Annotated in this window: 47 protein-coding genes, 3 tRNA genes and 1 pseudogene (1 of these 51 cut by a window edge); 28 read left to right on the top strand and 23 right to left on the bottom strand. The window is 69.8% G+C overall.

Annotation, left to right across the window (positions count from 1 at the left end; translation table 11 throughout):
* Positions 1-85: the end of an RHS repeat domain-containing protein gene (locus ACZ4UU_RS43450; RefSeq protein WP_471908973.1), read on the top strand. It extends 122 nt beyond the left edge of the window; the window shows 85 of its 207 coding nt (coding positions 123-207); its start codon lies off the left edge, out of view; it ends in the stop codon at positions 83-85.
* 50 nt (positions 86-135) lie between these two features.
* The gene (locus tag ACZ4UU_RS43445) at positions 136-651 is read left to right on the top strand and encodes an SMI1/KNR4 family protein (RefSeq protein ID WP_471908972.1); all 516 of its coding nucleotides are present in this window, start codon (positions 136-138) and stop codon (positions 649-651) included.
* 295 nt (positions 652-946) lie between these two features.
* On the opposite strand, the gene nirD is transcribed toward ACZ4UU_RS43445, so the two are convergent.
* From nirD to ACZ4UU_RS43430, 3 genes are read right to left on the bottom strand one after another with little or no spacing between them, the layout of a single operon-like run.
* On the bottom strand, positions 947-1,297 hold the full coding sequence (gene nirD / locus ACZ4UU_RS43440; RefSeq protein ID WP_471908971.1) for a nitrite reductase small subunit NirD: 351 nt from the start codon (positions 1,295-1,297) through the stop codon (positions 947-949).
* On the bottom strand, positions 1,294-3,891 hold the full coding sequence (gene nirB, locus ACZ4UU_RS43435; protein ID WP_471908970.1) for a nitrite reductase large subunit NirB: 2,598 nt from the start codon (positions 3,889-3,891) through the stop codon (positions 1,294-1,296). Before nirB ends, nirD begins: the two co-directional genes overlap by 4 nt.
* Entirely contained in the window at positions 3,891-5,102 is a 1,212-nt protein-coding gene (locus ACZ4UU_RS43430; RefSeq protein ID WP_471908969.1) for an NAD(P)/FAD-dependent oxidoreductase, read from the bottom strand. Before ACZ4UU_RS43430 ends, nirB begins: the two co-directional genes overlap by 1 nt.
* A 203-nt stretch (positions 5,103-5,305) precedes the next feature.
* On the opposite strand from ACZ4UU_RS43430, the gene ACZ4UU_RS43425 reads away from it, so the two are divergent.
* A complete protein-coding gene (locus tag ACZ4UU_RS43425) occupies positions 5,306-6,088 on the top strand; it encodes a sulfite exporter TauE/SafE family protein (protein WP_471908968.1) in 783 nt (260 codons plus the stop codon).
* Between the two features lie 49 nt (positions 6,089-6,137).
* On the opposite strand, the gene ACZ4UU_RS43420 is transcribed toward ACZ4UU_RS43425, so the two are convergent.
* From ACZ4UU_RS43420 to ACZ4UU_RS43410, 3 genes are all read right to left on the bottom strand, one after another.
* A complete protein-coding gene (locus ACZ4UU_RS43420; protein WP_471908967.1) occupies positions 6,138-6,761 on the bottom strand; it encodes a class F sortase in 624 nt (207 codons plus the stop codon).
* Positions 6,762-6,895: 134 nt separating this feature from the next.
* Complete coding sequence (locus ACZ4UU_RS43415) at positions 6,896-7,414, bottom strand: hypothetical protein (protein ID WP_471908966.1); 519 nt, start codon at positions 7,412-7,414, stop codon at positions 6,896-6,898.
* A 368-nt stretch (positions 7,415-7,782) separates the two neighbouring features.
* The gene (locus tag ACZ4UU_RS43410; RefSeq protein WP_471908965.1) at positions 7,783-9,429 is read right to left on the bottom strand and encodes a M4 family metallopeptidase; all 1,647 of its coding nucleotides are present in this window, start codon (positions 9,427-9,429) and stop codon (positions 7,783-7,785) included.
* 112 nt (positions 9,430-9,541) lie between these two features.
* Between ACZ4UU_RS43410 and ACZ4UU_RS43405 the strand changes: the two genes are divergently transcribed.
* Positions 9,542-10,000: a gamma-glutamylcyclotransferase family protein gene (locus tag ACZ4UU_RS43405; RefSeq protein ID WP_471908964.1), complete on the top strand. Its 459-nt coding sequence runs from the start codon at positions 9,542-9,544 to the stop codon at positions 9,998-10,000.
* On the opposite strand, the gene ACZ4UU_RS43400 is transcribed toward ACZ4UU_RS43405, so the two are convergent.
* Positions 9,960-12,254 carry a molybdopterin oxidoreductase family protein gene (locus tag ACZ4UU_RS43400; protein WP_471908963.1) on the bottom strand — a complete coding sequence of 765 codons (2,295 nt, stop codon included), beginning with the start codon at positions 12,252-12,254 and terminating at the stop codon, positions 9,960-9,962. The genes ACZ4UU_RS43405 and ACZ4UU_RS43400 overlap by 41 nt on opposite strands.
* A 372-nt stretch (positions 12,255-12,626) precedes the next feature.
* Between ACZ4UU_RS43400 and ACZ4UU_RS43395 the strand changes: the two genes are divergently transcribed.
* The 3 genes from ACZ4UU_RS43395 to ACZ4UU_RS43385 are packed head-to-tail and all read left to right on the top strand — an operon-like array spanning position 12,627 to position 16,239.
* Positions 12,627-14,201, top strand: coding sequence for an amino acid adenylation domain-containing protein (locus ACZ4UU_RS43395; protein WP_471908962.1), 1,575 nt, complete (start codon positions 12,627-12,629; stop codon positions 14,199-14,201).
* Complete coding sequence (locus ACZ4UU_RS43390) at positions 14,198-15,457, top strand: ferredoxin reductase domain-containing protein (protein ID WP_471908961.1); 1,260 nt, start codon at positions 14,198-14,200, stop codon at positions 15,455-15,457. The genes ACZ4UU_RS43395 and ACZ4UU_RS43390 overlap by 4 nt, the downstream gene beginning before the upstream one ends.
* 14 nt (positions 15,458-15,471) lie before the next feature.
* Positions 15,472-16,239, top strand: a complete 768-nt coding sequence (locus tag ACZ4UU_RS43385) for an enoyl-CoA hydratase-related protein (protein WP_471908960.1) — start codon at positions 15,472-15,474, stop codon at positions 16,237-16,239.
* 338 nt (positions 16,240-16,577) lie between these two features.
* On the opposite strand, the gene ACZ4UU_RS43380 is transcribed toward ACZ4UU_RS43385, so the two are convergent.
* Positions 16,578-17,279, bottom strand: coding sequence for a SanA/YdcF family protein (locus ACZ4UU_RS43380; RefSeq protein WP_471908959.1), 702 nt, complete (start codon positions 17,277-17,279; stop codon positions 16,578-16,580).
* 223 nt (positions 17,280-17,502) lie between these two features.
* On the opposite strand from ACZ4UU_RS43380, the gene ACZ4UU_RS43375 reads away from it, so the two are divergent.
* From ACZ4UU_RS43375 to dnaG, 4 genes are all read left to right on the top strand, one after another.
* Positions 17,503-18,375 carry a sirohydrochlorin chelatase gene (locus ACZ4UU_RS43375; protein WP_471908958.1) on the top strand — a complete coding sequence of 291 codons (873 nt, stop codon included), beginning with the start codon at positions 17,503-17,505 and terminating at the stop codon, positions 18,373-18,375.
* Positions 18,376-18,549: 174 nt separating this feature from the next.
* Positions 18,550-19,803, top strand: a complete 1,254-nt coding sequence (locus tag ACZ4UU_RS43370) for a deoxyguanosinetriphosphate triphosphohydrolase (protein WP_471908957.1) — start codon at positions 18,550-18,552, stop codon at positions 19,801-19,803.
* A 169-nt stretch (positions 19,804-19,972) separates the two neighbouring features.
* Positions 19,973-21,238 (top strand): NAD(P)/FAD-dependent oxidoreductase, encoded by a 1,266-nt coding sequence (locus ACZ4UU_RS43365; protein WP_471908956.1) that lies wholly within the window; start codon positions 19,973-19,975, stop codon positions 21,236-21,238.
* 79 nt (positions 21,239-21,317) lie between these two features.
* Positions 21,318-23,222 (top strand): DNA primase, encoded by a 1,905-nt coding sequence (gene dnaG / locus ACZ4UU_RS43360; RefSeq protein WP_471908955.1) that lies wholly within the window; start codon positions 21,318-21,320, stop codon positions 23,220-23,222.
* On the opposite strand, the gene ACZ4UU_RS43355 is transcribed toward dnaG, so the two are convergent.
* Both ACZ4UU_RS43355 and ACZ4UU_RS43350 read right to left on the bottom strand, forming a co-directional pair.
* Positions 23,193-24,197, bottom strand: a complete 1,005-nt coding sequence (locus tag ACZ4UU_RS43355; protein WP_471908954.1) for a nucleotidyl transferase AbiEii/AbiGii toxin family protein — start codon at positions 24,195-24,197, stop codon at positions 23,193-23,195. The genes dnaG and ACZ4UU_RS43355 overlap by 30 nt on opposite strands.
* Positions 24,194-24,832 carry a hypothetical protein gene (locus ACZ4UU_RS43350; protein ID WP_471908953.1) on the bottom strand — a complete coding sequence of 213 codons (639 nt, stop codon included), beginning with the start codon at positions 24,830-24,832 and terminating at the stop codon, positions 24,194-24,196. Before ACZ4UU_RS43350 ends, ACZ4UU_RS43355 begins: the two co-directional genes overlap by 4 nt.
* A gap of 138 nt (positions 24,833-24,970) precedes the next feature.
* Here ACZ4UU_RS43350 and ACZ4UU_RS43345 point away from each other — a divergent pair, with 138 nt between their 5' ends.
* Positions 24,971-26,287: an RNA polymerase sigma factor gene (locus ACZ4UU_RS43345; RefSeq protein WP_471908952.1), complete on the top strand. Its 1,317-nt coding sequence runs from the start codon at positions 24,971-24,973 to the stop codon at positions 26,285-26,287.
* 131 nt (positions 26,288-26,418) lie between these two features.
* Here the strand turns inward: ACZ4UU_RS43345 and ACZ4UU_RS43340 are convergent, their stop codons facing one another.
* The 4 genes from ACZ4UU_RS43340 to ACZ4UU_RS43325 form a co-directional block, all read right to left on the bottom strand.
* A complete protein-coding gene (locus ACZ4UU_RS43340; protein ID WP_471908951.1) occupies positions 26,419-28,347 on the bottom strand; it encodes an ABC transporter ATP-binding protein in 1,929 nt (642 codons plus the stop codon).
* Complete coding sequence (locus ACZ4UU_RS43335) at positions 28,347-30,080, bottom strand: ABC transporter ATP-binding protein (RefSeq protein ID WP_471908950.1); 1,734 nt, start codon at positions 30,078-30,080, stop codon at positions 28,347-28,349. Before ACZ4UU_RS43335 ends, ACZ4UU_RS43340 begins: the two co-directional genes overlap by 1 nt.
* Before the next feature lie 171 nt (positions 30,081-30,251).
* Entirely contained in the window at positions 30,252-31,709 is a 1,458-nt protein-coding gene (locus ACZ4UU_RS43330) for a xylulokinase (RefSeq protein ID WP_471908949.1), read from the bottom strand.
* Positions 31,710-31,910: 201 nt separating this feature from the next.
* Positions 31,911-32,219 carry a YtxH domain-containing protein gene (locus tag ACZ4UU_RS43325; RefSeq protein WP_471908948.1) on the bottom strand — a complete coding sequence of 103 codons (309 nt, stop codon included), beginning with the start codon at positions 32,217-32,219 and terminating at the stop codon, positions 31,911-31,913.
* A 160-nt stretch (positions 32,220-32,379) separates the two neighbouring features.
* Here ACZ4UU_RS43325 and ACZ4UU_RS43320 point away from each other — a divergent pair.
* The 5 genes from ACZ4UU_RS43320 (at position 32,380) to ACZ4UU_RS43300 (ending at position 35,143) form a co-directional block, all read left to right on the top strand.
* Positions 32,380-32,452: transfer RNA gene (locus ACZ4UU_RS43320), tRNA-Asn, on the top strand.
* Positions 32,453-32,457: 5 nt separating this feature from the next.
* A tRNA-Asn gene (locus ACZ4UU_RS43315) sits at positions 32,458-32,530 on the top strand.
* Between the two features lie 178 nt (positions 32,531-32,708).
* Positions 32,709-32,785, top strand: a tRNA-Ile gene (locus ACZ4UU_RS43310).
* A complete protein-coding gene (locus ACZ4UU_RS43305) occupies positions 32,758-34,125 on the top strand; it encodes a tyrosine-type recombinase/integrase (protein WP_471908947.1) in 1,368 nt (455 codons plus the stop codon). The genes ACZ4UU_RS43310 and ACZ4UU_RS43305 overlap by 28 nt, the downstream gene beginning before the upstream one ends.
* Positions 34,126-34,633: 508 nt before the next feature.
* The gene (locus tag ACZ4UU_RS43300) at positions 34,634-35,143 is read left to right on the top strand and encodes a transposase (RefSeq protein ID WP_471908946.1); all 510 of its coding nucleotides are present in this window, start codon (positions 34,634-34,636) and stop codon (positions 35,141-35,143) included.
* 58 nt (positions 35,144-35,201) lie between these two features.
* On the opposite strand, the gene ACZ4UU_RS43295 is transcribed toward ACZ4UU_RS43300, so the two are convergent.
* From ACZ4UU_RS43295 to ACZ4UU_RS43285, 3 genes are read right to left on the bottom strand one after another with little or no spacing between them, the layout of a single operon-like run.
* Positions 35,202-35,354, bottom strand: a complete 153-nt coding sequence (locus ACZ4UU_RS43295; protein ID WP_471908945.1) for a PmrA — start codon at positions 35,352-35,354, stop codon at positions 35,202-35,204.
* A gap of 39 nt (positions 35,355-35,393) precedes the next feature.
* Positions 35,394-35,789: a hypothetical protein gene (locus ACZ4UU_RS43290; RefSeq protein WP_471908944.1), complete on the bottom strand. Its 396-nt coding sequence runs from the start codon at positions 35,787-35,789 to the stop codon at positions 35,394-35,396.
* 49 nt (positions 35,790-35,838) lie between these two features.
* On the bottom strand, positions 35,839-36,621 hold the full coding sequence (locus ACZ4UU_RS43285) for a hypothetical protein (RefSeq protein ID WP_471908943.1): 783 nt from the start codon (positions 36,619-36,621) through the stop codon (positions 35,839-35,841).
* 142 nt (positions 36,622-36,763) lie between these two features.
* Here ACZ4UU_RS43285 and ACZ4UU_RS43280 point away from each other — a divergent pair, with 142 nt between their 5' ends.
* A complete protein-coding gene (locus tag ACZ4UU_RS43280) occupies positions 36,764-37,297 on the top strand; it encodes a hypothetical protein (RefSeq protein WP_471908942.1) in 534 nt (177 codons plus the stop codon).
* 165 nt (positions 37,298-37,462) lie between these two features.
* On the opposite strand, the gene ACZ4UU_RS43275 is transcribed toward ACZ4UU_RS43280, so the two are convergent.
* Positions 37,463-38,107, bottom strand: coding sequence for a uracil-DNA glycosylase (locus tag ACZ4UU_RS43275; RefSeq protein ID WP_471908941.1), 645 nt, complete (start codon positions 38,105-38,107; stop codon positions 37,463-37,465).
* A gap of 284 nt (positions 38,108-38,391) precedes the next feature.
* Here ACZ4UU_RS43275 and ACZ4UU_RS43270 point away from each other — a divergent pair, with 284 nt between their 5' ends.
* Positions 38,392-39,465, top strand: coding sequence for an IS110 family RNA-guided transposase (locus ACZ4UU_RS43270; RefSeq protein ID WP_471908940.1), 1,074 nt, complete (start codon positions 38,392-38,394; stop codon positions 39,463-39,465).
* Here ACZ4UU_RS43270 and ACZ4UU_RS43265 read toward each other — a convergent pair.
* From ACZ4UU_RS43265 to ACZ4UU_RS43255, 3 genes are all read right to left on the bottom strand, one after another.
* Positions 39,460-39,990, bottom strand: coding sequence for an SMI1/KNR4 family protein (locus ACZ4UU_RS43265; protein WP_471908939.1), 531 nt, complete (start codon positions 39,988-39,990; stop codon positions 39,460-39,462). The genes ACZ4UU_RS43270 and ACZ4UU_RS43265 overlap by 6 nt on opposite strands.
* 207 nt (positions 39,991-40,197) lie before the next feature.
* Positions 40,198-40,674: a hypothetical protein gene (locus tag ACZ4UU_RS43260; RefSeq protein WP_471908938.1), complete on the bottom strand. Its 477-nt coding sequence runs from the start codon at positions 40,672-40,674 to the stop codon at positions 40,198-40,200.
* Complete coding sequence (locus tag ACZ4UU_RS43255; protein ID WP_471908937.1) at positions 40,671-42,707, bottom strand: Tn3 family transposase; 2,037 nt, start codon at positions 42,705-42,707, stop codon at positions 40,671-40,673. Before ACZ4UU_RS43255 ends, ACZ4UU_RS43260 begins: the two co-directional genes overlap by 4 nt.
* Before the next feature lie 260 nt (positions 42,708-42,967).
* Between ACZ4UU_RS43255 and ACZ4UU_RS43250 the strand changes: the two genes are divergently transcribed.
* From ACZ4UU_RS43250 to ACZ4UU_RS43240, 3 genes and pseudogenes are all read left to right on the top strand, one after another.
* A complete protein-coding gene (locus tag ACZ4UU_RS43250) occupies positions 42,968-43,354 on the top strand; it encodes a CU044_2847 family protein (RefSeq protein WP_471908936.1) in 387 nt (128 codons plus the stop codon).
* Between the two features lie 43 nt (positions 43,355-43,397).
* Entirely contained in the window at positions 43,398-47,942 is a 4,545-nt protein-coding gene (locus ACZ4UU_RS43245) for a trypsin-like peptidase domain-containing protein (RefSeq protein WP_471908935.1), read from the top strand.
* A 462-nt stretch (positions 47,943-48,404) separates the two neighbouring features.
* Positions 48,405-49,043, top strand: a pseudogene (locus tag ACZ4UU_RS43240) (IS30 family transposase); the annotation flags it as partial.
* 126 nt (positions 49,044-49,169) lie between these two features.
* Here the strand turns inward: ACZ4UU_RS43240 and ACZ4UU_RS43235 are convergent.
* Entirely contained in the window at positions 49,170-49,637 is a 468-nt protein-coding gene (locus tag ACZ4UU_RS43235) for a hypothetical protein (protein ID WP_471908934.1), read from the bottom strand.
* A 329-nt stretch (positions 49,638-49,966) separates the two neighbouring features.
* Between ACZ4UU_RS43235 and ACZ4UU_RS43230 the strand changes: the two genes are divergently transcribed.
* On the top strand, positions 49,967-50,497 hold the full coding sequence (locus ACZ4UU_RS43230) for a hypothetical protein (protein WP_471908933.1): 531 nt from the start codon (positions 49,967-49,969) through the stop codon (positions 50,495-50,497).
* Positions 50,498-50,549: 52 nt separating this feature from the next.
* Here ACZ4UU_RS43230 and ACZ4UU_RS43225 read toward each other — a convergent pair whose 3' ends face one another.
* Positions 50,550-51,185 carry a hypothetical protein gene (locus tag ACZ4UU_RS43225; protein WP_471908932.1) on the bottom strand — a complete coding sequence of 212 codons (636 nt, stop codon included), beginning with the start codon at positions 51,183-51,185 and terminating at the stop codon, positions 50,550-50,552.
* Positions 51,186-52,153: 968 nt separating this feature from the next.
* Between ACZ4UU_RS43225 and ACZ4UU_RS43220 the strand changes: the two genes are divergently transcribed.
* The 5 genes from ACZ4UU_RS43220 to ACZ4UU_RS43200 all read left to right on the top strand — a co-directional run bounded on the left by ACZ4UU_RS43220 (position 52,154) and on the right by ACZ4UU_RS43200 (position 57,131).
* Positions 52,154-52,894: a DUF2786 domain-containing protein gene (locus tag ACZ4UU_RS43220; protein WP_471908931.1), complete on the top strand. Its 741-nt coding sequence runs from the start codon at positions 52,154-52,156 to the stop codon at positions 52,892-52,894.
* Between the two features lie 73 nt (positions 52,895-52,967).
* Positions 52,968-53,432 (top strand): DUF6197 family protein, encoded by a 465-nt coding sequence (locus tag ACZ4UU_RS43215; protein WP_471908930.1) that lies wholly within the window; start codon positions 52,968-52,970, stop codon positions 53,430-53,432.
* Between the two features lie 93 nt (positions 53,433-53,525).
* A complete protein-coding gene (locus tag ACZ4UU_RS43210; protein WP_471908929.1) occupies positions 53,526-55,292 on the top strand; it encodes a ParB/RepB/Spo0J family partition protein in 1,767 nt (588 codons plus the stop codon).
* A 66-nt stretch (positions 55,293-55,358) separates the two neighbouring features.
* The gene (locus ACZ4UU_RS43205) at positions 55,359-55,781 is read left to right on the top strand and encodes a hypothetical protein (RefSeq protein ID WP_471908928.1); all 423 of its coding nucleotides are present in this window, start codon (positions 55,359-55,361) and stop codon (positions 55,779-55,781) included.
* Positions 55,782-55,913: 132 nt separating this feature from the next.
* Positions 55,914-57,131: a hypothetical protein gene (locus ACZ4UU_RS43200; protein WP_471908927.1), complete on the top strand. Its 1,218-nt coding sequence runs from the start codon at positions 55,914-55,916 to the stop codon at positions 57,129-57,131.
* Positions 57,132-57,286 lie beyond the last annotated feature (155 nt).

Below are 57,286 nucleotides of genomic sequence, written 5' to 3'. Positions count from 1 at the left end.
GACCGAGGTCACCGACGCCCTGGGCAAGGCGACCAGGCAGACGTACGACACCTTCGGCCGTCCACTGGTCAGCCGGTTTCTTTAGGACCAGGACACCGGTGAACTGAGGCACGTGCACGGAAGGATAAAAGGCGAATGGCAACGTTCGAAGAGCTGAAGAACCTGCTCGGGGAGCCTCGATTTCTGTGGTCCGACCCGACTCCGTGGACTGAGTTGGAGGAAGAGCTCGGAGTCCGCTTCCCCGAAGAATTCCGTAAGTTCGCGGACGCGTACGGGCCGGTGCTCATCAACAATCAGGTGGACGTCGGGCACCCGGCCGTGGAGCTCGGCAATCTGGGCAGGACGATCAGAAGAACAATCGAGGCCTGGTCCACTGCGCCGGAGGACGAAGTTCCCTATCCGGTGGGATCCGCTGCTGGCGAGCTGCTTCCCTGGGGTGGCTCCTCGTCGGGAGAGGCAATCTTCTTTCATGTTCCGGAAAAGGAGCATGAGGAATGGTCCATCGGGGTCTATGAGCACGATGAGGGCACGTACCATGAGTACGCGGTGACATTCAATGAATGGATGTTGTCCTACCTGAGGGGCGAGGACATGACAGTGTGTTCACGCAACTTCGCTCCTGAAGGACCCTTCTTCGCGCCGATTTCGTAGCCTCGATCCTGCGGGGGTCCGTCAGTTCGCTGACGTACCCCCTGTGCTCGTTCAGGCGGAGATCACGCGATTGAAAGCGTCGGATATGTCGCGGCGGTCACCGGTGTTGTACGTGAAGGAAGGTCTGGATCCCTGGACGGGCCGGCCGGACCCGTACGCCGGAATGTTCGGCAACGGCTGAAGGATCTGATCCAGAGGTTCAACGGCAACCGACGCCGGCAAACACCAACCAGGTGAGGGCGGCACCCCCGCGCAGGGTACCGCCCTCGTTCCGTAGCCTCGCTGTCCTCTTACGTCACGAAGCCCGCACCTCGTACGTCGCCACCCGCACCGACTCGTCGTCCAGGCACACCCCGGTCTCCAGGTCGAAGCGCTGCTTCAGCAGGGGCGAGGCGACGAACGGCCGGCCCTGGTGGGTGCCGGTCAGACCGCGGGAGAGGACCGCCGCGCCGCCGAACGGGTCGCGGTTGTCGATGGCGTACAGCTTGCCGGAGCGGTCGCGGAACAGGGCGGCCTGACGGCCGTCGGGCAGCAGGGCCGCCACACCGCGGCCGGGGAGCAGCCGGGCCAGCTCACAGACCGTGAACCAGCCGTCCTCCAGCTGGAGCTCGATCTTCAGGTCGGTCGTCTCGGGTGCCAGGGTCATCGCTGGGCGCTTCCTTCCAGGGGGCGGTGGCCGATGGTCAGCAGCGGCAGGTCGGGCTTGATCTGGTCGCGCTCGGGGACGAAGCCGACGACCGGGTCGGGGGTGTCGGGGGCGTTCACGAAGGACACGAACCGGGCGAGCTTCTCGGGGTCGTTGATGGTGGTCGCCCACTCGTCGGCGTAGTGCGCCACGTGTGCCGCCATCAGGGACTCCAGCTCCTCGCAGATGCCGAGGGAGTCCTCCACGACCACGTCACGGACGTGGTCCAGGCCGCCGGGGATGCGCTCCAGCCAGGTCGAGGTGCGCTCCAGGCGGTCGGCGGTGCGGATGTAGAACATCAGGAATCGGTCGATCAGCTTGATCAGTTCGGCGTCGGACAGGTCCTGGGCGAGCAGGTCCGCGTGGCGCGGGGTCGCGCCGCCGTTGCCGCCGACGTACAGGTTCCAGCCGGCCGAGGTGGCGATCACGCCGAAGTCCTTCGACTGGGCCTCGGCGCACTCGCGGGCGCAGCCCGAGACGGCGGACTTGAGCTTGTGGGGGGACCTGAGCCCCCGGTAGCGCAGCTCCAGGTCGATCGCCATGCGGACCGAGTCCTGGACGCCGTAGCGGCACCAGGTCTGGCCCACGCAGGACTTCACGGTGCGCAGGGACTTGCCGTAGGCGTGGCCGGACTCGAAGCCGGCGTCCACCAACCGGGTCCAGATCAACGGGAGTTGCTCGACCCGGGCGCCGAACATGTCGATCCGCTGGCCACCCGTGATCTTCGTGTAGAGGCCGAAGTCGCGGGCGATCTCACCGATCACGATGAGGCCCTCGGGGGTGATCTCACCGCCGGGGATGCGCGGGACGACCGAGTACGAGCCGTTCTTCTGGAGGTTGGCCAGGAAGTGGTCGTTGGAGTCCTGGAGGGAGGCCTGCTCGCCTTCCAGGACGTAGCCGCTCGCGCCGATGGTCGGGGCGAGGGAGGCGATGATCGAGCCGACCGCCGGCTTGCAGATCTCGCAGCCGTCGCCGCCCTTGGCGCCGTCGCGGCCGTAGCGGTCCAGGAGGTCCTGGTAGGTGTTGATGCGCAGGGCGAGGACGATCTCGTACAGCTCCTCGCGGGTCTGCGAGAAGCAGCCGCACAGGCCCTTGTCGACCTCGACGCCGGACGCCTCCAGCTCGGCGGTGACCAGCTGGCCCAGCACCTTGACGCAACTGCCGCAGGTCGTACCGGCCTTGGTGCACTTCTTCACCTCGGGCACGGTGGTGCACTGGTGGTCGGTGACCGCGCCGCGGATCGTGCCCTTGGTGACGTTGTTGCAGGAGCAGATGATCGCCTCGTCCGGCAGCGCGGACGGGCCGAGCTGGGCGGGGGCTCCGGCGCCGGCGGGGAGCACGAGCGACTCGGGGGAGACCGGCGGGACCGAGCCGGTGAACGCCTTCAGCGTGCCGTACGACTCCGCGTCACCGACCAGGATGCCGCCGAGCAGCGTGCCGTCGCGGCCGATGACCAGCTTCTTGTACAGGCCCGCGCGGGAGTCGGAGTACACGACGTCCAGGCAGTCCTCGGCGGTGCCGTGCGCGTCACCGAAGGACGCCACGTCCACGCCGAGCAGCTTCAGCTTGGTGGACAGGTCGGCGCCGGTGAACTCCGCCTCGTCCTGGGCGATGGTCGCGGCGGCCGTCTCGGCCTGCTCGTAACCGGGGGCCACCAGGCCGTACACCCGGCCGTCCGAGGCCAGCGCGCACTCGCCGATCGCGAAGACGTGCGGGTCGGCGACCGTGCGGCACTGCTCGTCGACGGTGATGCCGCCGCGCTCGCCGACCGTGAGGCCGCAGTCGCGGGCCAGCTGGTCGCGGGGGCGGACACCGGCGCTGAACACCACCATGTCGGTGGCCAGTTCGGAGCCGTCGGACAGCTTCATGCCGGTGACTGTGCCGTCGGCGTCGACCACGATCTCCTGCGTGCCGACGCCCGTGTGGACGCTCAGGCCCATGTCCTCGATGGTGCGCAGCAGCGCGGCGCCGCCGCCGTCGTCCACCTGCACCGGCATCAGACGCGGCGCGAACTCCACGATGTGCGCCTCGACACCGAGGCCCTTCAGCGCGCCCGCCGCCTCCAGGCCCAGCAGCCCGCCGCCGACCACGGCACCGGTCGTGGCCTTGGTCTTCGCGTACTCCTCGATCGCGAGGAGGTCCTCGATGGTGCGGTAGACGAAACAGCCGGCGGCGTCCTTGTTCGGGACCGGCGGTACGAAGGGGTAGGAGCCGGTGGCGAGGACGAGGACGTCGTACTCGAAGACCTCGCCGGACTCGGCGGTGACCTTCTTCGCCTCGCGGTCGACGGAGACGGCCGGGTCACCGACGTACAGCTCGATGCCGTGGTCCTTGATGAACTCCATGTCGGTCATGGAGAGGTCCTCGGGCGTCTTGCCCGAGAAGTAGGAGGTCAGCGCTACGCGGTCGTATGCCGGACGCGGCTCCTCGCACAGCACGACCACGCGGTGCGTGGCGGTCAGGCCGCGCGCGGCGAGCGCTTCGAGGAAGCGCTGGCCGACCATGCCATGGCCGACGAGCACGATCGTGGGGGTGGCCCCCAGGGTGGCGGTCATCAGGAGCCTCCATCGTTGGTGAGCAGGTGGAGCAGCGGGCCGTCGTCGGGGAGCGGCTCTGCTCCCTCCCAGGCGCGGGCGAGCGCGCCGACGGTGCCGAGTTCGCCGACGAGAACCCCGCCGACCAGGCGGTCGTCGCGGACGACGACCTTGCGGTAGGTGCCGCGGGTGGCGTCCGTGAGCTGGACGACGTCGTCCCCGGGACGCGGCTCCGTCTCGCCGAACGCGGCGAGGTCGAAGAAGCCCTCGCCGGCCAGCGTCAGCCGGGTCAGCGCGCGGGTGCCGGTGTAGCGGGCGGTGCCGTCACCGGCCAGCGACTCGGCCAGGACGTCGGCCTGTTCGAGTGCCGGGGCGGCCAGCCCGTACACCGTGCCGTCGTGCTGCGCGCAGTCGCCGATCGCCCGGATGTGCGGGTCGGAGGTACGGAGTTCGTCGTCGACGACGATGCCCTTGCGGACGTCCAGTCCCGCGGCCTGCGCGAGACCGGCGCGCGGTCGGACGCCGCACGCCAGGACCACGATGTCGGCGTCGAGCGCGTAACCGTCGGCCATCTCCACCGAACGGACCGCGCCGCCGACGCAGCGCACGTCCCGCACCCGCAGGTCGGTGTGGACCTCGACGCCGAGGTCGCCGAGGTGACGCCGGACCAGCTTCGAGGCGGCCGGGTCGAGCTGGCGCTCCATCAGCCGCTCGGACTGCTGGGCGAGCACGACCTGCGCGCCGCGCATCGCGAGCGCACGGGCCGCGGAGACCCCGAGGAGTCCACCGCCGATCACGACGGCCCGCACACCCGGCCGGACGGCCTTGGACAGGCCCAGGCAGTCGTCCATCGTCCGGAAGGCGTGGACGCCCTCCGGCAGCACATGGTCCGGGGTGAACAGGCCGCGCAGCGGCGGCAGCACCGGGTTCGAGCCGGTGGCCAGCACCAGCGTGTCGTATGCGATCTCCGACCCGTCCGCGAGATGTACGGCTCGCATCTCGCGGTCGATGCCGGTGACCCGGCCGCGCGTCAGCTCCGCGGGCGCGGGCAGGGCGATCACATCGGGGCTGTACCGTCCGGCCAGCACCTCGGCGAGCAGTACCCGGTTGTACGGGCGGTGCTCCTCGTCGCCGACGAGCGTCACGGGCGTGCCGAGCTCGCCGAGCCGCCGGGCGAGTCGTACGCCCGCGAGGCCGGCGCCGATCACCACCACACGCGTATTCGAGGTCATGGCATCGAGCGTGCGGTGCCGGTGTTTCCCGACCGCATCGCATCTGTTTCCCGTGAGGAACGCTGCCCTCAGCGGGCGCGAGGGGCGGGTGTGAGGGTTCGGCGATCAGGGCGCGGGCGGGCTGTGAGGCCGGGCGCGGCCGAACCTCAGATACTCCTCATGTACATGGACGGCGCACGCATCGTCTGCCTAGGGTCGCGATCATGCCCGACATATCGCTGACCATGGTCGTCGCCCTGTGCCTCGCGGCCCTCGTGGCCGGCTGGATCGACGCCGTGGTCGGAGGCGGCGGCCTCCTGCTGCTGCCGGCCCTGCTGCTCGGCCTCCCCGCGAACACCCCGGCCGCCTACGCGCTCGGCACCAACAAGGCGGTCGCGATCGTAGGCACGACCGGCGCCGCCGTGACGTACGCCCGCAAGGCGCCCGTGGACGTGCGGCTCGCCGTGCGCATCGGCCTCGCGGCGCTCGCGGGCTCCTCCGGCGGCGCCTTCTTCGCGGCCGGCATGAGCACCGAGGTGCTGAAGCCCGTGATCATGGTCGTGCTGCTCGCGGTGGCCGCCTTCGTCATCCTGCGCCCCGCCTTCGGCACCGCCCCGGCGACCGGCCCGGCCTCCCCGCGCCGGGTGCTGGCCGCCATCGCCCTGGCCGGCCTGGGCATCGGCTTCTACGACGGCCTGATCGGCCCCGGCACCGGCACCTTCCTGGTCCTCGCCCTCACCGCCGTCCTCCACCTCGACCTCGTGACCGCCTCCGCCACCGCCAAGATCGTCAACTGCTGCACCAACGCCGGCGCGCTGGCCACCTTCGCCTGGCAGGGCACGGTCCTGTGGCAGCTGGCCGCGGTGATGGCCGTGTTCAACCTGGCGGGCGGCATGCTGGGGGCGCGTACGGCGCTGAAGAAGGGCAGCGGGTTCGTCCGGGTGGTGTTGCTCACGGTGGTGTTCGCGCTGGTGGCGAAGCTGGCGTACGAGCAGTGGATCGCCTAGGGCCACTTCGCAACAGGCTCCAGGGCGCGCCGTGCGCCGGGACGCGGGGTCAGCGGCTGCCGGTGAGGTGCGCGAACACCACGACGTTGCCCTGATAGCCGGTAGTCCGTGAGTAGCCGCCGCCGCAGGTGATCACCCGCAGTTCGGGGCGCGGGGCCGCGCCGTACACCTTCTCGTCGGGGAAGGCCTTCGCGTCGTACACCTCGACGGCGTCGACCGAGAAGAGGGCCGTGCCGCCGTCCCGTCGGTCCACCTCGATCGTGCTGCCCCGCCGCAGGGCGCCGAGACGGTAGAACACGGCGGGTCCGTCGGCGTTGTCGACATGGCCGGCGACGATCGCGGTGCCGGTCTCACCGGGCGTGGTCCCGGCCTCGTACCAGCCGGCGAGGTTCTTGCGCTCGGCGGGCGGGACGTCGAGGCTGCCCGACCTCGTCAGACCCAGGCCCATGAGGGGGGCGTCGACGCGGAGCGAGGGGATGCGGATGCGGTCGGGAGGGGAGGGGGCGAGCGCGGGGGCGACCGCGTGGCGGGGGTGCGGGTCGCCCTGCGCGGCCGACGGCTGCGGCGGGGCGTGCGTCGCGGTGCCGTTGCGCAGCAGCCAGGCGCCGGAGCACAGGGCGAGGACGGTGACCGCGGCTATGACGCCGTTGCCGATGCTCCTCTGACTGGGCACGCGTGCCTCCTGAGACTCTCTCCTCGAAAGGCTCTCTCCTCGAACCGCCCGATCCCCCTCCGGGCCGCGAGGGGCGTCGGACCCGGAGGGGGAGGGGCATGCGGTACCGGCGGACGGACAGCGGAGGGTGTCCGTCAGATCCCGTCGCCTCTCGCCCGGCGATGCAGGAGCCAGGTACCGCCCGCGGCGGCGACGGCGAGAGCCGTCACGCCGGCCGCGGTCTGCACGGGGTCGTGGCCGAACGCGCCGCCGACCCCTGTCTTCACACTTCCTCTCGGATGCGCCTGCCCCGGCGTCGACGTCAACGTGACCACCAGGTCACCCGCCACCCGCCGACCGCTCTCGGCACAGGTCGCGACGATCTCGTACGTCCCCGGCTGGGCGCTCGGCGGCACCCGGAACCGCCCGCCTCCGTCCTCGTCGTCCGAGCCCGGAGCCAACGTGAAGGAGCCGGCACCCACCGCGCTGGCGTCACCCGCCGCACCGCCGTCCCGGCACGCGGCCGTGTTCACCGCGACCTGCCCGCCCGGCACGACCGAGGACGGATGCAGCTGGAGGCCGCTGCCCTCGTCCCCGTACGCGGGCGCGACGACGAGGCCCACGGCACCGACGGCCAGCGCGGTCCCGGTCAGCACACGGGCGGTACGTCGCATCGATGCTCCTCCGCGCACGGACCCACGACCCGCGACACCCCCAAGTGCCGCCGCCTCGGCCGAGCCCCTGCTCTTCCGAGGTAAGGGGGTCAGCGGCGCGAGCGCTTGTCGAGAAAGCGCCGGAAACGGGGTGAACGGGTGGCACAGGGGAGGTCGCGGAGCGCCGACACGACGGCGTTTCAGCAGGTCATCGCCGTGTCGAGGGCGCGTCGGGGAAGAGAAGCCGTTGGTGGGGGGCCGGGGGTGTGAACGGGTGACCCAGGGGCGCGGGGCTGTGACGATGTGCGGCTTGGCCGCGTGGGCGCGACCAGCCACAAACAGCCCGCACCCGGCCACGCACCCCGCACCCCTACGGCGTCAAGCCATCGTCAGCCCACATTCACCGCCCTCCAGGCAGCCCCCACAGCCCCGTACTCCGCACTCCCGGCCCCATACAGGTCCTTCGCCGCGCTGAGCATCGAAGCCCGCGCCCCCGCGTAGTTCGTCGAGGACGTCATGTACACCGTCAGAGCCCGATACCAGATCTTGCCCACCTTGTCCCGCCCGATCCCGTTCACCGAGGAACCGTCACAGGTGGGCGAGTCGTAGCTCACCCCGTTCACCGTCTTCGCCCCGCTGCCCTCGGCCAGCAGATACGCGAAGTGATTGCCGACCCCCGACGAGTAGTGCACGTCGAGATCCTTCGTCCCCGTGCTCCAGCAGTCGACCGACACACCGTCCTTCGACGGCTTGTCCATGTACCGCAGGGCATTCCGGGGGAACCCGGACCGCACGACCTTCTCGCCGATCAGATAGTCGCCGGGGTCGGCGGAGTTGCGCGCGTGGAACTCCACCAGCGTGCCGAAGACATCCGACGTGGCCTCGTTCAGCCCGCCGGACTCGCCCGAGTACGTCAGGGCGGCCGTCTTCGACGTCACGCCGTGCGTCATCTCGTGCCCGGCGACGTCCAGCGACACCAGCGGACCGAGCTGGGTGCCGTCACCGTCGCCGTACGTCATGCAGAAGCAACTGTCGTCCCAGAAGGCGTTGTTGTAGTCCTTGCCGTAGTGCACACGGTTGAACGACCCCTTGCCGTCACCCGCGATGCCCTTACGGCCGTGGACGTCCTCGTAGTAGTCCCACGTCATGTCCGTGCCGTACTGCGCGTCCACGGCCGCCGTCGAGCGGTCCGTCGTCGTGCCCGTGCCCCAGTGGTTGTCGGCGTCCGTGAACACCGTCGACGGGGCGCGGTTGAGGCAGATGGCGAGGACGCACAGGTCCGTCTTGTTCGCCGCGTCGCCGGTGTACGTGCCGCCGCGCGTGGCGTCCTTCAGCTGGTACGCCGATCCGGACGCCGTCGTCTCCAACGGGACCGTGCCCGAGTACAGCGACTTCCCGTCGCCCGCCGCATGCTCGACGCTGTCCCACGCGTCGATCTTCGCGCCGGTGCGGGCGTCGGTCAGCGTGGTGCGGGCGACCGGGTTGCCGTCCGAGTCCTGGGCGACGGCGTCGGTCCGCCAGGCCAGCTTCGGGGCGCCGTGCAGGGCGTCGACGACCAGCTCGGGCCTGGACGTCAGCCGCTTCAGCGTCTCGCCGACGTTCGCGGCCCGCAGCACGGCCGCCGCGAGGTCGGCCGCCTTCGGCGCGGAGACCTTGGGCGTCACGCTCGCCAGGGAGATCGCGCCCCCGGTGGCGCGCGAGGCGCCGCGGTACGTGCCGTCCTTCGCGAGATGGACGACGAAGTCGCCGCCGAGAACGGGCAGTTGGCGGTACGTGCGGTCGTAGCGGACGTGCTGCGTGCCGTCCGTGTCCACGATCACGTCCCGCACGGTGGTGCCCTGAGCGGCCGTCAGCCCCAGACTGCCCGCCTGGTCCTTGAGGGCCGCCGCCGCGTTCCTGATCGCGGTGGCCCGCGTCGGACTCTCGTCCGCGCCGGCGGTGGGGGAGAGTGCGGTGGCCAACAGGGTGGCGGTGGCGGCGACGACGCCCGCCGTGGCGAGTCGGGAACCTCGGATGTGCGGCCGTATTCGGCTCATCGGTCTCCTTGAACTGGGGGCGGCGCAGAGGATGACCAAGATTCAAGGGGGCGTGCACATGCCGTGACCAGGGTGAATACGTGGAGGTGTGTGAGGGGAGAGAATCGTTTCCGTGACCCTCTCTCCCCGACTCCCGTTCTTCGTCTACGGCACCCTGCGCCCCGGAGAGCCCAACCACGACCACTTCCTGCGCGGCCGCACCCTCGGCGAGGAGGCCGCGCGACTGGCCGGAGCGGTGCTGTACGACGGCCCGGGCTACCCCTACGCCGTCGAGGAACGCGGCGACAGCGGCACCGTCCACGGCGAGCTCGTCACCGCCCGCCCCGAGGAGTACCCGGCGCTGCTGGCCGCCCTCGACCGCCTGGAGGAGTTCGCCCCGGGCGACCCGCGCAACCTCTACGAACGCGTCGCCCGCGAGGTGTTCCGCGCCTCGGACGGAACGGCCGTACGGGCCTGGGTGTATGTCGCCGCCCCCTCGATCGCCGCCCGGCTGCGCGCCGACGGCAAGCTCATCGAGAGCGGCGACTGGGCTACGGCTTCACGGCCTCCACGCGCACCGCACACGCCTTGAACTCCGGCATCCGCGACGTCGGGTCCAGCGCCGGGTTGGTCAGGGTGTTGGCGCGGCCCTCGCCCGGCCAGTGGAACGGCATGAAGACGGTGTCCGGGCGGATGCCGGTCGTGATGCGGGCCGGCGCCACCGCCCGGCCCCGGCGCGAGACCACGGCCACCGGGTCGCCCTCGGCGGCCCCGAGCCGCGCCGCCAGCCGGGGGTGCAGCTCCACGAACGGGCCCGGCGCGGCGGCGTTCAGCTCGTCGACGCGGCGGGTCTGGGCGCCGGACTGGTACTGCGCCACGACCCGCCCCGTCGTCAGGAGCACCGGGTACTCGTCGTCGGGTTCCTCGGCAATGGCCCGGTACGAGACGGGGACGAAGCGGGCACGGCCGTCCGGCGTGGCGAAGCGGTCGAGGAAGAGGCGCGGCGTGCCGGGGTGGACGTCGCCGGTGATGTTCTCGCCCCGCGCGGGGCCGTCCTCACCGTCGGCCACCGGATCGTCGTCTGCGGCGGCGACGTCCAGCGAGGCGTCCTCGGAGTCACCGGCGGCCCTCGTTCCCAGATCGTCATCGCCCGCGCCCGGGCCGCCGGCGACGCCCGCGTCCAGGCCGGTGCCCGCGCTCAGGTCGCCGTCCACGTCCAGGTCGCCGTCCGTCGCCGGGCACGGCCAGAACACCCCGTTCTCCGCCGCCAGCCTGCGGTAGGTGATGCCCGAGTAGTCCGCCGCCCCGCCCGCACTCGCTCGCCGCAGCTCCTCGAAGACCTCCTCGGGGTCGGTCGGGAAGCCCTTCTCGAGGCCCCGTTCCCCGCCCAGCCGCGCGGCGAGCTCGTGCATGACCTCCAGGTCGCTGCGGACGCCGTCCGGCGGGGTGATCGCGCGCCGCCGCAGCAGCACCCGGCCCTCCAGGTTGGTCGTCGTGCCCGTCTCCTCCGCCCACTGGGTGACCGGCAGCACGACGTCCGCCAGGGCCGCCGTCTCCGACAGCACCACGTCGCACACCGCCAGGAAGTCCAGGGACTTGATGCGCTCCTCGATGTGCGCGGCCCGCGGCGCCGACACCACCGGGTTCGAGCCCATCAGCAGCAGCGACTTGATGTCCGTACCCAGCGCGTCCAGCAACTCGTACGCACTGCGTCCCGGCCCCGGCAGGCTGTCCGGGTCCACACCCCACACCTCGGCGACGTGCCGCCGGGCCTCCGGGTCGTCCAGCTTGCGGTAGCCGGGCAGCTGGTCGGCCTTCTGGCCGTGTTCGCGCCCGCCCTGTCCGTTGCCCTGCCCGGTGAGGCAGCCGTAGCCGGAGAGCGGGCGGCCCGCCCGGCCCGTCGCCAGGCACAGGTTGATCCAGGCGCCCACGGTGTCCGTGCCCTTGGCCTGCTGCTCGGGCCCGCGCGCCGTGAGCACCATCGCGTGCTCCGGCTCGCAGAACAGCCGTACGGCTTCCCGGAGTTCGGGAACGGACACCCCCGTGATCCGCTCCACGTACTCCGGCCAGTGCGCCATCGCCGCGGCCCGCGTGTCCTCCCAGCCGGCCGTGCGCTGAAGGACGTACTCCTCGTCCACCCGCCCCTCGGCGACGACCAGGTGCAGCAGGCCGAGGGCCAGCGCGAGGTCGGTTCCCGGCCGGGGCATCAGGTGCAGGTCGGCCTGCTCGGCGGTCTTCGTGCGGCGCGGGTCGACGACGATCAGCGTGCCGCCGTTCTCCTTCAGCTCGTTGAAGAAGCGGAGCGACGGCGGCATCGTCTCGGCCAGGTTCGAGCCGACGAGGATCACACAGCCCGTCCTCGGGATGTCCTCCAGCGGGAACGGCAGCCCCCGGTCGAGGCCGAACGCCTTCATCCCGGCCGCGGCCGCCGACGACATGCAGAAGCGGCCGTTGTAGTCGATCTGCGAGGTGCCGAGCACGATCCTCGCGAACTTGCCGAGGCTGTACGCCTTCTCGTTCGTCAGACCGCCCCCGCCGAAGACCCCGCACGCGTCCGGGCCATGTTCCGTACGCGTGCGTGTGAGGCCCTCGGCGACGCGGTCCAGCGCCTCTTCCCAGGTGGCGGGCACGAGCGTGCCGCCCGAGCGCACCAGGGGCGAGCTCAGCCGGACGCCCGACGCCAGCACCGCGGGCGCCGTACGGCCCTTGCCGCACAGCGCCCCCCTGTTCACCGGGAAGTCCGGGCGCTCGACCACCGTGACACCCCCGTCCTGCGAGGGCGTGAGGTTCATACCGCACTGCAGGGCGCAGTACGGGCAGTGCGTGGGCGTCACGGAGTTCGGCATACCGTTCAGCGTGCTTCCGGCGTGTTACGCGCACGGCGGCTCCCTGTTACGCGGCCGGGACGGTGACCTCCCCGTCGCCGCCCGGCCGCCGTGAGGCGCCTGGGCGCTCCGCTTCTGGTCGCCGCCGGGTGGGGCGGAGGTTGCCGGTGGTGTGGAAGTCGGCACGTGTGTCTTGTTCCTTACCGTAGTTGGCCGGTCACGCCTTGTTGATTGTTGAAGGGGCGGGGCTACAGTCGTTCGTCTGCGGCGCCGTCGTGGCTGGTCGCGCAGTTCCCCGCGCCCCTGGAACGAAGGGGCGTTGCCCTTCTGCGGCCGCATCTCCGCACGGCGTTCGACTTACCGTCAAGCAGCCAGCCAGGAGGTTCCCGGACCATGCCCCTGAGCCACCTCACCCCCCGCGACCAGCACCTCTTCTGGCGATACGGCCGGGGCCCCACCGTCCCCGTCCCCGACTCCCTGCTCCATCGCGCCGTCGAAAGACGGGCAGCCGCCGCCCCGTACGCCGTCGCCGCCGAACACCTGGGCGCGACGATCACCTACGGCGAACTCGACCGGTACGCCGACGCCGTCGCCGCCCGCCTCGCCCGCGAGGGCGTACGCCCCGGTGACCACGTCGGGCTCTTCGTCCGCCGCTCGATCCCGATGCTCGTCGGCCTGCTCGGCATCCTGAAGGCGGGCGCCGCCTACGTCCCGCAGGACATCGGCCTCGCGCCCCCGGCCCAGCTCGCCCACGTCGTCCGCGCCGCCCGGACCCGTGTCGTTCTCACGACCGCCGAGCACGCCCACCGCGTACCGCTCCCGGACGGCCACCTGGTGATCACGCTGGACGCGCCACAGCCGTACGCCCCGGCGCCCCGCCCGCCGATCCACCCCGACGACGGCTGCTACGTCCTCTTCACCTCCGGTACCACCGGCTGCCCCAACGGCGTGAAGGTCACCCACCGCAACGTCGCCAACATCCTCCTCACCGAACCCGGCGGCCTCGGCATCCGCCCCGGCGACCGTGTGGCCCAGCTCCTCAACGTCGCCTTCGACATGGCCGCCTGGGAGATCCTCGGCTGCCTCGCCCACGGCGGCACCCTCGTCATCCGCGGCAAGGACACCGCCGCGGCGGCCCGCACGGCCGACGTGATCATCGCGACCCCGACCGTCCTGTCCGGCATCGATCCCGCTGCCTGCCCCCGCGTCCGCACGGTCGCCGTCGCCGGGGAACCCTGCCCCCGCCCGCTCGCCGACCGCTGGGCCCGGCACGCCGCCTTCCACAACTGCTGCGGCCCGACCGAGACGACCATCGTCAACACCATGCACCGCCATCGCCCGACCGACCCCCTCCTCACCATCGGCCGCCCGACCCCCAACAACACGGTCTACGTCCTCGACGCCGACCGCCGCCCGCTGCCCATCGGCGAGGTCGGCGAGATGTGGGCGGGCGGCGACTGCGTGTCGGCGGGCTACCTCGGCAACGACGCCCTGAACGCCGAGCGCTACGCCCCGGACCCCTTCCTCGGCGCCGGCCACCGCATGTTCCGCACCCGCGACCTCGGCCGCTGGACCCCGGACGGCGAGCTCGAACACCTCGGCCGCACCGACGACCAGGTCAAGGTCCGCGGCTTCCGGGTCGAACTCGACTCCGTCTCCTCGGTGCTGGAGTCGGTGGAGGGCTGCGTACGGGCGGTGACGCTGAGGAAGGACGCGCGGACCCTGGTGTCGTTCGTCTGTCCGGCCGACGTCGACCCCGGCACGGCCCGGCGCGCGGTGGCGGACGCGCTGCCGTACTACTGCGTGCCCGAGGATGTCATGCCCCTGCCATTCTTACCGGAGACCGACCGCGGCAAGATCGACAAGCAGGCGCTGCTGCGGATGGCGGAGGAGCGGGCCGCGGAGGAGAGCGTGGCGGGAGAGCCGACGGCGCGGAAGCGGGAGGCACTTCAGGGGGCGGCCCGATGACCACCTCACTGGAACGGCGGTCCACCGACCTGCCCCCGCTCACCGCACTCCCGCGCCGCCTGCTCAAGCACCCCCGCCTGATGCACCACAACCGACTGGCGGCCCTGGTCCTCGTCACCAACCTGGCGTTCCTCTGGGCGAGTTGGTCCCCTTCCCCGCGGACCATGGGCCACGCGGCCCTCGCCGACCTCGCCCTCGCCGTCCTCGTCCGCCAGCAGTACGTCATCAACCTCTTCTTCCGGCTGGCCACCTCGGTGCCGACGACCTGGCCGCTGAAGATCCGCTGGACCCTGGGCAAGGTCTACCACTTCGGCGGACTGCACGTGGGCGGGGCGCTGGCCGGAGCCGGCTGGTTCCTGGCCCTGACACTGACGTCGACGATCACCGGCGCCGGCGGCCTCCTGACCGTGGTGAACTGGTCCCTCGTCGCGCTGCTCGCCGTGATCGTCGCCACCGCCCTCCCGCCCTTCCGCTCCCGGCACCACGACCACTTCGAGAAGATCCACCGCTTCGGAGGCTGGACGGCCCTGGGTCTCTTCTGGGCACACACCTCGCTGTCGGCGTCCGGCCCCGTCCCGCTCATGGTCCTGGCCGTCGTCACCTTCAGCGTCGCCCTGCCCTGGCTACGGCTGCGCAAGGTGGCCGTACGCCTCGAACGCCCCTCCCCGCACGTCGTCCTGGCCCGCTTCGACCACGGCGAGACCCCCTTCGCCGGTTCCTCGACCGCGATCAGCCGCAGCCCGCTGAAGGAATGGCACTCCTTCGCCAACGTCCCGGCCCCCGGCGAGCCCGGCTTCCGGCTGACCATCTCGCGCGCCGGGGACTGGACGGGTGCGTTCATCGACGACCTGCCGGCCAAGGTGTGGGTCAAGGGCATCACCACCGCGGGCGTCGCCAACATCGAGACCCTGTTCACGAAGGTCGTCTACGTCGCGACCGGCAGCGGCATCGGCCCCTGCCTCCCGCACCTCCTCGCGGCCGAGGTCCCCTCCCGTCTGGTCTGGGCGACCCGCGATCCCCGCGCGACCTACGGCGACGCCCTGGTCGACGAGATCCTCGCCGTCCAGCCGCACGCCGTCGTCTGGGACACCTCCCGGCACGGCAAGCCCGACATGGTGCGGCTCGCGTACGAGGCGTACCGGGACTTCGGGGCCGAGGCCGTCATCTGCATCTCCAACAAGAAGCTCACCTGGCAGGTGGTGCACGGGCTGGAGCGGCGCGGGATTCCGGCGTACGGCGCGATCTGGGACTCATGACCGGGAGGGACCTCGTGAACAACCTCAAGATCGAACGCGACGGCGCCGTGGTGACCGTACGCCTGCACCGGCCGCACGTCCTCAACGCCCTCAGCAGCGACCTGCTGACCGAACTCCTCGACACGCTCGGCCCGCTGGACGCCGATCCCCAGGTGGGCTGTTTCGTCGTCACCGGCTCGCAGAAGGCGTTCGCGGCCGGCGCCGACATCAAGGAGATGGCGGGGAAGACGGCAGCGCGGATGGCGGCCGAGGACTACTTCGCGGCCTGGGAACACTTCAGCGCCCTGCGCACCCCGAAGATCGCCGCCGTCAACGGCCTCGCGCTGGGCGGCGGCTGTGAGCTGGCGATGATGTGCGACCTGGTCGTCGCGGGGGAGTCGGCCGTCTTCGGCCAGCCGGAGATCAAGCTGGGCGTGATCCCGGGCATCGGCGGCACCCAGCGGCTGACCCGTCTGGTCGGCCGGGCGAAGGCGATGGACCTGATCCTGACCGGCCGCACGATGGACGCCCGGGAGGCGGACAGCTGCGGCCTCGTCTCCCGGGTCGTGCCGGACGACCGGGTCCTCCCCGAGGCCCTGGAGGCGGCGGCGACCATCGCCTCGTACGGCCGCGCCGCGGTCACGGCGGCCCGCGAGTGCGTCGACCGGGCCCTGGACACCGGGCTTCGCGACGGCATCCTCTTCGAACGCCGCGTCTTCCACGCCCTGTTCGCGACCGAGGACCAGAAGGAGGGCATGAGCGCGTTCCTGGAGAAACGCCCACCGCGTTTCACCGGCCGCTGAACCCGGGGCCCGTGCCCTGGCGCCGGGCCCCGGAACGCCGAGGGCGGGAGCAGGGCGACGGCCCCACTCCCGCCCAATCAGGGACGGCCCCTGGACAGAGGGCCCCTGAGTCGGCACCCGTACGTCCGATTCGGTACCTGCGCCTGCGAGTCGGCGTCGACCTCGACGGTCGCGCGGATCGTGTGCCCGCACTCGCTCCAGATGTCCGCCCAGCCGTAGCCCTGGGCCGACGACATGGGCGCGGCCCGGCTCCCTCGCCCGGGCGTCGTCGGCCGGGTTGGCGGTTTCGGCGGCGGTGCCCGCGCTCGCGGCGGTCGGCCCAATGTCGTCGGGCGCCTCTATCGCTCCGCCGCCAGCGCGTTCGCCACCCCGGTCTCCCGTGGCCCGAGGAAGCGCGGGTCGGGCTCGAAGACGGCGTCCAAGGCCGCCTTTCCGGCCGCGAAGAGCTCCCGCGCGCCGCCGTAGTACCAGGTGGCGTCGTGCTTGGCGTCGACCCCGACACCGTACGACTCCACCCCCGCCTCCTGGCACAGCGCGACCGCCCGCCGGATGTGGAAGCCCTGGCTGATCAGCACCGCCTCGTCGACGCCGAAGATCTTCTTGGCGCGGACACAGGAGTCCCAGGTGTCGAAGCCGGCGTAGTCGCTCACGATCCGCGAGTCGGGCACCCCGTGCCGGGTCAGATACGTGCGCATGGCGTCGGGCTCGTCGTAGTCCTTGCGGCTGTTGTCGCCGGTGACCAGGACGACCTCGATCCGGCCCTCGCGGTACAGCGTGGCCGCCGCGTCGAGCCGGTGGGCGAGGTACGGCGACGGCTCACCGGCCCACAGACCGGCCCCGAAGACGACGGCGACGTCGGTGCGCGGCACGTCCGCCGTGGTCCGCAGCCGGTCGCCGGTGACGAGGTACATCCAGGTTGCCGGAAGCAGCCCCAGCACACACCCCGCCATCACGGCCTGCACCAGCCGCCGCTGCCCCGTGCGCGTGCGCGGCAGGCGCGGTCGCGCCAGACGTGGTCGAGGCAGCTTCGGTCGGCGCATCGGATGGTCCCTCCCCGGTCGGCTCACGGCCCGTTCTCGACAGTCAGGGACGCCCCGGCGACACCGGCGGTTCACCGCCCGTGACGTGATCAGCTTCACTACGGCCGGTGAAACCGCAGGTCAGGTCCCCTCACACGGCGCCCGTCCCGCATCGTGAACCCGGTGTAAGAACCCGTCATTCCCGCGAAACGGGAAGGCAACGTCCCGCCGCCACCATCGGTTCATGACGGCGTCGAACCCTCTTCACGACGAGTCCACGACCGCCCACCTCGACAGTACGGCGCACCTCATGAACCGGATCAGCAGCCAGCTCGCCAGCCAGCTCCACCTCGTCTCGCTCGACGGCAGGCGACGCCCCGACGCGCCCGCTCTCGTCGTCGTGGCCCACGGCAGCCGCGACCCGCGCGCCCTGAGCACCGTACGCGCCCTCCTCGACAAGGTCCGCGCCCAGCGCCCCGGCCTGCCCGTCCACCTCGGCCACATCGAGCTGAACGAGCCCCTCCTCCCCGACACGCTCGCCTCCCTCGGCGACCGGGAGGCGATCCTCGTCCCGCTCCTGCTGAGCCGTGGCTACCACATCAAGCGCGACATCCCCGAGATGGCTGCCGAGTCCCGGGTACGCGCACGCGTGGCCGGCGCCCTGGGCCCGCACCCCCTGCTGGTGGAGGCCCTGTACGCCCGCCTGGTGGAGGCCGGCTGGCGCACCCGCATGGACGAGCCCACTCGCCGCAGGACCGCGGTCGTCCTGGCCGCCGCCGGCTCCCGCGACCCCGACGCGAAACTCGACACCGCCCACACGGCCCACCTCCTGGCCAACCGACTGGGCGTCCCGGTGATCCCGGCCTACGCGACGACAGCGTCCCCCACGGTGGCCGACGCTCTGCGCACCCTGTCCGCCCGAGGCCGCACCCGGGTCGCCATCGCCTCCTACTTCACGGCCCCGGGCCGCTTCGCGACGGAGTCGGCGGAGGCGGCCCCGTGGATAGCGTCGGCCCCCCTGGGCACCCACCCCGCGATGGCCCGCCTCCTCCTCCACCGCTACGACCAGATGCTGACGACGCGGGTCACGAGGGCACAGGAGCTGGCTTCGGCTTGAGACGCCGGGCGAGGAGACCTACCTGAAGGGGCGCGGGGCCGTATCGATTTGCGGCTCCGCCGCGTGGGCGCGACAAGCCGCATACGGCCCGCACCCGCCACACGACAGAACCCGGCAGGCGACTAGGCGCAACACAGCCCTCCGTTTGTCAGTGTCTGCCCTTACTGTCGGTGCATGTACTACGACGAGTCAGCAGTCGAACGCTGGGCCCCCGAACCCGACAAACGCCCAGGCCGCACGGCCTTCCAACGAGACCGCGCCCGCGTACTGCACTCCGCCGCCCTGCGAAGGCTCGCCGGCAAGACCCAGGTGGTCACCCCGGGAACCCACTCCCACGCCTGGGACCCGAGCCCCCGCACCCGCCTCACCCACTCCCTGGAGTGCGCCCAGGTGGGCCGGGAACTCGGGGCGGCCCTCGGCTGCGACCCCGACCTCGTGGAGGCCGCCTGCCTCTCCCACGACCTCGGCCACCCCCCCTTCGGCCACAACGGCGAAGTCGCCCTGAACGAATTCGCCGAGGACTGCGGCGGCTTCGAGGGCAACGCCCAGTCCCTCAGGCTCCTCACCCGCATCGAGCCCAAGCGGTTCACCCCGGAGGGCTCCGTCGGCCTCAACCTCACCCGCGCCACCCTCGACGCCGCCACCAAGTACCCCTGGCCACGCGGCGCCCACCCCACCGACCCGCACTCCCCGAAGTTCGGTGTCTACGAGGACGACCGCCCCGTCTTCGACTGGGTCCGCAAGGACGCCCCCGGCACCCGCACCACCTTCGAGGCCCAGGTCATGGACTGGTCCGACGACGTGGCGTACTCCGTGCACGACGTCGAGGACGGCCTGCACGCCGGCCACATCGACCCCAACTGCCTGCACGCCGAGCCGGAACGCCAGGCGGTCTTCCAGGTCGCCGTCGGCCGGTACGTCCCCGAGGACACCGACCCCGGGGAGCTGTCCGCGGCCCTCGACCGGCTCCAGGACCAGGAGTGGTGGCCGCACGGCTATGACGGTTCGGCCGTCGCCCAGGCCCGTCTCAAGGACGCCACCAGCCAGCTCATCGGCCGTTTCTGCCTGGCCGCCGAGAGCGCCACGCGCGCGGCGTACGGCGACGGACGGCTCTCCCGCTACGACGCCGAACTCGTCGTACCGCACGAGACCCGCCTGGAGTGCGCGGTCCTCAAGGCCGTCGCCGACCGGTACGTCATGCAGCGCGCCGAGCAGGAGCGGCTCCGCGCCGACCAGCGGATCGTGGTCGCCGAACTCGCCGAGGCGCTCACCGCCCGCGCGCCCGAGGGGCTGGACCCGCAGTTCCGGGCCCTGTTCGACACGGCCGACGACGACCGCGCCGCCAAGCGCGTGATCGTCGACCAGATCGCCTCCCTGACGGACGCGTCGGCGCGCTCCCTGCACGCGCGGCTCACGCACCGGGCGTAGCGCCCGCCGCGCCCGCTGCCCGCCCTCACCCGCGCGGGACGGGTGAGGCTCAAGAGGCGAACGGGCACTCGAAAGTGACCCTGCGTGGCCTGATCGGGTCACCCCCTCTTCCCGCATCACGCTGCGTGCGGGACGCTCATGTGGCGGCACCCTTAAGAGGAGGCATCAAGTGGTCGACGCGGATCAGACATTCGTCATCGTCGGAGGAGGACTCGCCGGCGCGAAGGCGGCCGAGACCCTTCGCGCGGAGGGCTTCACCGGGCGGGTGATACTGATCTGCGACGAGCGCGACCACCCGTACGAACGACCGCCCCTGTCCAAGGGCTACCTCCTCGGCAAGGAGGAGCGCGACAGCGTCTTCGTGCACGAACCCGCCTGGTACGCGCGCAACGACATCGAGCTGCACCTCGGCCAGACCGTCGACGCGATCGACCGTACGGCGAAGACGGTGCGGTTCGGCGAGGACGGCACCGTCGTCCACTACGACAAGCTGCTGCTGGCCACGGGTGCCGAGCCGCGCCGCCTGGACATCCCCGGCACCGACCTGGCAGGCGTCCACCATCTGCGTCGCCTCGCGCACGCCGAGCGCCTCAAGGGCGTCCTCGCCTCCCTCGGCCGGGACAACGGACACATCGTGATCGCCGGCGCCGGCTGGATCGGCCTGGAGGTCGCGGCGGCGGCCCGCGAGTACGGCGCCGAGGTCACGGTCGTCGAGCACAACCCGACCCCGCTGCACGGAGTGCTGGGCCCCGAGCTGGGCGGTCTCTTCGCCGAGCTGCACCGGGAGCACGGGGTGCGGTTCCACTTCGGGCGACGGCTGACGGAGATCGTCGGCCAGGACGGCATGGTGCTGGCCGCGCGCACCGACGACGGCGAGGAACACCCCGCGCACGACGTCCTCGCGGCGATCGGAGCGGCCCCTCGGATCGGCCTCGCGGAGGCGGCGGGCCTGGAGATCGCCGACCGCGCCCACGGCCGCGGCGTCGTGGTCGACGAACGTCTGCGCACCTCCGACCCCGACATCTACGCCGCCGGTGACGTCGCCTCCTTCCCGCACGCCCTCTTCGACACCCGGCTGCGGGTGGAGCACTGGGCCAACGCGCTGAACGGAGGGCCGGCGGCGGCGCGGGCGATGCTCGGGCAGGACGTCACGTACGACCGGGTGCCGTACTTCTTCTCCGACCAGTACGACCTGGGGATGGAGTACTCCGGGTGGGCGCCCGCGGGGTCGTACGACGAGGTGGTGATCCGGGGGGACGCGGGGAAGCGGGAGTTCATCGCCTTCTGGATGAAGGACGGGCGGGTGCTGGCGGGGATGAACGTGAACGTGTGGGACGTCACAGAGCCGATTCAGCAATTGATCCGGTCCGGGGCGCGGGTCGACACGGAGGCCTTGGCGGATCCCCACGTCGCGCTTGACGGACTGATCGCCTAGGCGTCTGCCCGGTTGCGTCGTCTCGTGGGGCGCCACAGCTCGCGCCGGATGTGTCAGTCCGCCCCCGTAGAATTCACGCGTGGCAGGACGGATCAACGACGAGGACGTGAAGGCGGTACGGGACGCGGTCCCGATCGACGCCGTGGTGTCCGAGTACCTCCAGCTGCGTAACGCGGGCGGCGGGAACCTCAAGGGGCTGTGCCCCTTCCACGACGAGAAGTCGCCGTCCTTCCAGGTCAGCCCGAGCAAGGGACTCTTCCACTGCTTCGGCTGCCAGGAAGGCGGCGACACCATCACGTTCGTGATGAAGGTCGACCACCTCACCTTCTCCGAGGCGGTCGAGCGCCTCGCCGCCCAGGCCGGCATCACCCTGCGCTACGAGGAGGGCGGGTACAACCCCTCCCACCAGCGCGGCGAGCGCATCCGCCTGGTCGAGGCCCACAAGATCGCCGCCGAGTGGTACGCCGAGCAGCTGGCGACCAGCCCCGAGGCCGACACCGGCCGGATCTTCCTCGCCGAACGCGGCTTCGACCAGGCCGCCGCCGTGCACTTCGGCGTCGGCTACAGCCCCCAGGGCTGGGACCACCTCACCCGCTTCCTGCGCGGCAAGGGCTTCACCGACAAGGAGATCCTCCTGTCCGGCCTGGCGCAGGAGGGGCGCCGAGGTCCCATCGACCGCTTCCGGGGCCGGCTCATGTGGCCGATCCGCGACATCGGCGGCGACGTGGTCGGCTTCGGCGCGCGCAAGCTGTACGAGGCGGACAACGGGCCGAAGTACCTGAACACCCCCGACACGGCGATCTACAAGAAGTCCCAGGTCCTCTACGGCATCGACCTCGCCAAGAAGGACATCGCCAAGGCCAGCCGAGCGGTCGTCGTCGAGGGCTACACCGACGTCATGGCCTGCCACCTGGCCGGCGTCACCACCGCCATCGCCACCTGCGGCACGGCCTTCGGCGGCGACCACATCAAGATCCTCCGCCGGCTGCTGATGGACAACGGCTCGGCCCGCGTCATCTTCACCTTCGACGGCGACGCGGCCGGCCAGAAGGCGGCCCTGCGCGCCTTCGAGGACGACCAGAAGTTCGCCGCGGAGACGTACATCGCCATCGCGCCGGACGGCATGGACCCCTGCGAACTGCGCCTGGCGAAGGGCGACGACGCGGTCGCCGACCTGGCCGAACCGCGCACCCCGCTGTTCGAGTTCGCACTCCGCCAGATCGTCCTCCGCTACGACCTGGACACCCCGGCGGGCCGTGCCTCCGCACTGGACGAGGCGGCCCCGATCGTCGCCCGCATCAAGAACAGCGGCGCCCAGCACGAGGTCGCCGTCCAGCTCGCGGGCATGCTCGGCATCCTGGACACCCAGTTCGTGGTCAAGCGGGTGGCCCAGCTGGCGCGTTGGGCGAGGGACCGGGGCGGCCGCGGCCCGGCGCCGGCCTCCCGCGACCCGCAGCAGCCGTACGACGCCGCCCCCGCGTCCCGCACCTCCGGCCCCGCCCTGACCCTGCGCAACCCCGTCTACGCCACCGAACGCGAACTCCTCAAACTCGCCCTCCAGCGCCCCGAGCTGGTCTCCCCGGCGTTCGACGCGTACGGCGTCGACGAGTTCACCGCGGCGCCCTACGCCGCCGTACGCCAGGCGATCATGGACGCGGGCGGCGCGGAGTACGGCATCCAGGACGCTCAGGAGTACCTGGTCCGCGTCCGGGACGCCGCCCCCGACGACCAGGTCCGCGCGATGGTCACGGAGCTCGCGGTCGAGGCGATCATGCGCAGGACGGTCGACGAGAACTACGCCGGCGAACAGCTCGTCACCGTGCGACGGCGCGCAGTAGAGCGCCGGGTCCGTGACATCCAGAGCCAGCTGACCCGGCTGGGCGCGGGCGGCGACCCGGCCCAACTGGCCGCCGTGCAGAACGAGCTGTGGGTGTTGCAGCAGTACGACCAGGCGCTACGCGTCCAGGGCGCCGCCGCCCTCTGAGCGCCCCGCGAAGGTCGGCGTCACCGCCCGGATCAGCCGGTCCACGAAGGCCTGCTCGTCGTCGGCGTACTGCGGGTACTCGACGACGAAGTGGTTCCACTCGACGTACCGCAGCAGCTCCACCACGTCGTCGAGGGTGACGTACTGCCGGCTGGGGTAGGGCCACTCGCCCGTGAGCCGGAAGACCTCGTGCAGCAGCTCGTAGGGCAGGGGGTGGCGCTCGGCGAGCAGAACCGCGTCGTACAGGTCCTTGCCCTGCGCATAGGCGTCGTTGATCAGCCACATCATCTTCCAGGCCAGCGACAGCGCGGGTGTGGCCGCCTGCACGACGGCACCGCCGGGCAGCTCCACGAGCTCGGGCGGTTCGGGCAGCCTCTCGTTGAAGACGAAGTCGAGCTGGACGTGGCCGTCGGGCAGGCCGGGCGCGCTCCACGGCAGCACCATGCGGCGGCCGGGCACCCGCTCATAGGTCCAGATGTCCTCCACGACAGCGCCCTGCGCCGAGACCCGGACGTCGTCCCCGGACGCCTCCTGCGCGGCCCGCGCGATCCCGTCGAGCATCCGGGCGGTGCGCTGGTCGTCCATCTTCCAGGTGTGCGGTACGACGACGAAGTCCAGGTCACCGGGCTCGCGGGCGGCCTCGCCGAACCAGGCGGCCATCAGCACGCTGCCGCGCAGCACCAGCGCGTCGACCCACTCCGACCCCGCCAGTGCGGCGACGACCAGGTCCAGTGCCCGGCGCCGGGCCACCCGCCAGGCATCAGTGCGGGCGGGGTCGGTGAAGGCGGGGTCGGTGGCGCGATAGGCGTTCTGATGCTGCTTCATGGCCGGGTCGAAGACCAGGTGCTGGGTGACGTCCTCGCCGGGGACGGGGCGCAGGGTGAGGGGCAGCGCACGCTCCCTCCGGGTGGCGTCGTCCAGTTCCTCCCGGGGCATGTCACGCCACAGGTTCCAGTTCCGCCAGGACCCGCTCATCGTCGTACCCCTTGCGTCATGTCGTCCTCGATCCATCCGTCGATCCACCCGTCGTCCACGGAAAGATCGCTGTCGTACAGCACGAACTCCCGCTCCACGTCCACCACTTCGAGCCCCTTGAGCTCGGCCAGCAGCGCGTCGAGCGCAAGTCCGGCGCCCTCGGCGTCCACCCCGCGGCACCGCTGGGTCACGAACCGCTCGTGCCGCCCGGCACCGAGGACCCGCCGCGCGTTCCACGACAGATGCGCGCCGTGCGGCGCCACCTTGCCGGCCAGGACACCGAGGTCCATGTCCGCGGGCAGCCGCAGCTTCACATGGTGCTCGAAGTACTGCCCGCGGCCACAGGGCCCGGCCGGCACCTCCGGCGCCCACGGCGTCGACTCCGTCTTGACCCGTACCGGGGCGAACCCGTCCGCCCGCAGCCGCGCCACGACCTCCTCGGCGCCGGCCGTCGCCGCGGACCGCGAGGGGGAGCCGGTCAGGGTGAGCATCGGCTGCGACGGCATCCGGCCACGGGCCAGTTCGATACAGGTGAGCTTCAGACCTGCGGCGGCCGCCCATCGGCGCAGCCGTTCGGACTCGGCCGCGCTGTCGCAGCGGACCGTCACATGGGTTTCGTACAAGGATCCGGACACTGCGGAATCGTGCCAGACCGGCCCGGCGCGGGCACCCGGGTTTTGCGGGCGGCTGTACCACGCGGTCACGGACCGGACGCAAAAAGTCACCGCACGCCCCTCGTGGCGGCGATGTGTCGTACTCCACACTGGGTTCCGGTGCCTGAGTCCTCGGAGCGCGGCCGATCCGTTCCCCACGGTTCCCACACCCCCGCGGTTCCGCTCATCGCGTACGGGACGGACAGCGGCGAGGCCGCCGACTCCGCCCTCGAAGCAGCGCTGCCGTACGCCTCGGCAGCGATCATCCTGGAGGTCGCCCCCGTGCAGACCCAGACCCTCAGCCAGACCGACAGCAGTACGGACGGCACGGAGCCGGACGCGGAGACCGACGTTCTCGTCGCGGTGCCGCCGCAGAGCCGTGTCGCGCGCCACCCGGAGGCGGAGCCGGAGGTCTCGCCGGAGCCGGCGGAACCGCCCGCCGACGCCCTGGACGCCGACGCCGCCGGTGCCCCCGAGCCGGTCGAAGCACCGGTGCCGGCCCGCGCCCGTGCCGCCGACACCAGCGGCCCCTCCTCCGACCTGTTCCGCCAGTACCTGCGGGAGATCGGCCGAATCCCGCTGCTCACCGCGGCCGAGGAGGTCGAACTCGCCCGCCGGGTCGAGGCCGGCCTGTTCGCCGAGGAGAAGCTGAGCAGCACGCCCGACCTGGAGAGCCGGCTCGCCCTCGACCTGGACCGGCTGGTCGTGATGGGCCGCATGGCCAAGCGGCGTCTCATCGAGGCGAACCTGCGACTGGTCGTCTCGGTGGCGAAGCGGTACGTCGGGCGGGGCCTGACCATGCTGGACCTGGTCCAGGAGGGGAACCTGGGGCTGATCCGCGCGGTCGAGAAGTTCGACTACGCGCGCGGCTACAAGTTCTCGACGTACGCCACCTGGTGGATCCGCCAGGCCATGTCCCGCGCCCTCGCCGACCAGGCCCGCACCATCCGGGTGCCGGTCCACGTCGTCGAGTTGATCAACCGGGTCGTCCGCGTCCAGCGCCGCATGCTCCAGGAACGCGGCTACGAGCCGACGCCGGAGGAGGTGGCCGCCCACCTCGACCTCCCGCCCGAGCGGGTCAGCGAGGTGCTGCGGCTCGCCCAGGAACCGGTGTCGCTGCACGCGCCCGTGGGCGAGGAGGACGATGTCGCCCTCGGCGACCTCATCGAGGACGGCGACGCGACGTCTCCGGTGGAGTCGGCGGCGTTCCTGCTGCTCAGGGAGCATCTGGAGGCGGTGCTGTCGACGCTGGGGGAGCGGGAACGGAAGGTCGTACAACTCAGGTACGGCCTGGCGGACGGGCGCCCCCGCACGTTGGAGGAGATAGGCCGCATCTTCGGGGTGACGCGGGAGCGGATCCGGCAGATCGAGTCGAAGACCCTCAACAAGCTGCGGGACCATGCCTTCGCGGATCAGCTGAGGGGCTATCTGGACTGACGCCGGGTGCGGGTCCGGTGGGGGATGGTCGCGCAGTTCCCCGCGCCCCTGAAAAGCGGGCGTGCGGGTAACGCCCTCAAGGGGCGCGGGGAACCGCGCGACCAGCCACGACGGACCCGCAGCCGCCCGACTCAGTCCACCTCGGCCACCGCCTGAGCGAACTGCGCCTTGTACAACCGCGCATACGCCCCGTCGGCCGCCAACAGCTCCCCGTGCGCCCCCTGTTCCACGATCGAGCCGTTCTCCATCACCAGAATCGTGTCCGCGTCCCGGATCGTCGACAAACGATGCGCGATCACGAACGACGTCCGCCCGTGCGCGAGCTTCGCCATCGCCTTCTGGATCAGGACCTCCGTACGGGTGTCGACCGACGACGTGGCCTCGTCCAGCACCAGGATCACCGGATCGGACAGGAACGCCCGCGCGATCGTGATCAGCTGCTTCTCACCCGCGCTGACCCCCGACCCCTCGTCGTCGATCACCGTGTCGTACCCGTCGGGCAGCGTCCGGATGAACCGGTCGGCGTGGGCGGCCCGTGCGGCCTCCTCGATCTCGCCCCGGGACACGTCCCGGGAGGCGCCGTACGCGATGTTCTCCGCGATCGTGCCGCCGAACAGCCACGTGTCCTGCAGCACCATCCCGATCCCGGCCCGCAGCTCGTCCCGGGACATCCGGGAGATGTCGACGCCGTCGAGCGTGATGCGGCCCTCCGACACGTCGTAGAAACGCATCAGCAGGTTCACCAGCGTCGTCTTCCCGGCGCCCGTCGGGCCGACGATCGCGACCGTGTGCCCGGGGTCCACCGCCAGCGACAGGTCCTCGATCAGCGGCTTCTCGGGGTCGTACCGGAAGGACACGCCCTCCAGCGCCACCCGGCCCCGCAGCTCCTCCGGCCGGACCCCCGGCACCGGATCCGCCTCCTGCTCCTCCGCGTCCAGGAGTTCGAAGATCCGCTCGGCCGACGCGACACCCGACTGCACGAGGTTCGCCATCGACGCGACCTGCGTCAGCGGCATCGAGAACTGCCGCGAGTACTGGATGAAGGCCTGCACGTCACCGATCGACAGCGAGCCGGACGCGACCCGCAGGCCGCCGACGACCGCGACGAGGACGTAGTTGATGTTCGACACGAACAGCATCAGCGGCTGCATCACACCGCTGTTGAACTGCGCCTTGAACCCGGCCTCGTACAGCGCGTCGTTCTGCTCGGCGAACTGCTTCGCCGACTCCTCCTGCCGCCCGAACACCTTCACCAGGGTGTGCCCGGTGTACATCTCCTCGACATGCGCGTTGAGCTTGCCGGTGGAGCGCCACTGCTGCACGAAGTGCGGCTGCGACCGCTTGCCGACCCGCGTGGCGACCACGAACGACAGCGGCACGGTCACCAGCGCGACCAGCGCCAGCAGCCACGACACCCAGAACATCATCGCCAGCACACCGACGATGGTCAGCACCGAGTTGATGAGCTGCCCCATCGACTGCTGGAGCGTCTGCCCGATGTTGTCGATGTCGTTCGTCGCACGGGACAGCACCTCACCGCGCTGACGCTTGTCGAAGTACGACAGCGGCAGCCGCGACAGCTTCGCCTGCATGTCCTCGCGCATCCGGAACATCGTCCGGTTCACGGCCCGGTTCACCAGCCGCGTCGCCACCGCCATCAGCAGACCGGCGACGAGGAACACGGCGAGCGCGAACAGCAGTACGTTCCCCACCGCGCCGAAGTCGATGCCCTCGCCCGGCGTGAAGTCGGTGCCGCGCAGCATGTCGGCGACCTGGCCGTCGCCGCGCTCCCGCATCGCGGCGAGGACCTGCGCCTTGGTCATCCCGGGCTCGAACTGCCGCCCGACGATGCCCGCGAAGACCAGGTCGGTCGCCTCACCGAGGATCTTCGGCCCGGCGACCGACAGGCCCACGCTCACGATCACACAGAGCAGCAGCGCGTAGATGGTGAGCCGCTCCGGCTTGAACTGCGCGACGAGCCGTTTGCCGGACACCTTGAAGTCCAGCGAGCGCTGATCAGGACCGCCCCCGGCCATCATCCGTCCCATGGGCCCGGCCATCAGGCAGCCTCCGCTTCCGTCAGCTGGGAGAGCACGATCTCCCGGTAGGTCTCGTTGTCCGCCATCAGCTCGTGGTGCCGGCCCGTGCCGACGACCCGCCCCTCGTCGAGGACGACGATCCGGTCCGCGTCCCGGATGGTCGCCACCCGCTGGGCGACGATGACGACGGTCGCCTCGGCGGTCTCCCGCGCGAGCGCCGCCCGCAGCGCCGCGTCGGTGGCGTAGTCGAGGGCGGAGAAGGAGTCGTCGAAGAGGTAGATCTCCGGGCGCTGTACGAGGGTCCGCGCGATGGCGAGGCGCTGGCGCTGACCGCCGGAGACGTTCGTGCCGCCCTGCGCGATGGGGGAGTCGAGCCCGTTCTCCAGCCGCTCCACGAACTCCTTGGCCTGCGCCACCTCCAGCGCGTGCCACAGTTCCTCGTCCGTTGCGTCCGGATTGCCGTAGCGAAGGTTGGTCGCCACGGTCCCGGCGAACAGGTAGGGCTTCTGCGGGACGAGGCTGACGGTCTTCGCCAGCAGCCGGGGATCGATCGCCGACACGTCCTCGCCGTCCACGAGCACCCGCCCGTCGGTCGCGTCGAACAGCCGGGGGACGAGCCCCAGCAGGGTCGACTTCCCGCTGCCCGTCGAGCCGATCACGGCCGTCGTCTCACCCGGCAGCGCGACCAGGTCGATCGCCTTCAGCACCGGCTCCTCGGCACCCGGATAGCGGAAGCCCGCGCCCCGGATCTCCAGATGACCGTGCCGGCGCAGCTCCCGCACGGGCGCCACGGGCGGTACGACACTCGACTCCGTGCCCAGGACCTCCTGGATGCGCTCGGCGCACACCTCCGCGCGCGGCACCATCATGAACATGAAGGTGGCCATCATCACGGACATCACGATCTGCATGAGATAGGCGAGGAACGCGGTCAGGTCACCGATCTGCATCCCGCCGCTGTCGATGCGGTGCGCCCCGAACCAGACCACCGCGATGGACGACAGGTTCACCACCGTCATCACGATCGGGAACATCAGCGCGAGCAGCCTGCCGGTGCCCATCGCCATGTCGGTGAGGTCGGCGTTGGCCTTACGGAACCGCTGCTGCTCGTACTCGTCGCGCACGAACGCGCGGATCACCCGGTTGCCGGTGATCTGCTCGCGCAGCACCCGGTTCACCGTGTCGAGCCGCTCCTGCATGCTCCGGAACAACGGCCGCAGCCGCCGTACGATCAAGGTCACGCTGATGCCGAGGACGGGCACGACCGCGACCAGCACGGCGGACAGCGGCACGTCCAGACCGAGGGCCAGCACGACGCCGCCCACGCACATGATCGGCGCCGACACCATCAGCGTGAACGTCATCAGCGCCAGCATCTGCACCTGCTGGACGTCATTGGTCGTCCGGGTGATCAGCGAGGGCGCGCCGAAGTGGCCGACCTCCCGCGCCGAGAACGACTGCACCCGGTCGAAGACGGCGGCCCGCATGTCCCGGCCGAGCGCCGACGCGGTCCGGGCGCCGTAGTACACGGCGCCGATGTTGCACACGACCTGCGCCAGCGAGATGCCGATCATCAGGGCGCCGTAGGACAGGATGTAGCCGGTGTCGCCGTTGACGACGCCCTGGTCGATGATGTCCGCGTTCAGCGTGGGCAGGTAGAGCGTGGCGCAGGTCTGCAGGAACTGCAGCAGCACCAGCCAGGCGAGGGGTTTTCGGTAGGGCCTGAGGTAGGTCCGCAGAAGTCGTATGAGCACGCTGCTTCTCTCGGAGTGGGCGGATCGTCGATCGGGGGCATTTGGTTGCCCTTGGCCCCTATCGTCGAACACTCCACCCGCGTTACCTCAACCGATTAGGCCGTCAGCGCGGCCTCGTACGGCCTTACGGGTACGACTCCTACCGGTTTCTTACGTTCCGCTCCGTCGGCCCTACGCCCGGAACGCCCCGGGATGCGTCTGCTCCCGCACCGACACGAACTGCTGCCGCACCGCCTGCCCCACGGCCAGCTCCTCGCCCGGCTCCAGGACCTGCGCGGCCGCACCCTGCCAGACCGGCGGCGTACGCGGATCGAGCGTGCCCTGCGACACACCGAGCGCCCAGGCGGCCTGCCGGGCCGCGCCGATCGCCGCGTAGTCCGCGGGCTGCGGTACGACGACCTGCGCGCCGAAGAGCATCGGCGCAGCCGCCTGCACGGCGGGCAGCTCGGCCGCCGCCCCCAGCAGGAAGATCCGCCGCACCTCGACGCCCCGGCCGCGCAGCACGTCCAACGCGTCCGCCAACCCGCACAGCATGCCCTCGAACGCGGCCCGCGCCAGATGCTCCGGCTTCATCGACTCCCGCCGCAGCCCCGCCAGCGTGCCCGCGGTGTGCGGCAGACTCGGCGTCCGCTCACCCTCCAGATACGGCAGCAGGACCAGCCCGTGCGCCCCCGGCGTCGACTTCATCGCCAGATCGGACAGCCCCTCCAGATCGGGCACCCCGAGCAGTTCCGCCGCGCCGCGCAGGGTCCGTACGGCATTGAGGGTGGTGACGACCGGGAGATGCATGCCGGTCGCGTCGGCCAGGGAGGTGATCATCCCGGAGCTGTCGACGAGCGCCTCGGGATGCACGGCCATGACAGAACCCGACGCCCCGAGCGACACGACCGCGTCCCCCAGCCCGATGCCGAGCCCGAACGCGGCGGCCATGGTCTCGCCGGTCCCGGCGGAGATGAGAAGCCCTTCCGGGGTCGTACCGGCCGCCTCCGCCGGCCCGATCACCTCGGGCAGCATCGCCTGATGGCCGAGCGCCAGCTCGACGAGATCACCGCGGTAGGCGCCGGTGGCCGCGGACCAGTACCCCGTCCCGGAGGCCCCGCCCCGATCTGTGGTCCTTCTCACGGGCCGCCCGAGCAGCTGCCACACCAGCCAGTCGTGCGCCTGCATGAGGACGGCGGCGCGTACGGCGTTCTCCGGCTCGGTCTTCGCCATCCACCGCAGCTTGGTCACCGGCTGCGCGGCCTGCGGCACACACCCCACGGCCTGCGCCCACGCCTCCCGGCCGCCCAGCGCGTCGACCAGATCGGCTGCCGCCACCTGCGCCCGCTTGTCGCCGCCGACCATCGCCGGACGCACGGTGTTGCCCTGCGCGTCGAGCGGGACCACCGCGTTCTGCTGCGCCGACACCCCGATGGCCTGCACACCTTCGAGCAGCCCGCCGCCGGCCGCCTCCCCGAGGGACAGCAGCCAGGCCTGCGGATCGACGTCGGAAGGCCGGGCGCCGCCGCCCTCCGGCGCGTCCACCGGATGCGGGGCGTACCCCTGCCTGAGCACGGCCCCTGAGTCCGTGTCGCATACGACGATGCGCGTGAAATCGGGCGAACTGTCCAGCCCGGCGACTATCCCCATGGCCCAAATTGTGCCGTAGCGCTGCGCTGGCTTGGGCCGTGGGCGTGGTGGGGGTTCGGGGCGGCTTTCGGCTGCGGGTTCGGTGGGGGCTGGTCGCGCTCCGTGGCGGAGCCGCATATCGACACAGCCCCGCGCCCCTGGGGGCGTGCAGTCTCCGGAGCCCAGGAGGTGCTGCCGATCCATGCGCCCAAGACGTACCCCCTACGTGTTGCTGGTTCCCCAGTCGTCCTCGGCGCCTCCGTTGTGGGCGCTGCGTTCTCGTAGGGAGCGGACTCGGGCGGCCACCGTCTCCGGGACCCGGTCGCCGACCTTCTCGCTGACCGTGTGGTAGGCCTTGCCCGCGAAGTGGCGGCCCTGCTGGGCGGCCGACTCGGCGGTGTTGCGGACGGCGGGGTTCTGGGAGATCTCCCGGGCCGTCTTCTTGAGCTGCTCGTAGCGCTCGCGTCCGGCGCGTGTGCCGAGCACGTAACCGACGGCGAGTCCGATGACGAACGTGAGCCGGTAGCGCATGGCTGCCACCCTTCCCTTGCGTAGGTCCCTGGTGCGGCGTCGGTGCCGGGGGGAACCGATTGGCGGAGCACCCCCCTGCTTGCGCTAATGTATGTGTCGCAGCGAGCGCACGCCCCCTGGCGAATACCCAGGTAGGTACGTTCGATGCAAAACGAGACCTTCCTCGGTAGCTCAATTGGCAGAGCAGCCGGCTGTTAACCGGCAGGTTACTGGTTCGAGTCCAGTCCGGGGAGCTCGGTCCTCCGTAGCTCAATTGGCAGAGCAGCCGGCTGTTAACCGGCAGGTTACTGGTTCGAGTCCAGTCGGGGGAGCATCCTGAACGAGGGCCCCGTAGGGGTCCTTTTTCATGTTCGGGTTCATCTCCTGGAACCGTGCAGGTCGCAGGGGAGTCCTTCAGGGCATGCGAAGTCGACCACACGAAGCAGGAGATCGTATGAGCGGCTATGCTGCGGCAGACGGCGCGCACACATGTACGCGACACGCCGCTATGGGGCGGTAGCTCAGCCGGTTAGAGCAGCGGACTCATAATCCGTCGGCCGTGGGTTCGAGTCCCACCCGCCCCACCACAGCAGAAACGTCCCGACCTGCGGAAACGTTGTTGCAATGCCGGTCGGACAGCGGCGTTCGCTGCACGAACGCTGCACCGACCCGCCGTAAGCTCCTTCGCATGGCTTACATCAGGACCAATGAGCGCCTTGGCGGTGACCCCTCCTACACCGTGATGTGGCGAGCCGGCGGCTCCCGAACGGGCAAGACTCGGCGAGAGACCTTTGATGACGAGGATGTGGCGAAACGTTTCCGCGACCTCGTCAATGGTCACGGACAGCAATGGCCGCCGGGTTGGGTGAAGGGGGTCGGATTCGTCGAGCCGGACGAGGACTCTGTGCCGGACTCGGAAATGTTCCGGGTGTACGCCCATGCTCACGTAGCACTGCTGACTGATATATCGGACCACACGCGAATCAACTACACCCGGTTCATCGACCGCCACATGATCCCCTGGTTCGGAGAGCTATCGGTCTCCAGTCGGGGACCCAAGATCACCCGCGACCACGTCAGCCAGTGGATCCTGGACCTCAAGGACGGGAAGCCCGGCCCGCTCCACCCGCCGGGAACCAAGCGTCGCGCCTACGCGCGGAAGACGATCGCCAACCTGCACGGGCTGCTCTTCGGCATCCTCCAGTCGGCCGTTGACGCCGATCCGGCGCTGCGCGACTCGAACCCGTGCGCGCACACCAAGCTGCCCAAGGGGAACGACACCGAGGACGACGAAGTGTTCCTCGAACCTGAGGAGTTCGCACTCCTGCGGAAGCACATACGTGCCGACGCGGTGGACATCGTGGACGTCCTGGTGAGCACCGGCCTCCGATGGGGTGAGGTCACAGCACTTCAACGCAAGGACCTCACGCTCCTGTCCAAGAGGCCGACGATGCGCGTCCAGCGCGCTTGGAAGAGGCGGGGCGAGGGCGGCGGGACCTTCCTGGGCGCGCCGAAGACGAAGAAGTCGCGCAGGACGCTCGTGCTCACCCCCGACCAGGTGACGCTGTTTCAGCGGCTCATCATGGGTAAGGGCCCGTCCGACCTGATCTTCACGGCTCCCGAAGGCGGCGCCTGGCACTCCGGCGTCTTCTACGCGCACCGCTGGAAGCCGGCCCTGGACGCGGCCAACGCCGCCGGTCTCACCAAGCGTCCGCGTATCCACGATCTGCGCCATACTCATGCGTCGTGGCTGATCGCCGGCAAGGTCCCGCTGCCCGTGATTCAGGCGCGCTTGGGCCACGAGTCGATCACGACCACGGTCGATCGGTACGGACACCTGCTGGCATCCTCGGACGACGAGGTCGTGGCAGCCGTCGAGTGGGCGATGGCCGCGACGGTGTCACAAGCCCTTGCCGAAGCTGCCTGAGAGCTCGGCCGGGTAGACGCCTGGCTGCTATCGGTACCTGTAGTTCGAAACCTCGCCGACGCTGGTCCGACCCATCTTCGCCTGGGTCGGGCCGAGTGCCCGGGGGCGTCGGTCCACCGTTTGACGGCTGGTCGACATGCCTCAGAAGAGCGGGGGACTGGGGGACCTCCTGCTTGTCCTCCGTTTCGGTCCCTGGGCGTGCGCACCCGGACCTTGTAGTCGCCAGGTCCTGAGGTTCTCGGCGTCGCTCGAATCAGAGTTCAGCCGCCGCCGACACCCGCGGGACTGCACGGCCACGCCTCGCTCCCGCGTCCGCCGAGGCGCTGGCGCGCTGGCTTCCTGCGGTTGGCTTCGACAATGTCAGTCGGCCCCGTTCGACAACCTTGGGTTCTAGAGGTGGTCGCAACACCAGACCCTGAGGGGTGTTGCATTGACCAAGCCGCGGCGGAACTACAAGAAGCGTGGACCTGCCCCTTTGGCGGAGAAGCGTGACCAATACCTTCGGCTCATGGCGCAGGGATTGAGCAACTCAACTGCGTGCCGCGAGGTGGGCATCAACCGCAAGACGGGGAACCGCTGGCGGTACGGACGGAAGGTCGTCGATCGGTCCGGACGCGAGCACGTCTACCCGCCCATCACCGAGGAGCGGGACACCGGCGAGGGCTCGCCGCGGTTCCTGTCGGAGGAGGAGCGGATCGTCATCGCCGACCTGCTGCGGGCCAAGAAGTCCCTGCGCTCCATCGCCCGTGAGCTCGGCCGGGACCCGGCCACGATCAGCCGTGAGGTGCGCCGCAACCGCGACCCGCGCACCGACAAGTACCACCCGTTCCAGGCCCAACGCCGAGCCGGCGTGCGCCGCGCTCGCTCCAAGGAAGGCAAGATACGGCGCGACCCGGAGCTGAAGGAGTTCATCCAGCAGCACCTCGACCGGCGCTGGAGCCCCGAGCAGATCAGCCAGGTCCTGCGCTCGGTTTTCCCGGACGAGCCGGACCGCCACCTGGCCCACGAGACCATCTAGTCCTTTTAGGCCCCGGTCTCCTATCTCTGACCCACGGTGCAAGGTAAAGCCACGTCCGCTACCGGTTCCGGCGACGTGCAGCGGGGTCGCGCTCCGCGACGTGCCGGGCAACCGCGTCGACGCCGGGGCGGGCGTACCGCTCCAGGGAACGGACGGAGGCGTGGCGGGAGCGGGCCAGCAGCATCGGGGTGGAGGTGCCGCCCTCGTTCACCTCATTGAGGACGAGGTGAACGACCTCCAGACCGAGGAACTACCCGCGGTTCGAGTCATAGCCCCACCGAGCCCTGCCGTCCTTGCCCATGAAGCACTTGGCAGGACGTCCGTCTCCGGCGACGCCAAGCGCGTCGACAGGGGAGCAGGCGTATCCGAACTGGATGCCTACCTGGCCGTCGGAGTCCTGGCCGCCTGGCCCGTCAGTGTGGTCTTCCTCTTCCTCTGCCTCCGGTGGTGCGGGCTGTTCCGTTTCCTCCGCCGGTGGGTCATCGGGCGGAGAGACGGTTTCAGTCACTGTCACAGCAGGGCGTGGCGAGGGCTCTGACCCCAGCTCGTCGGCGTCGCACTTGTAGACAAAGAAGGCGATGATGAGGCCGAGTACGACGATGCCTATGCAGCTGTCACTGGCATCGTTGTTTCTGGATCTACCCAAGGTGTTGTTCCCATATTGTCGGCTGCGGAGGCATGTCGCCCTCGGGGGATCAGGCGAGGTCGACGAGGGAGGGCGCCACCTCGGCCTCCAGGTCGTACTCCTCGAACTCCCACAGCACGATGTTCGCGTGTTTAGGCACGCGGTACACGAACTTCATCTCGTCCTTGAAGCCAGGCTGCAGCTGAGCGTTGCACTCGGGGTTCCCCTGGACGTCGGACAGGTCCTCGATCGTGTCGAAACGCCGGTCCTGGTCATCGATCAGCGCATTGACGATGGGCAGCGAGCACGTGAGGTCCATGCTGGCCTTGGTCTCGTTGCGGACGACAGTCTCAAGGACCACATACTTGGCGTCTGCGCCGGCCTGTTTGACGGCTCCGTCGAAGGTGATGCTGTTGGCCTCTCGGACCTTCTTGATCGTGACGACGGTGCCTCGATTGCGCGCCTCCTCCCCGACCTTGAACTGGGCTTCGGCAGGCGCCTCAGTGCCGGCTTCGCCGCTGGTCGCTCCTCCTGCCGCGAGGACCTTGTCGCCTGCTTCGTCAACGGCCTGCGACCACTGTTCGTCCGTGAGGTCGGCGCAGGCGTCGGGCCGGGAGTCCGGGGTGTCGGCACCATTGACCTGGTCGATCATCAGGTCGAAGACGGCGTCCGCGCACGCTTTGCTGATGCCGGTTTCGGTGGCGGCAGGCTCGGCTGCGCTCGGTGCGGCGGTCGGCTTGCTGTCATTGCCACTGCCGCACGCGGTGAGGCTGGCTATGAGCAGCGCGGCGGTAGCCATCGTTCGGGCGTTCATGGTCTCCCTAGGAGTCGCGAATCGCTGGACATCATCCACCTTGTGCTGAGGTTATGGGGAGAGCCTGTCGAACCAAGCCCACCAAGCCCGAGCGGGGGCAGGTCGTTGACCTGCCCCCGCTCGGCTGCGGTACGACACCTACCGCCGAGGACTGTCAGATGTGCCTGGCACGATGCCTGGCATGAGCCCGACACCAGCGCTGACACAGAGGACCCTGACCGCACGTGGCTTCCACGGCTTCGTGCCGTTCCATGAACTGCCCGGCAGTAACGTCCCCACCGGGCACGGAATCTACGTGGTGATCCGCACGGACGCCTCACCCCCGTCGTTCCTCCCCACCAGCCCTGCCGGGCACCTCAAGGGCCGCGACCCGTCTGTAACCGTCGACAAGCTCGGCGATGCCTGGGTGGACGGGGCAACGGTCGTGTACATCGGCAAGGCTGCAGGCCGGGACGGACTGAATCAGAGGCTTGCCGACTACCGCCGCCACGGCACCGGTCTGCTGGCCGGCCACTGGGGCGGCCGCTACATCTGGCAGCTGGCCGACTCGGACGCACTGCTCGTCGCCTGGCGGCCGATGACCGAGGAAGACGCGGGCGAGGCCGAGCAGGACCTGATCGACGAGTTCAAAGAACTCCACGGAGGAGCACTGCCCTTCGCCAACCTCAGGAACAACGCCCGAAAGACTCCGGAGACAGACGCCGGCCTCAACTAATCCCGGTCACCCTTGTACCGCGCCCCAGATGCTGCGCGCCAGCGGCCCCTGGGCGCGGTACAGGAAGGCGAGCATGACCCCGCCGTGCTGCACTCTGATTCACCAAGATCATCCCGTGGCGGTCTTGGGGTGACCTTGGCTGAACCCCCTACCTCGGCGACACCCCTACTGCTGCCCGCCAGCCCTTCGGAGCACGTCACCGACGCTCCGGTAGGAGTCGATTCTGTGCTGGGCGCGGCGGGCGCGTTCCTCTGAATCCTTTACGAAGAGGGCCTGCCGTCCAGGGTGGTAGGTACTGACCACCTCTAGCGCCCGGTCCTGGACGGCGCAGGGGTGCGTCTTGAGCAGGCGGCGCCACACGTCCTGGGCTTCGTTGCCCTGGAGAAGCACGACCTCGGTCTTCGGCATCAATTCCAGCAGCTGGCGCAGGACCTCAACGCCGGCCTGGAGCTCGGCCGCCTTCGGTGAGCGGTTGATGTACCAGGGGTAGGCGTTCCAAGGGGTGACGTCTCGCGGCGCGATCCCCACCCCCTCGAAGATCTGGGCCTGAAGCTCCGCTGTCGGATCGTCGTTCTCGACGCACAGGAACCCGGAGCCGACGCCGTCCAGCGTTTTGGGGCCCGGATCCCGCAGAACGGACAAGACGCGCGCCTCCGCTCCCCCGTGCCAGGGGGCAACGTGCGGCATCCAGCCGCGCCCGTCCTGGTCACGCAAGGCGTCGACCATCTCGTTGATCGGACGCACATGGGTGGCGTAGCGTCCCTGCTCCTGCTCTATCCGGAACGCCTCGTCACGCATCCGTCTTGCCATGCTTCCTCCAACAAACACAGGCTTACACCATCGCGGGGACCCTACTGGGCAGGTCTGACAGTGAGGATGTACGCGGCATCGCTCGGGGGTCTGACTCTGGGTCTGACTGGCGCTTCGGCTGCCTGTGCGTTGAATCGTCGGCCCGCGGGTGATGCCACTGCGTGTACTCGCGGGCGTCCGTGACCTCATAGGAGCTTGGCCACCAGCCCCTTCACTGTCTTGTCCGTCTGCCCGGGCAGCACGCGCTGTTCGCAGCCTCAGAGGGAAGGACGGCGGAGCCGAGCATGACAGCGCCCGAGATAGCGGTGATCGGCGGAATCGACACCCATACGGACGTCCACCAAGCCGCAGTGATCGACTCGGTCGGCCGTCGCTTGGACACGCAGTCCTTCGCAACGAACTCGGCCGGATACGAGCAACTGCTGGCCTGGCTCCGCTCCCAGGGCGAGGTCATCGCGGTCGGGATGGAGGGCACCGGAGCCTACGGCGCCGAACTCGCCCGGTTCCTGACCACGAACGGCATCACGGTCGTGGAGGTCGACCGCCCGGACCGCAGGGCCAGGCGGGCTCACGGCAAGTCCGATCCGATCGACGCCTACGCCGCGGCCACCGCGGTCCTGTCCGGCCGGGCGAGCGGAACTCCGAAGAGTCGGGACGGGATCGTGGAAGCGATCCGTGCTCTGCGCGTGGTCCGCAAGAGCGCGGTCAAGGGCCGGACGCAGACCATCAACCAGATCCGCGCTCTGATGGTCACTGCTCCCTCCGCCCTGCGAGACAAGCTGCGTGGACTGCCCACCGGCCTTCTGATCGACACCCTCGCCCGGACCCGGCCGGCCGGTGACCTCGCGGACCCGGCCTGCGCGGCCAAGACGGCACTTCGCCGCCTGGCCAGGCGCTACCAGGCCCTTCAGCAGGAGATCAAAGAGGCCGACGCGGACCTCGTTCCCCTCGTGACCCGGGCGGCCCCCAGTCTCGTCGCCCTGCCCGGAGTGGGAATCGAGACGGCCGGCCAACTGCTGATCACCGCAGGAGACAACCCCGACCGGCTCAGATCCGAAGCGTCCTTCGCCCACCTGTGCGCCGCGGCTCCGGTCCCGGCCTCGTCGGGCCGCACCAACCGCCACCGCATCAATCGCGGCGGAGACCGACACGCCAACAGCGCCCTCTACACCATCGTCCTGGTCCGCATGCGGTACGACCAGCGGACACGGGACTATGTGGCCAGACGCACTGCCGAGGGCATGTCCACCAAGGACATCATGCGGTGCCTCAAGAGGTTCGTCGCCCGCGAGATCTACAGGCACCTCATGAGCACCAGCACCCTGCGCACAGCAGGCTCGGCCAGAGCAAAATCATGACGCCGACCGGTTACCGTCCGAGTCACCGGAATCGAGCGACGTGGCCGCAACCAGACGCTCGACGAACGCCTGGAAGTCCGCGGCCAGCGGGAGCTCCGTGCCGTCGTCCACGTCGAACCACGTCACGGACGGCTCCCCGTGCTTCCCGCACCTCCGATAGTCCAGAGCGATCCAGCAGTGACCATCACCGGACAACAGAACCAGAGGGGACGGAAGACCCCACTCCTCGACCAGATACGCCGTGTCCAGCAAGGACACCTGGCCGTCGTGACGGCCGATGCCCATCATCTCGTCGAGCGGAACGTGATTCTCGCTCCATGACGTCGGCACATCGGTCGGGAACGCGTTCCACAACTCCGCCACCACACCGCCGTTCTGGACCCGCAGGATCTCCAGCAACGAAGCCGGCAGACGGACACCGAGCCGACGCTCGGCATCCTGAACGACCGCGTCGGTCAACGGCGGCTGAACCCCGTACCGACCCTCGCCCCAGAACATCGCCTTGACCTCATCAAACCGCGCCACGAACGCATCCTATGGACCCCACCCACGGGCTTGACGATCTATAGGAGCTTCAACGCAGACTGCTCGGCCGACCTTGCCTCCACATACACAAAGGACGAGTGGCGAAGGGCGTGATGGAGGCTGCGGGCAGCCCTCCTGTTGACATGAAGCCCTGAGCGTCACAGAGAGCTACACGCCACCTGGCCGTAGCTATACGAAAGCAGGGCCTTATAGACCGCGTGCCGGGCGGAGCAGCCCTGTGCGGAACAGGTTGGAGGCGGCGGCTTCAATTTCGGCGCGGGCCGCGGACGGGAAGACCGACCGCCGATGGGTGTTCGCGACCACCGCCTGGTCCAGGCTGCCGTGGGCCGAGACTGAGTGGAAGATCTCCAAGTCCTCCCGGCCGAACAGCAGGAACCCTTCCTCGGTCCGCGTGTCCTCGATGGCCAGCCAGTGGGCCTGCCACCCCCACTGCACGTACGAGGGGATGGTCAGGCGGTCCGGCAGCTCTGCGAGGTGGTCGACCGCGTCGGCCGCCGGGTGGTCTCTGTGCCAGTAGATCAGGGCCCAGGGCCCCTGGTGCAGGCGCTTGTCCAAGGCCTGGGCCCAGTGGCAGTCCGGGCAGTGGACGACGGGCTGCCCGTCGAACCTCCGGTCGTAGTCCGCGGCCGGGCGGTGCAGCGCGGCAGTTCGGTACGCGTTCATCGGGCCTCTGCGACGGTCGGGGTGGGGTGCACTGGGGTGCGGGGACGGGGCAACTCTGCGGTCAGCACGAGGTCGAGCCGCTTGTCCATGTCGAGCCGAAAAGTACCGTACGGGTTGATGTTCGACCAGAACAGCGCGGTCAGGCCGCGCCGGTCCTCGACGCTCAGCCTGTTCGCCCACTTCGGCTCGGCCAGGACCTGCTGGAGCAGCAGGGTGTTGACGTGCACGAGGCTGGACTGGAGCAGGTGCAGGGCGAGCATCGATGTCTCGGCGTGCTCCTTGTCGGGGCCGGTCAGGGCGCCGTCCTTGCCGTAGTGGATCATGGTGTTCGCGCTGTTCCAGTTCTCCACGACCTGGAGCCCGCCGTGGATCTCGCGGCGCAGGCCGGGGCTGGCCAGGTAGTCGCAGGCGAAGACCGTGCGCACTGCGCGGCCGAGTTCTTCGAGGGCGGCGTAGGTGGGGTGCTTGGGTCCGCCGCGGGTGAAGCGCCGCAGCACCTGCTCCGCCTCCGCCGTCCCCAGGCGGAGCGCGGTCGCGTACTTGACCATCTGGTCGTACTGCTGCTCGATCAGCTCCCAGCGGATCGGCCGGGTCAGCGAGGCGCCGAGCGCCGGCCAGCCGGGCGGGGTGTCGTCCGGGCGGTACAGGCGGATGCTGCCGATGTTCTTGAGCCGGGGCAGCAGGCGGAAGTTGAGTAGCTCGGTGAAGGCGAACCCGACCACGCTCGCGCCGTGGGTGTCGACGTAGTTCGACTCGATCTCGGCGTCCGTGCAGTGCCGCAGCAGCCCCTCGATCATCGCCGCGACCTCGGACGACGAACAGCTCTTGAGCTGGTAGTAGATGCAGACGTTCTTCTTCTCGACGTGCCAGTAGATCATCACGCCGTTGCCGCCGTAGCGGGCGTGGTACTCGGTCATGAAGTTGCTGGACCAGGACCCGAACTTCTTCGAGTCCGACGCGCACGCCGTGCCCTGACCCCACCAGGCGGCGTCCCGGGCCGCGAAGGTGCCGTTCACGAGCCGGGTGACGGCGGCGCGGAGGTTGTCGACGGTGACGAAGTGCCGGCGCACGTGGCGCAGGGTGGCTTCGGTCTCGCCGTGCTCGCCGGTGGCCACGATCGCCCGGATGCCCATGTTGGTGCCCAGGGCGAACAGCGCGAGCAGCAGGCGCCGCTGGAGGGTCGTGCGGTCGATGCGCTCGTAGGCGGCGACCGAGGTGAACTCGTCGGTGAAGCCGGTGAGGAAGTCGGCGTTCTTCAGCACGTCCAGGAGGTCGAGGACGCCCCACCGTCGTACGACCTCGTCCTTGAGGGCCGCCAGGCCCGTGGGCTCGTCCAGTGGCTCCAGCTTGGGCACGGTGATCCACGGCTCGCCCTTGCGGGCGGTGACCTTCACCCCGCCCGCCGAGCCCTCCGCGAGCGCGGCCGACAGCCGGTCCAGGCCGTCCGTCATCCGCAGCTTCAGCCCGGCGATGAACTCCTTGGGGTCCTCGGGCTGGCGGATCGCGGCGTAGTGCACGGTGCGGGCCGACTCGAAGTCGCCGGGCAGGTCGTCCTCCGGGTTGCCCCACCGCCTGGCGCCCTCGATGTAGATCTCCCGGCGGCGGATCGCGTCCCGCAGCGCCACCAGGACGCACAGCTCGTACGGGATGCGCTCGACGCGGCCCTTGTCGTCGACGACCGCCTCCCGCCAGTCCTTGCGGACGACGCCGTCCATCGGCACCACGTCGCCGAAGATCAGGGCGTCTTGGTCGGGCGGGCCGAAGCTATGCACTGCGTCATCGAGCCTCGCGTACGGGAGGTACTGCATCGCGTACCACAAGTTGCCCGGCTCCAGACTGGCCGCCAACGGGGCCGGGGTCGGTGACGGTTTCGGCTCGGCGTACCAGTCGGGCAGCAGATCGGTGGATTCTGCCGGGCGTTCGGGCTGCTGCAGCTTCCTCGCCACCGGGATCTGAGCCGCCACCTGTTTGCCCAGATGGGTCCAGTCGTAGACGTGCTCGGCGGTGTCGATCTCATTGCGGAAGCGAGCCACGATCCTGCTGTCGGCCGAGATTTCGCGGTGGATGCATGGCCCGGCGGACCACGTCGTCGGCGTCCGAGCTTTCAGCGACTCCAGTGACTCCACCAGGGCAGAGTGGTCCAGACTTACATCACCCAACGGGACATGACAGCTCTCGGAAAGCTTTCCTGCGTTGCCCAGCATGTTGAGTCGCTAGACTGAGCGAGCCTGCCCACATGCCGTTCGCGTGTCAGGGACTGGCGGTGGTGTCAGTGCGACGTGGTGGGGGACGGGTGTCTGACTTCGTTGAGTTCGAATTCGACAACGGTACGGCTGTGTTGATCGAAGTCTGGCCAACTGATGGGCCAAGTGGCGCGGTGGACGCAGAGTTCCAGCTCCCTGGAGGAGCTGCGGTGGAACCCGTGGGGCTCGGCGCCCGGGTGGTGCAGCAGGCAGGTCAGACTCTGAACGACGCCCTGGCGCCTCTGGTTCCGGTCCTGCAGGGACTGCATGACCAAGTGACCCGACTGCCCCGGGCTCCGCAGGAGCTGTCGGTGGACTTCGGTATCAAGCTGACGGCCGGGCTCAAACTGGCGGTGGTGAGCGGAGGAGAGGCGAGTTTCAACGTCTCTGCGACGTGGCGGCTGGGTGATAACGCCGCCGACTCCGCCAGCGAGTGACGCGCGAGCGATTGTTGTGCACCCCGTCACTGCGGACGAGGCATTGCGTGCAGCATTCGTCTCGTTTCTGAAGCACGACGGGAAGACTGTGGTCGGCGGAGGGGTGCTCATCGTCGGCGAGGACCAGCGTGCGTTGGTTTTGACTTGTGCCCATGTGGTGAACACGGCCTTGGGGAGGGACCAGTTCGAGACGTCGGAGCCTCGCAACGAGCGGGTGACGGTGGCGTGGCCCGCGGCTCCCGGTGCCCGTGAAGACGGGCGCGTCGTCGGTTGGTGGCCTGCGCGTTCGCTGCGCGACGCCGACGGCGTAGCCACAAGCAGTGACCGGCGGTGGCGGGGGGACGTCGCGCTGCTGGAAGTGGGGGAGGCCCTGCCCGCGCGAGTGCGTCCGGTGCCGCTGGCAAACCCTCAGCTGGAACAGGAGGCCTGGACCTGGTTCGGAAGCGGTGAACCGACATCGGTGGTGCGTACCCGGGTGTCGGGCATCGCGGACGACTGGCTGGTCTTGGGCGGCGCGTCGACCGGCCACGCCGTGCAGCCCGGTTACAGCGGGAGCCCGTTGTGGGACAGGGAGCGGCAGGCCGTCGTCGGGCTGTTGGTCAGTGCCCACCAGTCAAAGCCCTATGCCCGCCTCACTACTGCCGACGCCACGCGGCAGAGCTACGCCATTCGGGCGGACAGCATCGCCGAGCGCTGTCTGGGCCGCAACGTTGGGCGGTCCGAACCTCAGCGCGACGACATCGAGGCGGTACTGGAGGCGCAACGCAGCGCGGCGCGTGCCTTCCCCTACCAAGCCGTGGGGCTGCACGGCCGCGACCCGGCGACCGTCTATGTACGGCAGCAGGTTTCCACATCCACGCCCGGCAAGCTTGACCCCACCGTCGAACCTAATAAGACGATCGAGGATGCCCTTGCCACACATCGGCATGTGTTCCTCACCGGCGAGGCGGGGTCGGGCAAGTCCACGCTGACGATTCAACTGTCCACTCGACGGATCGTCCTGCCCGATGAGGCCGGCCAAGTGACACTGCTTCCCCTGCGCGTCCTGGCCCGGGATCTGGCGTCCCGGCCAGGGATGCGGTTCCTCACTGCCGTGTACGACGCTCTGCAGGCTGGTTTGGCACGCTTTATGTCCCGTGAGACGCCATCGGACCTCCTGGAAAGATCGAGTCAAGCAGTCCAATGGCTGATCATCGTCGACGGGCTCGACGAAGTGACCGCCAGGTTGGATCGGGTCGATCTCATCGAACGCATCCGCATCTTCATGGAGCAGGAACGTGCATACCGCGTCCTGGTGACAAGTCGCCCTCTGCCCGAGGTGGAACGACCGGTCTGGACCGAGAGTAAGGAAGTTCTGACACAGTACGTGATCGAGCCGTTTCGGCAGGACCAACTGTCGCAGTTCGCGCGGGCTTGGTTCGCACATGCGCCTCAACTGTCCGGCCGCTTCCTAGGCCAGGTCGTGGCCGCGGGCTTCGAAGAAGAGGCGTCCAATCCGCTGCTGGCCACCGTCGCCGCAGTCGTCTTCGAAGAAGACCCGGAACAACCGCTGCCGGCAAGCCGCTTCGACCTATACGAGAGGTACTTCTCCTACCTCTACGACTCCAGGGCCCGCCAGCTGCTCAACGACTTGCAAGGCCGGCTGGCCGGACGACATCAGGCCCAGGAACTCACACACCGTCTGGTCGCTGCGCGTGTCTCCCTCGTGGAACACCTCGCGCCCCTCGCCCTCGGCAGGCAATCACTGCTAGCTGAGGCCTTGCAATGGCTCGCTGCCAAAGGCATCACACCGAAGCCCGCGCCCCCCGACTGGTCCGAGATCGTCGCTTCGGTGCTCACCTCGACTGGCTTGGTGGTACCGGACGGTGAGGGCCTGCAGTTCACTCACCACACGTTCGCCGAGCACATCTGCGACCTCCTCGACGCACGGCGGCTGCCTGCGCGCTTCGACCCGGATGACGCCACATGGTGGCGGACAGTGAGCCTGGCCTGCATGACCGGAGACGTGAGCCAACAGCGGGTCATCCTTCACCGTGCCCTCCTGGGAGGTGACCCGACCCATCTCCTGGATTGGCTCCTTCAAGGAAACGACCTGTCACGGGAGTTGGCCGGCGCCCTGATCTCGCGAGGTGTCCACGCGACCGGGAGTCAGCACCTTGATCTCGCTAGGACAGTCGACTTCTGGATCTGGCGGGCCTCTCGCAGCCCCCAGCACGTCAGCCAGACCGTCAACGCCCTGGCGGTACTACGCGACCTCAGCCGACCCCTGCACCGCGTGGTCCGACATGCCGCTGTCGACCCCGCCGTCCCCGGCGAACTGAGGGAGGCCGCGGCACATGTCCTGCTGCGCTGCGGCGAGCCGTATCGATCGGATGGCCTGGATGTCATGCACCGCTTCGTACGTGATGCACAACTGGCTGGGCGTATCAGGCTTCGGGCTGCCCACGCCCTCGAGTTTGCCGGCGCGACGCAGGCGGCCCTCGAAGGACTCGCCCACCTGACCCGCGACCGATCGGTGCACGCGCTGCACCGACACATCGCCGCCGATCTCCTGAACGGACGGCGCAGTTGGAGCTCGTTGCCCGCCAGAACAGCGGCCGGCACGGTTGCTATAGACGCCCGGCCCCTGAGCGGTGCCCGCCCGGACGGCAGTGATGAGGACCTCCGCCAGCCGAGTGATTGGACCGACGTCATCGCCCCCGAGCGCGGCCGGTACAGGGAGCCAACCGAGGAGCGGGCACGTCCCTTCGGCCCCGAGCCTGTTCCCCCGAGCATCGTGGTCTTTCTGGCATTGGACGACGGAGCGGACGCAGAGGATGTCGCAGCGCTGGCCCTCGGCATAGTGGCTGCACAGATATCCTACGGCCCCCCGCGCGGAACTCACGGCCACAAGGTGCGCGAAGAGACCGAGATGTGGCCATCCATAGCGATGTGGCTCACCAGACAGCCAGCCCCCCTCGGATCCCCGTATGCGGACTTCGTGCTGTCGCTCCTTGCGGACATCGTCGGGCACTCCGCCCACGCATCAGCACACTCGGACAAGCCATACCTCGGAAGGCCTATGCGGGCCGTGCTCGCGGCGCTGCTCCTGCGGGGCGAACAAGAGCACAAGGAAGCCGGCCTCCGGCTGCTCACCGCCCCCATGGCGATGTGGAGCTTCCCGTCGATCGACTCCATGATGCGGGATGCCCTCTGGTCCTCCCAGCAAACGCTCCTCAAACCGGTGGTCACCCAGCTGTGCCGAATCCTGCTGGACTCTCGGCTCACGAACATCCTCCGCTTGGAAGTCCTCGCATCAGTACGGGCGCTGGATGCCGACGCGGCCGTTGAGTTTCTCACCCGTGCCCACGATGCCGACCCCTACAGAGTGGCGACTACCATCGTCCGGCTCGGCCGTGAATACCACCCAGAAGCCGTGGCCTTCCTCGAGGAATCCGCACGTAGCTCTCTCGACGCGAGCGCGGAGAACTGGTGCAGGGCAGCGGCTGAGCTCCTTGCTACAGCCGTCAGCAGCCATAGGGATGAAACCGCGAGGATGCTCCAAAGAGCCGTGACACGAGCTCCGAACAACGAGGCGGCCTTGGCAGTAGCCGCCGTCTTGGGCCTTCACGACCCCATGGCAGCCTCCCGCTGCGCGGCACGTGTTGCCGACGCGCACGACGCTAATGACGCGGACCGGATCGAGGCCACCCGCCTCATCGCCCGTCTCGGTAGCGAACGAGAGCACGAGACGACGGTCCTGACTTTGCTCGACAGCCTTGGTGACACCATGCCGACCCGCAAGCTGATTGATCTGACCGACGGTCTGTCGTGCATGAGTCCCGCCGTACGCGACCGCATGGAAATTCTCCTGCGGCAACGCCAGGCTCGAGCAGACCCGGATCCGCTCCATTCCACCGGAGTGGTCACCGCCCTTGCCTACCTCAGTTCGGCCACCCGAGCCCGGCTGTGCAGCGATCTGCCCCTCCTGTGCCCCCTCCCCTCCGGAGTGCACATTCCAGGGTGGCTGAGCAGGCTGAAGGTTTTCTCCCTGCTCGGACCAGACCTGCACGAAGCAGTCCAGACACTGCTTGCGGCACACGTCGTGGCACCCGAGCGACCACACCGCATCGCCGCGACCGATCTGATTCACACCCTGGACTGGAAGGGCTCCGGAGAGCTGGCAGCGCGGTCCCTTGCCACCCTTGCTACCGCGCCATCGGAGCTCCCGGCCACCCGGGCGCTGGCGGCACGTCGCCTGCGACGCTACGGGCAGACGTACCGAATCACCGCGTTGCAGGCCTTGAACGCGGTGGCGGAGGACGCCTTGTCACCGCCTCTTCTAGTCATGCAGATAGCCCGAGAACTGGCCGCCACCGGAGCCCCACAACAGGCCATGAAGGCGCTGGCCACGCTGTGCATGGAGGGCACCGTATCCGAACCGCACCGGTCTAAAGCAGCGCTGCTCATGCTCATCCTGGATCCCAGAGGCTCGCCCATTGCCACGCATGCATTGCACGCCATGGCATCCGATCGGCGGCTCTCCGCCGAGATGCGTGTCTGGGCCAATGAGGTGTTACAGCTCGTACAGGACAGGCCGAACCACTGATCCGGCGCGACACGGAGATAGGGCTCGGATCACGCGTCCCTCGAAGTGGTGGAGGAATCGGGACGACGAGAGTGTCGCCGGGCCGCAGGTAGTCAAGGGCCTCCACAGTTTCTCGCGCTCGGCGTTCTTGCCGGACTTCTTGTCCGAGAGATCCGACTGCATCCGGCATCGGTGAGAGCGCGGATCTGCCGGTCGAGCAACTGCCCCTCGGTGGACACACGTGCAGAATCAATCGACACTCCCGAGCCTCTGGAAAGATTCTCCTTTTATGGCCAGGCCTGCCCGTTTAAGGGTAACGGCGCTCTATCTGCGTCTCGTTGGGACCGTGGTTGCGCTGAGTGACAGATGAAGCGAGAGGGCGAGCCGAGTCGGCTGTCGATGCGGACTGGTGTGTGCGGGCTGCGGGTGAGTGGGGGCTGCACCTAGGACGGACAACGGACAGAAATGAAGGACCCCCGTAACCAGGCGATCTACCTGCCGCACCGCGGCGGCTTGGAACGCAAGCCCGATGTGCTGCGCAGCGGCCGGCGTGCCCGACGCCGCCGGCGCCGCGTCGACCAGCGCGCCACCCGGTTCGTCTACCCCGGCGCCCTCGTCAGCCAGCGCCCGGCCGAGGCCGCCGACCGCCAGGTCGCGGGACATTGAGAGGGCGACCTCATCGTGGGCCAGGGCAACCGGTCGGCCATCGGCACGCTCGTCGACCGCACCACGCGCTACGTCAAACTCCTGCACCTCCCCAACGGACGGAGTGCCGAGCACGTCCGCGACGCCCTCGTGCACGCCTTCGCAGACCTGCCACCTGACCTCGCCCGCTCGCTGACCTGGGATCAGGGCAGCGAGATGGGCAGGCACGACGAGTTCACCCGCGCCACCAGCATCCCGGTCTACTTCTGTGAGCACGCCAGCCCCTGGCAGCGCGGCTCGAACGAGAACACAAACGGCCTGCTGCGCCAGTGCTTCCCGAAGGGCACCGACCTGTCGATCTACAGCGCCGAAGACCTCTCTTACGTCGCCGCGGAACTCAACGACCGTCCCCGCAAGGCCCTCGGCTGGCAAACGCCCTCCGAGCTCTTCGCTAAGCTCGTCGCAACACTTGAGTGATCGCGTGTTGCGATGATCATCAGCCGTTCCGCCGCGGCTTGGTCAATGCAACACCCCTCAGGGTCTGGTGTTGCGACCACCTCTAGAACCCAAGTTGGCAAGTGGGGCCGCGGACCGCTGTCAAGGTCATGCGGTACTGAGACTTGCGCGCATCGCGGCATGGAGGTCTTCGCGGGCTTGGTGGAACCGCTCCAGCCCTTCGCGGTACTCCGGCGAGGTGAGGGAGAGGTCTGGATGCGTGTTGAGCAAGTCGCGCCACTGCCGGAGCAGCCTGTAGGCCCGGTCGGACTTCTCTTGAACCGCCGGTGGGGCCTGCAGGGCGATCCTGTAGCGCTGGGTCAGTACTGAGGCATCTCGAAAGGCGTCCAAAGCCGCCTGGTATCGCGCAGTGGCGTCGCTCTCCCTGAGGATGATGACGCGTAGGGCAGTCGAGCTGTCGTTCAGGGCGGCGAGATAGGTGCTGTAGAGATCGCGAAGGGTGTCGTGCACGCGGTTCGCTTGCTCGCGACGGTACCGCGTGTGGTCGGCGAGCATGGTCGAGCCGATCCCCAGAGTGGCGCCGACGATTGTGCCGAGTAATGTCCCCCAGTCCATGAGCGGAACCGTAGTTCTGCCAGCTCGCCATGAAAATAGGACAAATCGAGGCGTTGGGTCCCTGTTCGTTGACCAACAGCGCTGCTCAAGTGACCAGCTGTGGCGCTCTGTTGCATCGAGACTTATCCACTGGGTGTGTATAGGCATCTTTTCGCATTTCACCGCGGCGCCAAGAGGGAGTGAACGTCGGTCGGCCGGAGGTACGGGGAGCAGCCGGGTGCTGTCGCGGCGTATACCAAGGGGCGGGCCGATCCTGGGGTTGCTGGGAGCGCGGCGATGGGGTCGGCGCTCTGGCGAAGAGTCCCGACGCTACGTTCTACTGCCTTGTCATGGACGCGGGTGCTGCGGCAGTCATCGGTGCGGCAATCGGCGCGATCGGCGGGCTGAGTGGCGGCTGGCTGGCCGCGCTGGAGCAGCGCAATCAGCGCAGCGCCGATCTAAGGCGCTGGCGTGACGAGACCCGTCGAGATGCGTATGTGGCGTACATCTCCACGACGAAGCGGCTCGCCGCCACGCAGTGGAGGATGGCCGACTGCTTATGGGCAGAAGGCAGCACGCCCGAAGAGTGGCAGGCGATTTTCGTCGCGGATCACGATGCGTGGACCGAGTTCAGTGCCGCTGCCGCGGCAGTCGCCGTGGCTGGGCCGGGCTCGGCGGCGAAGGCAGCTGACGCCTTGCGAACCGCGATGTTCGATATCCAGCGTGCTGTCATGGCGTGGCTGGCCGCCGCCCGCGAGGCCGGGCACGGGCGTCTGGAGGAGTTCGACGACCGGTTCAAAGCGGCAGCCAAGGCCAAGCGGCGGCCGGACCAGGACTTCCAGGCCGCCGCACGGGCCGCATTGAACACCGAGTCGCCTTGACCGCAGCATCCCCGCCGAGGTGCACAGAGGTGCACGGCGGCGGAAGCTGAAGTCACCACAGGCTCAAGGGTCTGCCTGCCTCAGCGGCTGCACGGATTCGGAGGGCGATGTCTGCCTCGGGCTCGCCGAGTGCGAGGCCCTCGCGTATCGCGGTGGCGATGGCCCGCGAGCGTCCCGCCGGCCCGCGGAGGTCTGCCAGAGGGCTGTAGGGGTCGCGGCGCCGGGCGAGCCACTCCGCTCGGTTCTCCGCGGGGGTGCCGAGCCGCAGGTGCTTCGGCTGCTGGCACGAGTGGTTGTCGCACGTGTGGCAGACGGTCGGGTAGTCGTTGCCCCAGCCGAGCCGCGGGAAGACTCCGTGGGCGAGCTGGTAGCCGTAGAGGTGGGCCGGAACGGTGCCGCGTCGGGTCCGTCCCGGCAGGGACGCCGCGCGGAAGCTGGCGTGGCCCGTACTGGAAATGCCGCCGAGGAAGAACCAGCAGTCCGTCTGCGATGAGGTGCGGTAGACCTTGGCCCAGTAACGGGCTCTGACTGCCTCGTTGGCCAGCCACGCAGACCACTCAATGGCCGGTATGCGTACGGGCGTTGGCTCACCGATGAGGGCGAGCTGTTCGTCAACGGAAGCGGGCCCGGACCCGTTCACCGCCGTGAGTGGGAACAGTCCGGGCCCGAGGTTGTAGTCAGGCGACATCAGCCCGGCCGTCCTCCGGCGTGGAGGCCGGTGCCGGGGCAGTGGGCGCAGGAGGAGGCGGGGCAGATGCCTCCGCCCGAGGCGCTCGGGTGCGACGGGGGCGCGGTCGCTCGGCACGGGCTCGCAGCGTCTCTATGACCTCCTTGGCGCGCGCGGCGGTAACAGGCTTCGCCTCACGCTCCAGTTCTTCCGCCGGTACACCCAACAACTCCGCAACCAACTCCGCGTCATTGTCGAACAGCCGCAGGGCAGCCGCAGCGGCCTCCCGTGCAGCGACATCGGCCTCTTCCTTCGCGCGGGCCGCCTTCACCGCAGTCTCGCGCGTGGCCAACACGTTCGCCGCGGCCATCTCCCGCGTCTTCGCCTGGAGTGCTTCGACAGCTCGAACCCGCCGCCGCAGCTCCGCCGCGCTCACTGATGCTGCCGGAGTCGTGCTCACCTGTTCCCCCGTCTTGTTCGAAATTGCTGCTCATCGCGCGCACCGTAGACACAGGTCCGCGGACATCTCGAACTGGCGGAGGGCGCCGGCGGCAGAGATTCAGTGCCTCCGGCGGGTCCTCTCTCGGAGGGGGTGGGGGCTGGTTGGTTGGGTGCGGCATCGTTGTGGTGCGGGTGAAGGCGGGGTTCCCCCCTCGGCCGGACACCCGGGGGGCGTACCAGGGACCCGGACACGGTGTCCAGGCCGGGCCGCTGCGCGGTCGCTGCGCGAGCCTGGACACCGCGCCCGGAACCCTGGTACGGCGGAGCTGTCCGACCGAGGAGGGAACCCCGCCCAGGCCCGTTGTGGCCGGGCCCGGCCGGGCGGTGCGGGCCGGTGGCACGGGAAAGGGCAGGTCAGGGCGCGTATCTGGGTTGACCTAACCCCTGGAACATGGTTTAATTAGTGGTGTCGGAAGGGGAGGGCAACCCCCGACCGGCACCGGCGGGCCGACCGGCCGCCGACAACCTCTCTCGCCAGGAGAACGTACGTGAGCACCACGAAGGCCCCCGCGAAGCTCGAGACCATCCGCGCCCTACTGGCTAAGGCGGAGGACCCTCGTACGCCGGAGGCGGAGGCGGAGTTGGCCCGGACGCGGGCGTTCGAGATGATGGCGAAGTACGGAGTCGAGCAGGCGGTGCTCAACGACTCCAGCCCGGCCAGCGACGCCCCGACGGATCGTCAGATCGTTCTGGACAGCCCGTGGGCGATGGAGCGGGTCCGCCTCATCAACCGCATCGCGCTCGCTCTCGGCTGCCAGCTCATCCACCTTGGCCGGGACGGCAGCGGCCCGGCCCGTCGAGTGCACATCTTCGGGTACGCGAGCGACCTTCAGCGCGTCGAACTGCTCTACACCTCCCTTCTTCTCCAGATGAACAGCGGCCTGGCCGCTCAGTCGGTCCCGGCTGGGCAGGGGGCGCGCGCATGGCGTCGCTCCTGGCTCCTCGGCTTCATCAAGCGGGTGGGCGACCGCATCGAGGAGGCCGAGCGCGGCGCACGCGAAGAGGCCAGGGGTGAGGCCACCGCCACCGGCCGCACCGCGGCTCTCGTGCTCGCGGACCGTAAGGCCGTCGTTTCGCGCAACTACCGGCAGGCGTACCCGCGTTCGCGGAAGGGCGGCACCACGACCATGACCGGCAACGGGTACGGAGCCGGATGGATGGCGGGAAGCCGCGCCGACATAGGCGGTAAGCGGATCGGCCGTGCCACAACCGGGTCCATCTCCGCGTAGCCCCATTGAGGCTGGGGGCGGCCGTCCGCCGCCCCCAGCCACCCGGCCCCGATCTATCCCAGGAGGCATGACCGTGCCGTTTCGAAAGCCACCGGCCACCCCCGCCCGCATCCTCACCGCTGCCGCCGACCACATCGAACGCGTCGGCCTCTATCAGGGTGACCACCTCTGGCAGCCCGGCCGGATGGGCGACACCGCCCCGTGCACCGTGCTGCACGCGTGGGAGCGCGGCGTACGTTCCGTCCGGCCCCGCTGGTCCGCACGCGGCGAACCGTGGGAGATCTTCCAGCGTGCCTTATTCGATTCCCTCGTGGTGCTCAGCAACCACATCAACGGCCGCCCCGTGTCCGGCGTCCGGTGGCGAAAGCTGAAGCTCACGGAAGGCGCTTACCGGCGCACCCTGCTGTGGTGCTGGGGAGACGAACCCGAGCGGACCACCGCCGAGGCCGCCGCGATGATCCGCGCCGCCGCAGCCCTGCACCCGAGTGACAGCGATCACAGCATCCCCGGTTGCCCCACCATCAAGAACATGGTTTAATTAATGGTGCCGGAAGGGGGAGGGCAACCCCCCGACCGACACCTTCACCGGGCCGAACGGCCCAACGAACTCTCACCAGAAAGAGAAGGACCGATGACCAACGTCAAGACTCAGGCCGGCGTCCAGACTGCCCCTGCCCCGTGGCCGACCCTCGCGGTCGCCGAACTCGCCGCGCACCCCGGCAACGTCCGCGACATCGAGGCCCCGGCCGATCTGCTGGCCGACGTGAAGGACAACGGCGTCGTGGAGCCGCTGTACGTCGTGCGGACCCACGGTGACGTGCCGCAGGTCATCGACGGGTTCCAGCGGCTGGCCGCCGCCGTCGCCGCAGGGCTGGAGACCGTGCCGGTCACGTCCCGCCCCGTCATCCGGATCGACGCGCTCACCCCGCACCCGAAGAACGCCCGTGAAGACCTCGACATCAACGCGCCGTTCGTGGAATCGCTCCGCGCCGAAGGCTGCCGCATCCCCGTCAAGATCCAGCGACGGGACGGCGGAGTCCTCCAGGTCAACGACGGAAACCGCCGCTACCACGCAGCGACGGACGCGGGCCTTACTCACCTGCCTTACGAGTGGGACGACGAGGACCGCGACCCGGCCGGGCAGTTCCTCGACATGATCACGACCGCCCAGCACCGTAAGAGCCTCACCCCGTCCGAGATGAACCAGGCCATGTTCAGCGCCGCCGAGGCGGGCGCGCAGGTCGGCCGCATCGCCAAGGCTGCAGGCGTGCGGCAGAAGGACGTGAAGACGCTGGTCAAGGTCAGGTCTGACGAGAAGTTGAGCGCCGCCGTCACGGGCGCGGGCAACTACGAGTGGACGTTTGAGCACCTGGCTGCACTCTCGGAGTTTGCCGACGACGCCGAAGCGCTCGCCGCGATCACGGAGGCCGCCGCCGAGGACGACGCCGACGCCGGAGACGTCGACTGGGCCATTGCCGTTGAGCGGACCAAGCGAGACAAGCGGATCAAGGCCGGGGCCCACTGTGCGGAGCTGGAGGCTGCCGGGCAGAAGATTCGGGACGCCGAGGAGCTGTCCGAGCGCGCGATGCCCGTGTGGCGACTGCGCGGCATCAGCACCGAGGAGCACGCCGAGTGCAAGGGGCTTGTGTGGGTGTTCGACGAGCGGCGGGGGGACCGGTACGAGCCCTACTGCTCCGCCCCCGGCCTGTACGGGCACACGGTGCCCGAGGGGGCCAGCGCCAGCGGCGGCACGAAGACCACCGCTGAGAAGGAAGCCGAGCGCGCAGCCCGCGCCGCCGTCAAGAAGGGGAACATCGACTGGGACGCGGCCGAGGCCCTGCGCCGGAAGTGGATCACGGACCTGATCAAGCGGCGCAACCTCCCGAAGGCCACCACCAACACCCTGATCGGGCACGTCAATAACGCTCTGTTGAACGGCAGTTGGGGAATCTCCGACGACCTGAACAAGGAGGGCACCACCGAGATCCTGGCCGGTTTCCTGGGCCTGAACACCGAGCAGGCCAAGGACCGGGGCAGCTTCGCCGGGCATGTTGCCAAGGACCCGCGCCGGGCCCCGCAACTCCAGTTCGCGGCCATCGCCGCCGTCCGGGAGAAGTGCGCGAACCGGTCGGCGTGGCGTACGGACAGCCAGCACGCCCCGTGGACGCGGAAGCCCACGGGCCGCTGGTTCCAGGTGCTCGCGTCCCTGGGGTACCCGCTGACGCCCATCGAGCAGTCCGTCATGGGCGGCGAGCCCTACGACCCGTCGAAGAAGAAGCCCCGCGCCGCGATCACGTCCGGCAGCGAGCCGGAGACCGAGCAGGAGCCCGGCACCGACGAGGAGGCGAGCGAGCCGGAGGCCGACGAACCGGCGAGCGACGACGAAGCCGCCGCGTAACCACCTCAGCCGCCCGACGCCGGGGGCGGGAACCCTCCCGCCCCCGGCCATCCCAGGAGCCCAACAGTGACCCGTACAGATCTGTTCGAGACCCACGCCGACGACCACGGTTGCGGATGCGTCCCCGCCCCCGCCGAGCCCGACCCCAGCACCACCGCCGACATCATGCAGGCCCGCGCCATCGCGTCCGGTCTCGCGGAGTTCGGCATCGGGCCCGCCCGCTGGTCCGCCGCCTACGACCACCAGGCCGCCGCCGTCGTACTGCGCGTGGACACCCCGCGCGGACTGTACGCGCTCGCCATCCCGGCCCCCGGCCAGCCGTTCCCCGTCCGCCACCGGGGCGAGCGCATCGGCGCGCTTGACTTCCGCCGCACGTACGGCATCGCCGACAGCTACATCGCCGCCCTGTTCGCCGCGTTCCTGCGCGACCGTGCCGCACTCGACATCCCCGGCCGGGACGCTTGCCCCACACCGCAAAACATGGTTTAATTAATGGTGTCGGAGGGGGAGGGCAACACCCCCTCCGACCCACGGGCCGCCAGCCGGCCCGACCCCGGCCGTACGCGGAGGGCAACCCGCCCGGCCGCTCGATTCCTTCTCTCACCAGCAGGAGCCCCCACGATGACCAGCGCAGCCATGCGTTTTTCCATCCCCGCCACGGCCGAGTCCCGCGTCCGTCAGCTTGTCGAGGCCACCAACGCCCGCGCCGCCGTCCACCGCCTCAGCGCGTACGCGCTCGACATCTCCAAGCCGTTCCTGGCCGACTACCACGACATTGACGGCCGTCTGATCGGCAAGCGCCCCACCGTCACCGTGACGATCTCCGGTGACATCCCCCGTCACCACGGCTGGACCGTCATCGCCCGCCTGGACCACGACGAGGAGGGCGAGACGATCACCAGCCTGTTCCCCGGCCTGCCCGAGCAGGACGCCGAGGCCGTGCGCCAGTACCGCGCCGTCGAGAACTTCTGCCACGGGTGCGCTGTCGCACGTCACCGCACCGCCACCTATCTCGCGCGCCACGAGAACGGCGAGATGCGGCAGTTGGGTACGACGTGCGTGGAGCCGTACACCGGTCTGCCGATTAAGGGCCTTGAGGCCCTGTGGAGGTTCGGCACGCTGAAGGACTCCGATTGGGACGGTGAGGAGGGCGGCATCCCGGCCGATCTCCGCGTCCCGGTGGTCGAGGTGCTGCGGGTGACCGCCGCCATCGTGAAGGCGGAGGGCCGGTTCTACAGCCGGTCCGAGCAGTGGAAGAACACCATGCCGACCGCAGACGGCGTCGAAGCGTATTTCTTCGACCGCAAGGCCCCGATGGAGTGGCGGGCCGCGCTCGATGCCGACCCGGACGCGCCGGGCACCGCCGCCGCTGTCCGGGCGTGGGCCGTCCAGGGATACGGCAGTCTCTCCGACTACCGCCACAAGGTGGGCCAGCTCGCCAAGGGTGAGACCGTTGACCCGCGCCACCTGCCGACGCTGGTGTCCGCCATCGCGGGTTGGTACCGCGACCAGGAGAAGGAGGCCACCGAGCGGGCCGCCCAGAACTCCCGGCCGCAGGGCACCGTGGGCGAGCGCATCACCACCACCGCCACCGTCACCACCGTGATCGAGCTGGAAGGCCGGACGTACGGCTACCACACCCAGCGCCGCCGACTGGTGAAGTTCCAGGACCCGAGCGGCAACGTGTTCGTCTGGTTCAGCTCCGCCGCCGACGTCCCCGACCAGGGTGACGAGGTCGAGCTGACCGGCACGGTCAAGGACCACAGCATCTACGGCGAGACCGCACAGACCGTACTCACCCGGTGCCGCGTCGCCGCACGCGAACCGGTCGCCGCATAGCAGGTCCCGGCCGGGCGGGAGCCACCGCCCGGCCGGACCCCGGCCGCCGGGCCGTGGGGGGGGGGGGGGGGGGGGGGGGGGGGGGGGGGGGGGGGGGGAAGAGGGGGGGGGGGGGGGGGGGGGGGGGGGGGGGGGGGGGGGGGGGGGGGGGGGGG

The organism is Streptomyces sp. NPDC028907, from assembly GCF_055564995.1.
The sequence above is the reverse complement of the archived record's forward strand: the minus strand, read 5'-3'. Positions and strand labels throughout refer to the sequence as shown.

Excerpts from the sequence above, each read along its gene's own strand:
- ACZ4UU_RS43445 (WP_471908972.1), top strand. The coding sequence starts at position 136 with ATGGCAACGTTCGAAGAGCTGAAGAACCTGCTCGGGGAGCCTCGATTT.
- nirD (WP_471908971.1), bottom strand. The coding sequence starts at position 1,297 with ATGACCCTGGCACCCGAGACGACCGACCTGAAGATCGAGCTCCAGCTG.
- nirB (WP_471908970.1), bottom strand. The coding sequence starts at position 3,891 with ATGACCGCCACCCTGGGGGCCACCCCCACGATCGTGCTCGTCGGCCAT.
- ACZ4UU_RS43430 (WP_471908969.1), bottom strand. The coding sequence starts at position 5,102 with ATGACCTCGAATACGCGTGTGGTGGTGATCGGCGCCGGCCTCGCGGGC.
- ACZ4UU_RS43425 (WP_471908968.1), top strand. The coding sequence starts at position 5,306 with ATGCCCGACATATCGCTGACCATGGTCGTCGCCCTGTGCCTCGCGGCC.
- ACZ4UU_RS43415 (WP_471908966.1), bottom strand. The coding sequence starts at position 7,414 with ATGCGACGTACCGCCCGTGTGCTGACCGGGACCGCGCTGGCCGTCGGT.
- ACZ4UU_RS43410 (WP_471908965.1), bottom strand. The coding sequence starts at position 9,429 with ATGAGCCGAATACGGCCGCACATCCGAGGTTCCCGACTCGCCACGGCG.
- ACZ4UU_RS43400 (WP_471908963.1), bottom strand. The coding sequence starts at position 12,254 with ATGCCGAACTCCGTGACGCCCACGCACTGCCCGTACTGCGCCCTGCAG.
- ACZ4UU_RS43395 (WP_471908962.1), top strand. The coding sequence starts at position 12,627 with ATGCCCCTGAGCCACCTCACCCCCCGCGACCAGCACCTCTTCTGGCGA.
- ACZ4UU_RS43390 (WP_471908961.1), top strand. The coding sequence starts at position 14,198 with ATGACCACCTCACTGGAACGGCGGTCCACCGACCTGCCCCCGCTCACC.
- ACZ4UU_RS43380 (WP_471908959.1), bottom strand. The coding sequence starts at position 17,279 with ATGCGCCGACCGAAGCTGCCTCGACCACGTCTGGCGCGACCGCGCCTG.
- ACZ4UU_RS43375 (WP_471908958.1), top strand. The coding sequence starts at position 17,503 with ATGACGGCGTCGAACCCTCTTCACGACGAGTCCACGACCGCCCACCTC.
- ACZ4UU_RS43370 (WP_471908957.1), top strand. The coding sequence starts at position 18,550 with ATGTACTACGACGAGTCAGCAGTCGAACGCTGGGCCCCCGAACCCGAC.
- ACZ4UU_RS43355 (WP_471908954.1), bottom strand. The coding sequence starts at position 24,197 with ATGAGCGGGTCCTGGCGGAACTGGAACCTGTGGCGTGACATGCCCCGG.
- ACZ4UU_RS43340 (WP_471908951.1), bottom strand. The coding sequence starts at position 28,347 with ATGGCCGGGCCCATGGGACGGATGATGGCCGGGGGCGGTCCTGATCAG.
- ACZ4UU_RS43330 (WP_471908949.1), bottom strand. The coding sequence starts at position 31,709 with ATGGGGATAGTCGCCGGGCTGGACAGTTCGCCCGATTTCACGCGCATC.
- ACZ4UU_RS43325 (WP_471908948.1), bottom strand. The coding sequence starts at position 32,219 with ATGCGCTACCGGCTCACGTTCGTCATCGGACTCGCCGTCGGTTACGTG.
- ACZ4UU_RS43300 (WP_471908946.1), top strand. The coding sequence starts at position 34,634 with ATGGCGCAGGGATTGAGCAACTCAACTGCGTGCCGCGAGGTGGGCATC.
- ACZ4UU_RS43280 (WP_471908942.1), top strand. The coding sequence starts at position 36,764 with ATGAGCCCGACACCAGCGCTGACACAGAGGACCCTGACCGCACGTGGC.
- ACZ4UU_RS43275 (WP_471908941.1), bottom strand. The coding sequence starts at position 38,107 with ATGGCAAGACGGATGCGTGACGAGGCGTTCCGGATAGAGCAGGAGCAG.
- ACZ4UU_RS43270 (WP_471908940.1), top strand. The coding sequence starts at position 38,392 with ATGACAGCGCCCGAGATAGCGGTGATCGGCGGAATCGACACCCATACG.
- ACZ4UU_RS43260 (WP_471908938.1), bottom strand. The coding sequence starts at position 40,674 with ATGAACGCGTACCGAACTGCCGCGCTGCACCGCCCGGCCGCGGACTAC.
- ACZ4UU_RS43235 (WP_471908934.1), bottom strand. The coding sequence starts at position 49,637 with ATGGACTGGGGGACATTACTCGGCACAATCGTCGGCGCCACTCTGGGG.
- ACZ4UU_RS43230 (WP_471908933.1), top strand. The coding sequence starts at position 49,967 with ATGGACGCGGGTGCTGCGGCAGTCATCGGTGCGGCAATCGGCGCGATC.
- ACZ4UU_RS43225 (WP_471908932.1), bottom strand. The coding sequence starts at position 51,185 with ATGTCGCCTGACTACAACCTCGGGCCCGGACTGTTCCCACTCACGGCG.
- ACZ4UU_RS43210 (WP_471908929.1), top strand. The coding sequence starts at position 53,526 with ATGACCAACGTCAAGACTCAGGCCGGCGTCCAGACTGCCCCTGCCCCG.
- ACZ4UU_RS43200 (WP_471908927.1), top strand. The coding sequence starts at position 55,914 with ATGACCAGCGCAGCCATGCGTTTTTCCATCCCCGCCACGGCCGAGTCC.